This is a genomic window from Natronobacterium haloterrestre, from assembly GCF_900112205.1.
GTDB classification, from domain to species: Archaea; Halobacteriota; Halobacteria; order Halobacteriales; family Natrialbaceae; genus Natronobacterium; species Natronobacterium haloterrestre.
The window spans coordinates 225553-282818 of record NZ_FOKW01000006.1 but is presented as its reverse complement, the minus strand read 5'-3'; the positions used below and the strand labels follow the sequence as shown (position 1 = coordinate 282818).

General features: G+C 66.7%; 51 protein-coding genes (1 of these 51 running past the window's edge). 27 read left to right on the top strand and 24 right to left on the bottom strand.

All coding sequences use genetic code 11. From position 1 onward, the window contains the following. Positions 1–124: 124 nt before the first annotated feature. A complete protein-coding gene (rio1, locus tag BM113_RS13500) occupies positions 125–991 on the bottom strand; it encodes a serine/threonine-protein kinase Rio1 (RefSeq protein ID WP_089788589.1) in 867 nt (288 codons plus the stop codon). A 146-nt stretch (positions 992–1137) separates the two neighbouring features. On the opposite strand from rio1, the gene arcD reads away from it, so the two are divergent. The 5 genes from arcD to ligA all read left to right on the top strand — a co-directional run bounded on the left by arcD (position 1138) and on the right by ligA (position 7182). Then, complete coding sequence (arcD, locus tag BM113_RS13495) at positions 1138–2601, top strand: arginine/ornithine antiporter ArcD (protein WP_089788588.1); 1464 nt, start codon at positions 1138–1140, stop codon at positions 2599–2601. 154 nt (positions 2602–2755) lie between these two features. Further along, positions 2756–3124: a 2Fe-2S iron-sulfur cluster-binding protein gene (locus BM113_RS13490; protein ID WP_089788587.1), complete on the top strand. Its 369-nt coding sequence runs from the start codon at positions 2756–2758 to the stop codon at positions 3122–3124. A 64-nt stretch (positions 3125–3188) separates the two neighbouring features. Further along, on the top strand, positions 3189–4592 hold the full coding sequence (locus tag BM113_RS13485; RefSeq protein ID WP_089788620.1) for a selenium-binding protein SBP56-related protein: 1404 nt from the start codon (positions 3189–3191) through the stop codon (positions 4590–4592). 31 nt (positions 4593–4623) lie between these two features. Next, positions 4624–5001, top strand: coding sequence for a 2Fe-2S iron-sulfur cluster-binding protein (locus BM113_RS13480; RefSeq protein WP_089788586.1), 378 nt, complete (start codon positions 4624–4626; stop codon positions 4999–5001). Between the two features lie 99 nt (positions 5002–5100). Beyond that, positions 5101–7182, top strand: a complete 2082-nt coding sequence (ligA, locus tag BM113_RS13475) for an NAD-dependent DNA ligase LigA (protein ID WP_089788585.1) — start codon at positions 5101–5103, stop codon at positions 7180–7182. A gap of 6 nt (positions 7183–7188) precedes the next feature. Here the strand turns inward: ligA and BM113_RS13470 are convergent, their stop codons facing one another. The 5 genes from BM113_RS13470 to BM113_RS22645 all read right to left on the bottom strand — a co-directional run bounded on the left by BM113_RS13470 (position 7189) and on the right by BM113_RS22645 (position 13020). After that, the gene (locus tag BM113_RS13470) at positions 7189–7785 is read right to left on the bottom strand and encodes a GNAT family N-acetyltransferase (protein WP_089788584.1); all 597 of its coding nucleotides are present in this window, start codon (positions 7783–7785) and stop codon (positions 7189–7191) included. Between the two features lie 58 nt (positions 7786–7843). Beyond that, a complete protein-coding gene (locus BM113_RS13465) occupies positions 7844–8851 on the bottom strand; it encodes an ArsA family ATPase (protein ID WP_089788583.1) in 1008 nt (335 codons plus the stop codon). A 78-nt stretch (positions 8852–8929) separates the two neighbouring features. Further along, positions 8930–10354: a carotenoid oxygenase family protein gene (locus BM113_RS13460; RefSeq protein ID WP_089788582.1), complete on the bottom strand. Its 1425-nt coding sequence runs from the start codon at positions 10352–10354 to the stop codon at positions 8930–8932. A gap of 392 nt (positions 10355–10746) precedes the next feature. Further along, positions 10747–12036, bottom strand: coding sequence for a glycosyltransferase family 2 protein (locus tag BM113_RS13455; RefSeq protein ID WP_089788581.1), 1290 nt, complete (start codon positions 12034–12036; stop codon positions 10747–10749). Positions 12037–12381: 345 nt separating this feature from the next. Next, entirely contained in the window at positions 12382–13020 is a 639-nt protein-coding gene (locus BM113_RS22645) for a hypothetical protein (protein ID WP_245758055.1), read from the bottom strand. Here BM113_RS22645 and BM113_RS13445 point away from each other — a divergent pair. Next, complete coding sequence (locus BM113_RS13445; protein WP_089788579.1) at positions 13005–13760, top strand: hypothetical protein; 756 nt, start codon at positions 13005–13007, stop codon at positions 13758–13760. The genes BM113_RS22645 and BM113_RS13445 overlap by 16 nt on opposite strands. 96 nt (positions 13761–13856) lie before the next feature. Continuing rightward, positions 13857–15122: a saccharopine dehydrogenase family protein gene (locus BM113_RS13440; RefSeq protein ID WP_089788578.1), complete on the top strand. Its 1266-nt coding sequence runs from the start codon at positions 13857–13859 to the stop codon at positions 15120–15122. Positions 15123–15200: 78 nt separating this feature from the next. Here the strand turns inward: BM113_RS13440 and BM113_RS13435 are convergent, their stop codons facing one another. The 3 genes from BM113_RS13435 to BM113_RS13425 form a co-directional block, all read right to left on the bottom strand. Further along, complete coding sequence (locus BM113_RS13435) at positions 15201–16166, bottom strand: ABC transporter permease (RefSeq protein ID WP_089788577.1); 966 nt, start codon at positions 16164–16166, stop codon at positions 15201–15203. Beyond that, a complete protein-coding gene (locus BM113_RS13430) occupies positions 16163–17101 on the bottom strand; it encodes an ABC transporter ATP-binding protein (protein WP_089788576.1) in 939 nt (312 codons plus the stop codon). Before BM113_RS13430 ends, BM113_RS13435 begins: the two co-directional genes overlap by 4 nt. A 111-nt stretch (positions 17102–17212) precedes the next feature. Further along, positions 17213–17485 carry a DUF7967 family protein gene (locus tag BM113_RS13425; RefSeq protein WP_089788575.1) on the bottom strand — a complete coding sequence of 91 codons (273 nt, stop codon included), beginning with the start codon at positions 17483–17485 and terminating at the stop codon, positions 17213–17215. A gap of 116 nt (positions 17486–17601) precedes the next feature. Here BM113_RS13425 and BM113_RS13420 point away from each other — a divergent pair, with 116 nt between their 5' ends. The 4 genes from BM113_RS13420 to BM113_RS13405 all read left to right on the top strand — a co-directional run bounded on the left by BM113_RS13420 (position 17602) and on the right by BM113_RS13405 (position 21803). Continuing rightward, positions 17602–19362 carry an excinuclease ABC subunit C gene (locus BM113_RS13420; RefSeq protein ID WP_089788574.1) on the top strand — a complete coding sequence of 587 codons (1761 nt, stop codon included), beginning with the start codon at positions 17602–17604 and terminating at the stop codon, positions 19360–19362. An 85-nt stretch (positions 19363–19447) separates the two neighbouring features. Further along, positions 19448–19747 carry an SUI1 family translation initiation factor gene (locus BM113_RS13415; RefSeq protein WP_089788573.1) on the top strand — a complete coding sequence of 100 codons (300 nt, stop codon included), beginning with the start codon at positions 19448–19450 and terminating at the stop codon, positions 19745–19747. Positions 19748–19815: 68 nt separating this feature from the next. After that, positions 19816–20298: a GNAT family N-acetyltransferase gene (locus tag BM113_RS13410; RefSeq protein WP_089788572.1), complete on the top strand. Its 483-nt coding sequence runs from the start codon at positions 19816–19818 to the stop codon at positions 20296–20298. A gap of 278 nt (positions 20299–20576) precedes the next feature. Beyond that, positions 20577–21803 (top strand): putative manganese transporter, encoded by a 1227-nt coding sequence (locus tag BM113_RS13405; RefSeq protein WP_089788571.1) that lies wholly within the window; start codon positions 20577–20579, stop codon positions 21801–21803. A 177-nt stretch (positions 21804–21980) separates the two neighbouring features. Here the strand turns inward: BM113_RS13405 and uvrB are convergent, their stop codons facing one another. Together uvrB and BM113_RS13395 are read right to left on the bottom strand one after the other, a co-directional pair. Beyond that, on the bottom strand, positions 21981–24038 hold the full coding sequence (gene uvrB, locus BM113_RS13400) for an excinuclease ABC subunit UvrB (protein ID WP_089788570.1): 2058 nt from the start codon (positions 24036–24038) through the stop codon (positions 21981–21983). Positions 24039–24544: 506 nt separating this feature from the next. Then, positions 24545–25309 (bottom strand): IclR family transcriptional regulator, encoded by a 765-nt coding sequence (locus BM113_RS13395; RefSeq protein WP_089788569.1) that lies wholly within the window; start codon positions 25307–25309, stop codon positions 24545–24547. A 267-nt stretch (positions 25310–25576) separates the two neighbouring features. Here BM113_RS13395 and BM113_RS13390 point away from each other — a divergent pair, with 267 nt between their 5' ends. Further along, entirely contained in the window at positions 25577–26770 is a 1194-nt protein-coding gene (locus BM113_RS13390) for an XdhC family protein (RefSeq protein ID WP_089788568.1), read from the top strand. Here BM113_RS13390 and BM113_RS13385 read toward each other — a convergent pair. Both BM113_RS13385 and BM113_RS13380 read right to left on the bottom strand, forming a co-directional pair. Beyond that, entirely contained in the window at positions 26701–27351 is a 651-nt protein-coding gene (locus BM113_RS13385) for a nucleotidyltransferase family protein (protein WP_089788567.1), read from the bottom strand. The two genes, BM113_RS13390 and BM113_RS13385, sit on opposite strands and share 70 nt — an antisense overlap. Positions 27352–27406: 55 nt before the next feature. After that, complete coding sequence (locus BM113_RS13380; RefSeq protein WP_089788566.1) at positions 27407–28837, bottom strand: dihydroorotase; 1431 nt, start codon at positions 28835–28837, stop codon at positions 27407–27409. Positions 28838–28993: 156 nt separating this feature from the next. Between BM113_RS13380 and BM113_RS13375 the strand changes: the two genes are divergently transcribed. Next, positions 28994–29515 (top strand): (2Fe-2S)-binding protein, encoded by a 522-nt coding sequence (locus BM113_RS13375; RefSeq protein ID WP_089788565.1) that lies wholly within the window; start codon positions 28994–28996, stop codon positions 29513–29515. 2 nt (positions 29516–29517) lie between these two features. Next, entirely contained in the window at positions 29518–32034 is a 2517-nt protein-coding gene (locus BM113_RS13370; protein ID WP_089788564.1) for a xanthine dehydrogenase family protein molybdopterin-binding subunit, read from the top strand. A 238-nt stretch (positions 32035–32272) separates the two neighbouring features. On the opposite strand, the gene BM113_RS13365 is transcribed toward BM113_RS13370, so the two are convergent. Both BM113_RS13365 and BM113_RS13360 read right to left on the bottom strand, forming a co-directional pair. Next, positions 32273–32782, bottom strand: a complete 510-nt coding sequence (locus BM113_RS13365; RefSeq protein ID WP_245758054.1) for an SRPBCC family protein — start codon at positions 32780–32782, stop codon at positions 32273–32275. Beyond that, positions 32776–33693, bottom strand: coding sequence for an FAD binding domain-containing protein (locus BM113_RS13360; RefSeq protein ID WP_089788563.1), 918 nt, complete (start codon positions 33691–33693; stop codon positions 32776–32778). Before BM113_RS13360 ends, BM113_RS13365 begins: the two co-directional genes overlap by 7 nt. Before the next feature lie 247 nt (positions 33694–33940). Here BM113_RS13360 and BM113_RS13355 point away from each other — a divergent pair, with 247 nt between their 5' ends. After that, positions 33941–34699, top strand: coding sequence for a cyclase family protein (locus BM113_RS13355; RefSeq protein ID WP_089788562.1), 759 nt, complete (start codon positions 33941–33943; stop codon positions 34697–34699). A gap of 27 nt (positions 34700–34726) precedes the next feature. Here BM113_RS13355 and BM113_RS13350 read toward each other — a convergent pair whose 3' ends face one another. Then, positions 34727–35152 (bottom strand): universal stress protein, encoded by a 426-nt coding sequence (locus tag BM113_RS13350; protein WP_089788561.1) that lies wholly within the window; start codon positions 35150–35152, stop codon positions 34727–34729. A 114-nt stretch (positions 35153–35266) separates the two neighbouring features. On the opposite strand from BM113_RS13350, the gene BM113_RS13345 reads away from it, so the two are divergent. Then, positions 35267–36322 carry an alcohol dehydrogenase catalytic domain-containing protein gene (locus BM113_RS13345; protein WP_089788560.1) on the top strand — a complete coding sequence of 352 codons (1056 nt, stop codon included), beginning with the start codon at positions 35267–35269 and terminating at the stop codon, positions 36320–36322. Here the strand turns inward: BM113_RS13345 and BM113_RS13340 are convergent. Beyond that, positions 36319–37698: a uracil-xanthine permease family protein gene (locus BM113_RS13340; protein WP_089788559.1), complete on the bottom strand. Its 1380-nt coding sequence runs from the start codon at positions 37696–37698 to the stop codon at positions 36319–36321. The genes BM113_RS13345 and BM113_RS13340 overlap by 4 nt on opposite strands. Before the next feature lie 108 nt (positions 37699–37806). Here BM113_RS13340 and BM113_RS13335 point away from each other — a divergent pair, with 108 nt between their 5' ends. Together BM113_RS13335 and BM113_RS13330 are read left to right on the top strand one after the other, a co-directional pair. Continuing rightward, positions 37807–38973, top strand: a complete 1167-nt coding sequence (locus BM113_RS13335; protein ID WP_089788558.1) for an MFS transporter — start codon at positions 37807–37809, stop codon at positions 38971–38973. Between the two features lie 78 nt (positions 38974–39051). Beyond that, entirely contained in the window at positions 39052–40806 is a 1755-nt protein-coding gene (locus BM113_RS13330) for a methyl-accepting chemotaxis protein (protein WP_089788557.1), read from the top strand. A gap of 25 nt (positions 40807–40831) precedes the next feature. Here BM113_RS13330 and BM113_RS13325 read toward each other — a convergent pair whose 3' ends face one another. Then, positions 40832–42721, bottom strand: a complete 1890-nt coding sequence (locus tag BM113_RS13325) for a CocE/NonD family hydrolase (protein WP_089788556.1) — start codon at positions 42719–42721, stop codon at positions 40832–40834. Between the two features lie 217 nt (positions 42722–42938). On the opposite strand from BM113_RS13325, the gene BM113_RS13320 reads away from it, so the two are divergent. The 6 genes from BM113_RS13320 (at position 42939) to BM113_RS13295 (ending at position 49289) form a co-directional block, all read left to right on the top strand. Then, positions 42939–44513, top strand: a complete 1575-nt coding sequence (locus BM113_RS13320; protein ID WP_007141102.1) for a uracil-xanthine permease family protein — start codon at positions 42939–42941, stop codon at positions 44511–44513. A 61-nt stretch (positions 44514–44574) separates the two neighbouring features. Beyond that, on the top strand, positions 44575–45039 hold the full coding sequence (locus BM113_RS13315; protein ID WP_089788555.1) for a PH domain-containing protein: 465 nt from the start codon (positions 44575–44577) through the stop codon (positions 45037–45039). A gap of 101 nt (positions 45040–45140) precedes the next feature. Then, on the top strand, positions 45141–46400 hold the full coding sequence (locus BM113_RS13310; protein WP_089788554.1) for a molybdopterin molybdotransferase MoeA: 1260 nt from the start codon (positions 45141–45143) through the stop codon (positions 46398–46400). Between the two features lie 57 nt (positions 46401–46457). After that, positions 46458–47666, top strand: coding sequence for a CaiB/BaiF CoA transferase family protein (locus tag BM113_RS13305; protein ID WP_089788553.1), 1209 nt, complete (start codon positions 46458–46460; stop codon positions 47664–47666). After that, positions 47663–48805: a thiolase family protein gene (locus BM113_RS13300; protein ID WP_089788552.1), complete on the top strand. Its 1143-nt coding sequence runs from the start codon at positions 47663–47665 to the stop codon at positions 48803–48805. The genes BM113_RS13305 and BM113_RS13300 overlap by 4 nt, the downstream gene beginning before the upstream one ends. Before the next feature lie 64 nt (positions 48806–48869). After that, entirely contained in the window at positions 48870–49289 is a 420-nt protein-coding gene (locus BM113_RS13295; RefSeq protein WP_007141107.1) for a Zn-ribbon domain-containing OB-fold protein, read from the top strand. Positions 49290–49811: 522 nt separating this feature from the next. On the opposite strand, the gene BM113_RS13290 is transcribed toward BM113_RS13295, so the two are convergent. After that, a complete protein-coding gene (locus BM113_RS13290; protein ID WP_089788551.1) occupies positions 49812–50558 on the bottom strand; it encodes a DUF4397 domain-containing protein in 747 nt (248 codons plus the stop codon). 328 nt (positions 50559–50886) lie between these two features. Between BM113_RS13290 and BM113_RS13285 the strand changes: the two genes are divergently transcribed. Then, positions 50887–51156, top strand: a complete 270-nt coding sequence (locus BM113_RS13285; protein ID WP_177209169.1) for a DUF7553 family protein — start codon at positions 50887–50889, stop codon at positions 51154–51156. 22 nt (positions 51157–51178) lie between these two features. On the opposite strand, the gene BM113_RS13280 is transcribed toward BM113_RS13285, so the two are convergent. From BM113_RS13280 to BM113_RS13270, 3 genes are all read right to left on the bottom strand, one after another. Next, positions 51179–51601, bottom strand: coding sequence for a DUF2267 domain-containing protein (locus tag BM113_RS13280; protein WP_089788549.1), 423 nt, complete (start codon positions 51599–51601; stop codon positions 51179–51181). 203 nt (positions 51602–51804) lie between these two features. Beyond that, the gene (locus tag BM113_RS13275; protein ID WP_089788548.1) at positions 51805–52935 is read right to left on the bottom strand and encodes an ORC1-type DNA replication protein; all 1131 of its coding nucleotides are present in this window, start codon (positions 52933–52935) and stop codon (positions 51805–51807) included. Between the two features lie 48 nt (positions 52936–52983). Continuing rightward, entirely contained in the window at positions 52984–53151 is a 168-nt protein-coding gene (locus tag BM113_RS13270) for a DUF1059 domain-containing protein (protein WP_089788547.1), read from the bottom strand. Positions 53152–53358: 207 nt separating this feature from the next. Between BM113_RS13270 and BM113_RS13265 the strand changes: the two genes are divergently transcribed. Next, complete coding sequence (locus BM113_RS13265; protein WP_089788546.1) at positions 53359–53670, top strand: ASCH domain-containing protein; 312 nt, start codon at positions 53359–53361, stop codon at positions 53668–53670. 16 nt (positions 53671–53686) lie between these two features. On the opposite strand, the gene BM113_RS13260 is transcribed toward BM113_RS13265, so the two are convergent. Beyond that, positions 53687–54871 carry a sensor histidine kinase gene (locus BM113_RS13260; RefSeq protein WP_089788545.1) on the bottom strand — a complete coding sequence of 395 codons (1185 nt, stop codon included), beginning with the start codon at positions 54869–54871 and terminating at the stop codon, positions 53687–53689. A gap of 165 nt (positions 54872–55036) precedes the next feature. Further along, on the bottom strand, positions 55037–57085 hold the full coding sequence (locus BM113_RS13255) for a MutS-related protein (protein ID WP_089788544.1): 2049 nt from the start codon (positions 57083–57085) through the stop codon (positions 55037–55039). Positions 57086–57166: 81 nt separating this feature from the next. On the opposite strand from BM113_RS13255, the gene BM113_RS13250 reads away from it, so the two are divergent. Further along, positions 57167–57266 carry the 5' end (the start) of a SagB/ThcOx family dehydrogenase gene (locus tag BM113_RS13250; RefSeq protein ID WP_177209168.1) on the top strand. Its footprint extends 1586 nt past the window's final position, so the window shows 100 of its 1686 coding nt (coding positions 1–100); its start codon is at positions 57167–57169; the stop codon falls past the right edge of the window.

Genomic DNA, 57266 nt, shown 5'->3' with positions numbered 1-57266 from the left:
TTTCTCCTTGACTTTCCGTAACCATCGGGCTGGCGACCAACGTGACGAAGACCGTGACCTCCTGTGGGTACGAACGGCTCTGAAATCGGATCGTGTGGGGCGTTTCGGTCCCGAGTCGGGCTAGCTACGGGTCCGGTTCCGGACTCGTCACGAACTCGAGCAACTCGTCGGGATCGGTCTCGAGCCCCTGCCGGGAGAAGAAGCTCGCGACGTTCTCGCAGTCCCGCTCTAAGAACTCGCGGCTGTTGGGGTGGTGGACGGTGACGGCCTGGCCGAGGTCGATGAGCACGAGCTGGCCCTCGTCGAAGACGACGTTGTACTCGCTCAGGTCGCCGTGGACGATACCGGCCGAGTAGAGCCGGCGCATGTACTCGCGCATGACCTCGTACGCGGTTTCGGGGTTCTCGATGTGGACCTCGCCCAGACGCTTGGCACGGCCGTCCTCGTCGCCGATGTATTCCATCACGAGGACGTTCCGTTCGGCGGCGATCGGCTCCGGCACGCGAACGCCGGCCGCTTTCGCCCGCCGGAGGTTCGCCAGTTCCTTCTTCGTCCAGGCGAGGACGACGTCTTTCTTCTTGCCGCCCAGGCCCTCGAAACGGGGGTCACCCTCGAGATAGTCGCGCATCTGCCGGAAGTTAGAGGCGTTGATCCGGTAGATCTTGACTGCGACCTCGCGGTCGTCGCCCAGCGCGTGGTAGACGTTGGCCTCCTTGCCCGTCGAGAGCGGCCCGCCGAAGGCCTCGACGTAGCCGTCCTGTACTAGCTTGTAGAGCGCCGCGAACGTCGCGTCGTCGAACACCGACTGCTCGACCTTGAACTGGTCGGCATCCTTGATCCGCTCCTCGAACTGTTCGAACTCCCGGTCGCGCTTGCGGGCGATCCGGTCCGCTTCGGTGTCGGAGACGTCGATCTCTTCCCACTCGTCGCCGGGAGTGTCGACCTCCTCGAGGTCGACGAGCCCGTACTCGGAATCCGGTCCCTGTCCCATCTATCGGACCGTAGGGTGCCGGGACGGGTAAAGTGCTGGGTCCGATCGCGCGGTCGAGGAATGAGAATTGCTACCGTATCATAAACCCCATTCCGAATGGCGATGTTATATATACCCGGTGTAGAAAGCATAAGCTAATCGGTAACATGGGCCTGGACTTCCGACCGAAAACGTACGACGAAATTCCCGAGGACAAACAGCCATCCTTGGGAGAAGCTCTCGTCCCGATCGTCGGGATGTTGCTGTTCCTGTCTGCCGGGATGATCTGGCTCGAGATGGACCCGCAGATTCCGCTGTTGTGGGGTATCGCCTTCGCCGGCCTGTTCGGCAGATACTACTTCGGATACACCTGGTCCGACCTGTACGACGGGATCAGTCGAAGCGTAGTGACCGGCCTACAGGCCATTCTCATCCTGTTCGTTATCTACATGCTCATCGCGTCCTGGATCGACTCCGGGACGATTCCGACGCTGATGTACTACGGGCTTGAGTTCCTCTCGCCGGAGATCTTCCTCCCGTTTACGGTCGTCCTCTCGGCGATCGTCGCCTTCGCGATCGGCTCCTCGTGGACGACGGCAGGGACGCTCGGCGTCGCGATGATCGGGATCGGCTCCGGCCTGGGAATCCCCGAGGCGATGACGGCCGGTGCCGTCCTCTCGGGAGCCTACACCGGCGACAAGAACTCGCCGCTCTCCGATACGACGAACCTCGCCGCCGCGGTGACGAACACCGAACTGATGGACCACATCCGGGCGATGCGTCCCGGCACCCTGATCGCGTTCGGGATCTCGCTCGTCCTGTTCATCTTCCTTGGTCTGGACGCCAGCGGTTCGGTTCCGGCCGATCGGATCGCCGAGATCCAGGGTGGACTCGCGGGTAGCTACGCGATCTCGCCGCTGACGTTCCTCCCGCTCGTCCTCACCTTCGCGCTCGCGTTCTACGGGTTCCCGGCCCTGCCGTCGCTGGGTGCCGGCATCTTCGCCGGCGTCGGGGTCGCCACAACGGTCCAGGGCGTCGGCTTCGCCGCCGCCTGGGAGACCGTCCACTACGGGACCAGCCCGGAGACCGGCGTCGAACTCACGAACGAACTGCTCGCCAGCGGCGGCCTCAGTGGCTCGATGTGGGTGGTCTCGATCGTCGTCGCCGCGCTGGCTCTCGGGGGAATCCTCCAGGAGACCGGTATACTGGCGGCGATCGCGTTCTACATCGGGCAGGCCGTCAGCAGCGTCGCGGGGCTGACCGCCGGAACGGCCGCGGGAACCATTGCGATGAACTTCCTCGCGGCGGAACAGTACATGGCGATCGTCGTCCCCGGCATGACGCTGCAGAACCTCTACGACGACTACAACCTCGAGAGCCGGAACCTCTCGCGAGCGGTCGAAGCCGCGGGGACGACGACGTCGGCGTTCGTTCCCTGGGGATCGGGCGGGGTCTTCATGGCCTCGGCGCTCGGCGTCCCGGTGATCGAGTACGCCCCGTACTACTTCTTCGGGATCATCTCGCCGCTGGTGTTGGTCCTGATGGGCGCGACCGGCTGGCGGATGTTCTACAAGGAAGGGCCGGAGCAGGAGGCCCCGGCGGAGGAGCCGGCGGCACCGTCCGTGGACTGACGTTTCGGTTACGCTGATTCTTTCGGGGGATTGTGACTCGTCGCTTCTCGCGACCCCTTCTCCTTCCCAGCGCAGGTTTTTCTCGTCGCGGGCCGTACCGTCCCCCGACCATGATCGAACCACGCGAACGCCCGGCGGGACCGACGGGGCGACGATGACGGAGTACGAGGTCACCCTCGAGTGGCCGGACGGCGGGACCGACACGGTCGCGGTCGACTCGCGGGACACGGTACTCGAGGCCGCCCAGCGGGAGGGAATTCGGTTGCCGGCCGACTGTCGGAAGGGGACCTGTACGACCTGCGTCGGTCGAGTGGTGGGCGTCGACGGGGACGGCGCGACCGGCGCGATCGGCCCGGTCGACGCCGCCGAGGCCTTCGACTACCGTCGCCAGCCCGCGGCCCTCACCGACGGCGAGCGCGCGGACGGCTACGTCCTGCTGTGTATCGCCCTGCCGCGGGCCGACTGCCGGGTCGCGGTCGGGCCGGCGATCCGGGCCGAAGTCGGCGACAGTCCGTGGGCGTAGCGTCCGGTTCGCTCCCGTCACGCCCCCGAATAGATTTATTTATGCGGTCGTGGTCGAGAAAATCATGAGTGATGCTAGCACAGGTGGCGAGGTCGAATCGGACCACGACCACGATCACCATCGACTCGAGGGGCCCGGCTACGCGACGCCCCAGGCCGCGATCGAGGAAGGCGGACGCGAAAAACTGGCCTACGTGATGAGTCTCTACGTCGGCACCGACGTCGACGCGCCGGACTTCGTTGCGGTCGTCGACCTCGATCCCGACTCGGAGACGTACTGCGAGATCGTCGACCGCGTCGAACTCCCGAACCGCGGGGACGAACTCCACCACTTCGGGTGGAACGCGTGTTCGTCGTCGTGTCACGTCGAGGGACTCGAGCGACGGCACCTGATCGTTCCCGGCCAGCGGTCCTCGCGGATCCACGTCATCGACGCCGCCGATCGCCGGAACCCCGAACTGGAGACGGTGATCGAACCCGAGGAAGTCTACGAGTACGATCTCTCGGCCCCACACACGGTCCACTGTATCCCGGAGGGGGAGATCCTGATCAGCATGCTGGGCGACGCCGACGGGGACCTTCCGGGCGGGTTCCTCGAGTTGAACGACGACTTCGAGATCGAAGGCCGGTGGGAGCCACCGGGCGAGATCGAGATGAACTACGACTACTGGTACCAGCCACGTCAGAACGTGATGGTCTCCAGCGAGTGGGCGGCGCCGAAGACGTACTACCCGGGCTTCGACCTCGACGACGTCGAGGCGGGAAACTACGGCCAGCGGCTCCACTTCTGGGACTGGGAGGACGGCACCGTCGAGCAGACGATCGACCTCGGCGAGGAGGGATTGATCCCGCTCGAGGTGCGCTTCCTCCACACGCCGGAATCGACCCACGGGTTCGTCGGGGCCGCGCTCTCGTCGAACGTCTTCCACTTCTGGCGGGACGAGGAATCCGGCGAGTACCGCGCGGAGAAGGTCATCGACTTCGAGAGCCGGGAGCACGACGACTGGGACATGCCCGTGCCAGCCCTGCCGACGGACATCCTCATCTCGATGGACGATCGGTACCTGTTCGGGTCGAACTGGCTCCACGGCGAGGTCTGGATGTACGACATCTCGGACCCGTCGAATCCGCGGCGGGCCGACTCGCTGTCGGTCGGCGGCACCTTCGGCGAGGTGCAGGAGGTCCAGGGCCGGGAACTGAACGCCGGCCCACAGATGATACAGCTCTCGCTGGACGGCGAGCGCCTCTACTGGACCACCTCGCTGTTCTCCTCGTGGGACGACCAGTTCTATCCCGAGGAGGGCGAGCAGGGGTCGGTGATGCTGAAGGCCGACGTCGATCCCCGAAACGGGACGATGACACTCGACGAGGACTTCCTCGTCGACTGGGGCGAGTGCCCCGCGGGGCCGGCCCGCGCCCACGAGATCCGGTGGCCCGACGGCGACTGCACGAGCGACGTCTGGCAGTGATCGCCCGCGGAACGACGGTCCGATCGATCACATGACGAGCCACGACGTAACCCTCGAGTGGCCCGACGGCCGGACGCGAACGATCGCGGTTCGCGAGGAGGAAACCGTCCTCGAGGGGGCCGAACGGGCCGACGTCGCACTCCCGTTTGGCTGTCGCACCGGCGCTTGTGGCACCTGCACGGGACGGCTGCTCGGAAGCGAGGGATCGGAACCGACGGCCACTGCGATCGAAACCGGCCGGCTCGACGTCGGGGACGCGTTTTCCTACCGTCGTCGGCCGCGGGCGCTGAAAGACCGCCATCGGGAAGTGGGATACGTGTTGCTGTGTGTCGCCATGCCGCGGACCGACTGCCGGCTCGCGGTCGGCTCGAGCGTCCACACGGAACTGGTCGACAACCCGTGGAAGTGACTCCCGGATCGGGACGGGACGGGACGGGACGGGACGGGACAGTGGATCACCGACGACCAGTCAGTAACGTTAACGGGGGCGAACGGCTATCTCCGCGAAATGCCAATCGTCGACGAGAACGCCGAGGATAACCCCTACCTCCGGGATCCGCCGACCGACTTCGAGCCGGTCGAGGAGCTCTCGCCGGAGGAGGCCCGCGAGCAGGTCGAGTTGCTCCGGGAGGCGATCCGCGAGCACGACCGCCGCTACTACGTCGAGAACGATCCCATCATCGCCGACCGAACCTACGACGCGCTCTTTTCCCGACTGCGGGAACTGGAGGACGCGTTCGACCTCGACCACCCCGACAGCCCGACCAGGAGCGTCGGCGGCGAACCCATCGAGGAGTTCGAGACGGTCGAACACGTCGCGCCGATGCTCTCGATCGAGGGGAGCGGCGACGAGGCGGACGTCCGGGAGTTCGACGAGCGGGTCCGCCGCGAGGTAGGAAGCGTCGACTACGTCTGCGAACCCAAGTTCGACGGCGTCTCGATGGAGTTCGTCTACGAGGACGGCGGCCTAGAGCGGGCCGTCACCCGCGGCGACGGCCGCGAGGGCGACGACGTCACCCGGAACGCCCGCACGATCGGTTCGGTCCCCCAGCGGCTCCACGGCGACTACCCCGACTTCCTCGCGGTCCGAGGCGAGGTCTACATGCCGAAAGACGCTTTCCAGGAGTACAACCGCGAGCGGATCGAACGCGGCGAGGACCCGTTCGCCAACCCCAGGAACGCGACCGCCGGGACGATCCGGCAACTCGATCCCGCCGTCGTCGCCGAGCGCCCACTCGAGGTCTTCTACTTCGACGTGCTCGAGGCCAGCGACCTCGAGGAGAGTCACCGCGCGGAACTCGAGCGGTTCCCCGAGTGGGGGCTGCGCGTAACGGACCGCGTCGAGGTCGTCGACGACGTCGACGGCGCGATCGACTACCGCGAGCGCATGCTCGAGGCCCGTGACGACCTCGACTTCGAGATCGACGGCGTCGTGATCAAGGTCGACGACCGCGACGCCCGCGAGGAACTGGGCCGTACCGCACGCCACGATCGCTACGCCTTCGCCTACAAGTTCCCCGCCCGCGCGGAGGTGACGCCGATCGTCGACGTCGCGGTCCAGATCGGCCGTACCGGCCGGGTCACCCCCGTTGCCCTGCTCGAGCCGGTCGACGTCGGGGGCGTGACGGTCTCGCGGGCGAGCCTGCACAACCCCGAGGAGATCGCCGAGAAGAACGTCAACGTCGGCGACACGGTCCGCGTCCAGCGGGCGGGCGACGTGATCCCCTACGTCGAGGAGGTCGTCGAGAAGGAAAGCGAGGGCCACTACGAACTGCCCGATCACTGTCCCGTCTGCGACAGCCCGATCGAACGCGACGGCCCGATGGCGTTCTGTACCGGCGGACTCGCCTGCGACGCACAACTGCGCCGATCGATCGAGTACTACGCGAGCGACGACGGCCTCGATCTCGAGGGCCTGGGCGAGAAGAGCGTCCGCCAACTGGTCGACGCCGGCCTGCTCGAGTCGGTCGCCGACCTGTACGAACTCGAGCGCGAGGACCTCGCCGAACTCGAGGGCTGGGGCGAGAAAAGCGCCGAGAACCTGCTCGCGGAGATCGATTCGGCCCGAGAACCCCCGCTCGCCGACTTCCTCTCGGCGCTTGGCATCCCCCACGTCGGCCCGACGACCGCCCGCGAACTCGCCCGCGAGTTCGGCACGTTCGAGGCGTTCCGCGAGGCCGCCGAGGACGACCCCGAACGGCTCGAGGGGGTCGACGACGTCGGCGAAACGGTCGCCGAGCGGATCCACGAGTTCTTCGCGAGCGAGGCGAACGCCGCGGCGGTCGACGACGTCCTCGAGCACGTCTCCCCCCAGGAATCAGCCCTCGCGTCCGGCGGCGACGAACTCGAGGGGCTGACCTTCGTCTTCACCGGTTCGCTCGAGGGCGTGACACGGGGCGAGGCCCAGGAGACCGTCGAGGCCCACGGCGCGAACGCCACGGGAAGTGTCTCGGGGAACACGGACTACCTGGTGGTCGGGGACAATCCCGGGCGGACGAAGCGGGACGACGCCGAGGAAAACGACGTACCGATCGTCGACGAGGACGAGTTCCGCGACCTGCTTGCCGAACGCGGGATCGACCTCGAGTGAAGGTGATCACTCCCGGTTCGCCCGCCACTCCTCGCGGGAGATGCTGTAGCGGATCGAGTCCCGCGGTTCGCCGTCGATGACGATGTCGTTGCGGATCCGACCCTCCCTGCGGCCGCCGAACCGCTCGACGTAGCGCTCGATGGCCCGCCGCGAGTTGTCGTTGTCGGGGTCGTGGGATACCGTGACGACCTCGAGGTCGAGCCGGTCGAAGGCGAGTTCGAGCATGCGGCCGGCGCGTTCCCCCGAGTATCCGCGGCCCCAGAACGGTTTCCGGAACCAGACGCCGAGCGTCGCGACCCGACGGTCCCAGTCGAGGGACAGCCCCGTCAGGCCGGCGAACTCGCCCGCTCGGTCGCCCTCCGTCGGTCGCATCACGTACGTCGCGGCGTCGCTGGCCTCGAACTCCTCGCCGCAGGTCTCGATCCACTCGAGGGCCTCCTGCGGGTGGTCGTACGGCTCCCAGGTGACGTGCTCGGTGATCTCGTCGATGTGGGGCGCGCCGGCGCGGACGTGCTCGTACAGGTCGAACGGGTCGACGTCGTCGGGGTGGAGTCGCTCGTACCGGAGCCGCTCGCTCTCCATTTCGGTCGGAAACAACGACATACCGGCCCCGCGTCGGGAATCGTAAAAATTGTTGGGAAAGCGACCGGAACGGCGGCGTTCACTCGGCTGGTAACCGCCGAGAGACCGTTCGCACCGCCTCGAGTCCCTGTACCTCCCCCTCGAGTTCCGGCACGGTGACGACCTCGAGGTCGGAGAACGTCTCGCGGATCTCGGCGACGCGCGCTGCGTGTCGCTCCCGGCGGTCCGCACACCGCGGGCACCCCTCCGGCGGGGCCTCGAACACCCGGTTCACGACCAGGCGCTCGACGGGTACCTCGGCCTCCCGGAGCCGATCGACCAGCCGTTCGGTCTCCGCGATCGCCATCCCCTCTGGGATCGTGACGACCCGGAACTCCGTCCTGTCGGGATCGACGAGCAGTTCGCGGGCCCGCTCGAGGCGGTCCCGGAACGCCTCGAGGTCGTCGCCGTCGTCGTCGCCGCGCATCCCCGCCATCGGGCCGAACATCGCCGTTCGGGCCGCAGAGCCGATCCGCCGGACCTGACCGCGCAGCGAGCGGGCCGTTTCGAGGGCTAGCCCCATCACCTCGGGCGTGTCGAACAGCCGCAGTGTGTGACCCGTCGGCGCGGTGTCGAAGACGACGACGTCCCAGTCCGGGTCGTCCGACTCGAGGTACTCGACGAACAGGTCCAGCGCGGCGATTTCGTCGCCGCCTGCGGGGGTTCCGGCGGCGAAGATCCGCTCGACCTCCTCGTCGGAGAGCCGGATGCCGGCGCTGCGCAGGTCAGCGGCCAGCGCAGTCGCCAGTTTCTCGTATCGCTGTGCCTGCGCGTCGGGGTCGATCTCGGCGGCCCAGAGGGTACCGGCGGCCACGTTTGTCGGGGATCCGCTCGCCGGTTCGGCGTCGTTCCCGCCGGACGGCTCGAGCGCGACGGGAGCGGGCTCCGGCCCGAGGTCGACCTCGAGCGAGTCCGACAGTGAGTGGGCCGGGTCGGTCGAGACGACCAGGGTCTCTCGCCCAGCGTCGGCGAGCGCGACGGCGGTCGCGGCCGCACAGGTCGTCTTGCCGACGCCGCCTTTGCCGCCGTAGAAGATGCAGTCGGTCATCTATCGCCCTCGGATACCAGAACCAGCTACCTAACTTTCATCGTCGCGGCGAACGCCCGCGTCGCCCCCTGGGCAAGGTCACGCGTCGGGAAAATACCGGCCGTGAAACCCGAACGGGACGGCGTGTGGCAGCGGCGCACGCGCCAACTCGACGAGCGTCTCCGCATCGAACACGAGCAACATCGAGCGCTCCCGCCCGGTATCCAGCGCCGTCGCGATCACGACGCCGTCGTCCTCGGCCGAGCCGTCCGGGCGTCGAACCATCCGCGGCTCCTCGACGTAGATGCCACGCTCCCACCACTCCGTCGCGGTGCCCCGTTCGACGTCGAGTTTGACCAGTCCGTTCGCACCTACCCTGTCGGTCGCCTGTGCGTACGCGTACCGATACGGTCGGCCCCGAACCGGTTCCGGAACGGTCGGAAGCTCCATCCCGCCGTCGTACCGTTCGGAGCGTCGAACGCGGTCCTCCTCGGAGTGGAGCCGATACCTGACGAACCGACCGTCGGGAGCCGTAGCGAAGGCCCCCTCCGAAAGGGCCTCGAACGTGAGCGCCCGAACGATCTCGTCGTCGTCGAACGCGACGAGATCGACGACCAGTTCGTCGCCGTCCTCGTAGGCGTTGACGTGGTGAAAGGTAAAGAACGGCGGCGACTCGAGCGTCGCGGCGAGCGTCTCGGCGTCCCGATCGACGACGAGGAACCTGCTCGGGGCCGACTCGTCGTACTCGAGCAGATCGAGCAATCCCTCGCTGCCGTTCCACGGGGCCAGCGCCTTCGTCACCGCAATCCGCAGCGGCGTCTCCACGATGACGACGTGTGACTCGGTAACCGAACAGTCGTGGACGTATCCGGGGCCGGCGGCCGGCACGGTAGCGACGTGCCGTCGGGCGGCGCGTCCGTGGGGGATCCGATAGACGTGATACGTGGGGGAGAGACCGAACGCCGTGCTGTAACCGATCGTCTCCTCGCGGTTCGGATCGACCGTGAGGTGGGCCGTCGCCAGATGCTCCGGGACGTCGTCTCGCCACCGAAACTCGCCGCGAGTCTCGAGCGTGACCGGATCGAAGGCGATTCGGCGCGGGGCCTCGGTGAGCGCGACGAAGTGTTCGCCGAGCCGGGCGACGTGAACGTTCGCATTGTCCGTCGGTTCGGGTGGTCCGAGCGATCGGAGCCACCGCAGAGTCCGACGAAGCGAACCGTCGCCGGTCGCGAACTCCGTCGCGCCGCGGCCGGAATCGGCGGCCGCGTACGCCTCGGTACGCAGAAACCGGTTCGTATACGAGATGGTGCCGTCGTCGAAGCCGTAGCGGCGGAGCATCGCCAGGCCGTCGAACCAGTGGGTCGCACGCTCCCCGCCGAACTCGAACCGTCCCGGCCCGTTCCGGATCAGGGCCCCGGAGAGCCACGAGGGGACGGCCCCCTCGACCGGGAGCCGTCGGTCGGCGTACTCGGTTTCGACGGTTCGGAACCCGAGTTCGTAGGCGCGATCGGTTGCGTTCGACATACCGTTCCATCGGGTGGACCGACGATCAATCCGCGGGAAGCGGAACCAGCCGCAGCAGGACGAGTGAAAGGATCATCGAACTGTTCATACGGAGTCTTCTCGAGTTGCAGAGCGCCAGATAACTGTTCGGTCGAACGTGGGCACCAGCTGTTAGTAACCCGACAGTCCCGATACTTGTTCGTCGCGGGGCGCTGAAGACAGAGCCCAAGTTACCGCCGAACCCCTCACGGATCGCAATGTCTCACGGATTCAACGTGAGCAGGCACCAAACTAGTACCGTTCCAACCGTCGACTGATGGGTCGAACCGGCCCACACGAGCGGATTCGACCCATCAGTTCAGGCTTGGACCGCCACTAGAGGGGTTGGGTGATCTGAACTGGGAGTGGACCGGTTACGCGCCTGCTTTGTCGACCTGATACCACTCACCGTCCCAACTGAGGAAGTATTCGAACGCACACCGGATAGTCAATAGACCGAAACCTGGATACACCAACGGCACCAGCATCAACGCCGGCGTCAACTCGGCGACGTGGCCCTGCCGGACGTCGTGAGTGAGAACGGGGACAATCGTCAAGCTGATCGCCACGAACGGCAATAGGAAGAATAATTCGAGATCAAGCACCAGCAACACGAGAACCTTCGCGGCGAGTGCGACCAGGAAGACACTGGCCGCGAGACTCGAGAATATCCGGAGCGTCGACATCTTCCCCCGGAGCCCGCCGCGGTCGTATCCGCCCGTAATGGCTTTGAAGAGAACTTCGATGTGGCCGAGTCGCCACCGCTTGCGTTGGCCCCATAGATCGCCAAGAGCGTGGGGTGCTTCCATCTCGTTTGTGATATTTCGTGATTGCCGAACGGATAAATCTGCCCGGAAGCACTTGTGCGCGAAGTCGATATCTTCGGTCAGCAACTCGTCGAGACCGTTGACGGTCTCGAAGGCCTCGCGAGTGAACGCGGAGGAAGAACTCCGACAGTAGGTGAACCCCAGGGGCTCGACGAGTTTGTAACCGGCGTGAAAAAGGAGCCGCTCACAGTAGGCTAACGCCTCTACTGGGCCGGTAACGCGAGGAACACGACGCGCCTGGAAGACGTCAACGCTCTCCTCGGTGAGGTGGTACATCGCGGAGGGAATGAAGTCAGGATCGATCCGTTCGTCGACGTCGAAGGCCGCAAAGTACTCGGCATCTAGCCGCTCGACGGCGTCGTTGATTGCACCGGCTTTGGAACCTGGATCACCATTGATTAGTACCTGCACGTTCGGATGTCTGGCGTATTCACGGGCAGCCGAAACCGTGGGTTCATCGTTGGGTTCGCCCACGATCGCGATCTCGAGATTCCGGTAGTTTGATGCCAACAGCGTCTCGACGCTCTCGCCGATCACGTTGGCGTCTTGATACGCGGGGACGATCGCGGCGACCCGGGGGCCGTCTAGTACGCGCTCATCGGGATCACGTTCACCATAGACCTCGTACGTGAGCATCACCCCACTCACAGTCACCAGTACCGAGAAAACGACCGTCGCCGCAACGGCGTCGATCGTAACGACCCGGACGATCAGCCAGTGGAGGTCGAGAGAAATGGCTTCCCGTTGGACTCCCTCATAGGCCCCGAATGCCAGGACTGCAATGACTGCCGACAGATAGCCGGCTCGTTCAACTGTGCTTCGGAGAGCCAGAGCCATATCAGCGATCAGCTACTGTTCTGTTGTCAATCTAACGGTTACCATTTCCGGACCCTTCCCACACCTGCTATGTTTTTTACATTTGATGGACTCCCGTACTACGTACTCAGATCCCCTGCCGGCGGATCCAATTGTTTTATTTCGGGTATTTATCTTATCGATATATTCTCAGAGTATTGGCCGCTTGTGATACTTAATATAGATTGAACGACGCACGCAAGAGACGGGGCGCATATTCAGGACTGAAGATGCAATCTCGGTTGGTCGAGGGACCGTTCATTAATCAGTTGGTTTGGCAGAAATCATAGAAAGATACAGCCGATCGGTGAGCAACCGCAGCGACAATCACCCATCGAAGCGGGTCTCAATCCGTGGAAGTACAACCTGCCAGTAGTAGAGGCCATACAGTACCGTGATAGCGAGGTATCCCCCGACTGTGGGGAGGAGTGACCACCCTGCAACGGCAACCAGATACACGACGAGGAATCCGGTGACGAGAATCCCTTCCAGCAAGACGATATCCAGGCCCGCCTTCGTTCGTACTTGTAAGTCACTTCCCGTGATGAGTCGCAACCCGATCATCCCAACAGTGAGTGTCGCCCACGTGAGCACGGGTAGCCCGAAGACCGTCAAAGGCGTGGCGTCCAACCACGCTACCGCTGAAATCACGAGTGGCCATCCGACAATTCCGAGGCTGATCCATGCGATGCCTCGCAACGATTCCTCCCGTATGATGCGTCGTAGTTGTGGGTTCATATCTACAGGTGAGGCAAGGATTTCTGCTGATAAAGCACCGGTGAGAGTTTTGCATCCGGATAGTAGCGTTTTGTAGCCGCAAAACCGACTTTGCGTCCGCAAAGTCCGGAACTGGAAAGCCACCAATAGCTGACCCGCTATATTTTCTCTGTAATATAGGAACGTCAACAGTCCGAAACCTCCATACTTCTTCGACGGTTCGTGAAGAATAGATGTCACTCCCTCCATGGATCTCTGCGGAATTGCCGGAAGACAGGAGGGTGAATACGAAACTCACGGAACGGCACGTCATCGAGACGATGCACCAGTCCGATCGACCGTTCTTTTCACTACAGCAGATCGAACAGCAGGTGAAACCGGACGTCTCGAAGGTCACCGTCCGCAACCGACTGGACGAACTGGAAAACCGTGGGATCGTTGCAACAGAAACTGTTGCCGACTCGACCCTGTATTACATCAATCATCCGGAGTCCGAGTGGCCACTCTCACCGGAAGGAAAACGAGCACTGAACAACGAATCGGCCGGAACAGAGAATCCGTTCCGTGAATTCCTGCGACATCCACGAGTCCGCCTGATCGTACGTGAGGAGTTGTTGCGGAGTATTGCGTGGGCCGCATTCAGTTTGTTCGGTTGGGCAATACTCATTAGCTCATCCGAGCGGTTGCAAGCAACCGTCTGGACGGTGGTTGGGCTCCCAGTCCTCACATGGACGTCCCTCACAGTCGGACTGATCGGACTTCGGCTGACGACTGGTAGCGACCTGCAGGTACAGTCTACGGAGGGACTACACGTCGTTTCACTGGGTGGTGTCGTGTTGGGTGGCTTCTGGGCTGCGTTTTTGATTTTTGTACTGGGCTGGCCACCCCTGCTCACCAGTGGACTGTATCTCTTCGTCACGGTCACTTATCTTGTCGTTTACAGACGAGTGATCCTACCCCGGTTTGCTTCGACCTCCTCCCGCCCCTGAAGGGATGGACTTTCGCCTCGCTGCCGCTGTAACGCGGGATCACTGCGGGAGCCACCGAACAGTTGAGGACGATAGGCCACCAAGCGACTGGTACTCGTGTCGACCACAGCCCGAACACACGATCTCGTCGTCTGGGGTGCAACCGGCGTCGCCGGCCGTCTCGTCGCTGAACACCTCACCGAACGGTACACGCCGGACGACCTCTCGCTCGCGCTCGGCGGTCGCGACGAGACGCGGCTTCGCGAACTGGAAGCGACGCTCGTACGCCAGCGATCCGAATGGGAGGAGATTCCGATCGTCGTCGGCGATGCGACGGATCGGGAGAGCCTGGACGCCATCGCCGAAGCGACCCGCGTCGTCTGTACGACCGTCGGGCCGTACACAACGTACGGCACGCCGCTCGTCGAGGCGTGCATCTCCGCCGGAACGGATTACTGCGACCTCACCGGCGAAATCAACTGGGTCCGCGAGATGATCGACCGGTACCACGACGATGCGGTCGATGCGGGCGCACGGATCGTTCACAGTTGCGGGTTCGATTCGATCCCCGCCGACCTCGGGACGAAGCTCGTCCAGTCGTTTGCCATCGACGAGTTCGGGACGCCCTGTGATCTGGCCCGGATCTACCTCGAGGACGCTCGCGGCGGGGTAAGCGGCGGAACGATGGCGAGCGCCGTCGAACTGTTCCGGGCCGCGTCCACCGATCCGGTCGCCCGGCAGACGCTTCGGAATCCGTATTCGCTGGCGCCACCGGGCGAGCGCGACGGCGTCGACCCCGGCGCACAGTCCCTCCCGAGGAACGACGCGCTGCGAGGGGAGTGGACGGCCCCGTCGCCGATGGCGGTCGTGAACGAGCGGGTGATCAGACGGAGCAACGCCTTACTCGGATATCCCTGGGGCCGCGAGTTCGAGTGCACGGAGGTCGTACCAATCGGACCGGGCCTCGTCGGCATGGCCGGTGCAAGCGCCGTGACAGCCGGCCTCGGGCTCGCGACCGCCGGGCTGGCCTTCGGCCCGACGCGGGAAGCCCTCCGTCGGTTCGTGTTCCCAGATCCGGGAGAGGGACCGACTCGAGAGGAGATCGAGAGCGGGTATTTCACCGTCCGCGTGCTCGGCCGCGGAACCGCACCCGACGGCCCGTTCGTCGTGGAGAGTCGGATCGGCGCCGACCGGGATCCCGGCTACGGCGCGACCGCGAATATGCTCGGCGAGGCCGCGATGTGTCTCGCCTGCGAAGAGATCGACTCGCCGCTCGAGGGCGGCGTGCTCACGCCGGCGTCGGGAATCGGCGATCCGCTCGCCGACAGGCTTCGACGGACTGGGTTGGTCGTGGAAGTGGGCGAGTGGGACCGGACGGCATAGCGACCGTCGACCCCGCGGACGACCGTCGGATCGGTCGGAGAGAAGCGAACGACCGGGACCGTCTCGACCCGTGTTCGGTTACAGGTCGACCCGCTGGAACCGATAGATCGCGACCGCGAGCGGGACGACGATCCAGAACAGCAGGACGACGACGGAGAACCAGTCCTGGAGGTAGAAGGGGACACTCCCGCCGAAGGCGTTCTCCATGGAGCGGACGACCTGGGGGTTCTGTTCGGCGATCGAGGTGACGAACGAGAGGACGTTCCGGTAGGCGACCCCAGGATCGAAACTGTGGAAGAGGAACGCCACGTCGTGGGGTCGCTCGAGTGCGATCGACTCCCCGCCGGGGCCGGTGACGGTGTATTCGACGCCCGGCAGGTAGTCGAGCTGGACCAGCGTGTCGACGGCGACGAGCATCGTCTCCCAGACGACGTAGAACAGGACGAAGACGCCGAACGCGAGCGCGCCGGCGACCGTCGTCGACCGGGCGAGCGACGACAGTGCGATGGCGATGCTGGTGTAGGCCAGCCCGTAGAGGACCGAGACGGCGAACAGGCCGACGTAGTCGGTCAGGTCGAAGCCGCCGAACGCCAGGGCGACGACGAACGCGGCGAAGAAGAACCCGACGAACAGCGACAGCGACAGTACCGCCGAGCGGCCGAGGAACTTCCCGACGAGGACGTCGGTCCGGGAGTGGGGCAGCGAGAGCATGACCTTGAGGCTCCCCGACTCGCGCTCGCCGGCGATGGCCTTCCAGCCGAGCACCAGCGCGATCACCGGGATGACGAGCCTGGTGACGTTGTGGACGGTACCGACCAGCCCCTGTGTCGTCGCCTCCGCGGTCGGGACGTCGCCGCCGAGGTACCACAGCAACACCGTCGGAAGCACGAGGATCGAGAGGAAGAAGGCGCTCAGGAAGAGGAACAGCCAGGAACGGATCGAATCCTGAAAGTCCTTTTTCGCGATGGCTCGAACGCTGTCCAGGCTGACGGAGCCGACGCCGGAAGCGGACCCCGGACCGGCGGACGCGGAATCGGTACTCATCGTGCCTCCACCTCCGATCCCGTCGTGTACGACTGGAAGACGTCCTCGAGCGAGGCCTCCTGCGTCGAGAAGTCACGGACCTCGATCCCACGGTCCTCGAGTTCGCCCAGGACCGCGGTCTTCGAGCCGTCGACGCTCACGACGAGCGTCGGTTCGGCTTCGTTCCGGTCGCCGGATTCGACGGCCGCGTTCGAGACGTCCTCGAGCGCCCGGACCGCGTTCAGGGCGTCGTCGTCGATCCGGTCGACCGTCACGCGAAGCGTCGTCCCGTCCTCGAGGGAGTCGCGCAGTCCGGCGACGGAGTCGACCGCGACCATCTCGCCGTCCCGGAGGATGCCGACGCGGTCGGCGACCGCCTCGACCTGTTCCATGCTGTGGCTCGAGAAGAAGACGGTCGCGCCGCGGTCGTTCTCCGCGCGGACGATCTCGCGCATCTCGCGGGCTCCGTTGGGGTCGAGTCCGGTAGAGGGCTCGTCGAGGATCAGCAGATCCGGTTCGCCCACGAGGGCCATCGCGAGCATGAGCCGCTGGGCCATCCCCTTCGAGTAGCCGCCGGCCTTCCGGTCGGCCGCGTCGGCGATGTCGACCCGCTCGAGCAGCCGGTCGGGGTCGTCGTCGACGCCTTTGGAGTCGATCGCGAACTCGAGGTGCTGGCGGCCGGTGAGCCGTTCGTACACCCGATATCCCTCGGGGAGGACGCCGGTGCGGGACCGGATCTCGCGGCTGTGGGCCTGGGCATCCATGCCGAGAACCGCGGCGCTGCCGGCCGTCGGGCGAACGAAGTCGAGGAGGACGTTGATCGTCGTCGACTTGCCGGCCCCGTTTGGGCCGAGGAAGCCGAACACCTCGCCCTCCCGGACCTCGAAGGAGAGATCCCGGAGTGCGAGCGTCCCACCGAACGACTTGGTCAGGCCGTCGACTGTGATGGCGGGCATACCCGTGTGGTAACGGCGTCCGCCGATAAGGTTTGTCACTCTCGATGGATAATATACGCTCTCCCGCGGCGGAAACAACGGACGAAAGCGGGTGCGAACGCGAGCGAGCGGTCAGATCGGGTCGTCGGGCTCGTACCCCTCGGCGGTGCGCTCGACCTCCATCGCGTATCGTTCGCGGGTGTCCTCGTCCTCGACCGGCTCGAGCTGGTCCGGTTCGACGTCCTTCGCGGCGGTCACCCTGGAGCGAGTCGCGGCCCCCGCTGCGAGCTCCCGGCGGTAGACGCGGTCGCCGTCGCTCGTCGCGTAAGCGAGGGTCACCAGCCCCTTGTCGTTGTAATCGCGTTCGACCAGCCAGCACCGGACCGTCTCGGTCGATTCGGTCATGTCCGTCCCTGGGAGGTCGAGCACCGAGAAAGTACCGCGTTTCGCCCGTCGGCGCGTGACTGACCGCGTCCCCGTGATGAGTCAGGCTGAAACCCCCCGCCACCCTAGGCCCGCCGATGAACGCCGAGGCGGTTCGCGAACGCGCCGGCTCCCTGCCCCGCGAGCCGGGCGTCTACCAGTTCCGGGCCGACGGAACGACCCTCTACGTCGGGAAGGCAGTCGACTTGCGGGACCGCGTGCGGTCCTACGCGGACCCGCGCAGCGCACGGATCCGGCGCATGGTCGACCGGGCCGACGAAATCGAGATCGCCGTCACCGACACCGAGACCCAGGCCCTGCTGCTCGAGGCGAACCTGATCAAGCGCCACCAGCCCCGCTACAACGTCCGGCTCAAGGACGACAAGTCGTACCCGATGGTCCAGTTGACGGACCACCCGGCCCCGCGGATCGAAATCACGCGGGACCCCGACGAGTCGGCGACCGTTTTCGGGCCCTACACCAACAAGACCCAGGTCGAGACCGTCGTGAAGGCTCTGCGGGAGACCTACGGCGTTCGCGGGTGTTCCGACCACAAGTACGAGAACCGCGACCGGCCGTGTCTCGACTACGAGATGGGGCTCTGTACCGCGCCCTGTACCCGCGAGATCGACCTCGAGAGCTACGGCGAGGACGCGACCGCGGTCGAACGCTTCCTCGAGGGCGAGACGGGGGTCCTCGCGGACCCGCTGCGCCGGGAGATGGAGGCTGCGGCCCAGGAGCAGCAGTTCGAACGCGCCGCCAACCTGCGGGATCGACTCGAGACGGTCGAGGCGTTCCACGGGGAGGGCGGCGAGGCCGTCCAGTCGGTCGGCGACGAACGGGCCGTCGACGTACTGGGGGTCGCCGTCGAGGGCGGGGACGCGACGGTCGCCCGTTTGCGGGCCGAGGACGGCAAACTCGTGAATCGGGAGCGACACACGCTCGAGGCCCCGAATGCGGACGCCAGTTCCGGTGGGGAGGACGGCGGCGTTCCGGCCGTCCTCGCGGCCTTCATCGTCCAGTACTACGCCGAGCGGGATCTGCCCGACGCACTCCTGCTCCCCGAGCGCCACGGCGACGAAGAAGTGACGGCCTGGCTCGAGGCCGAGGGCGTCTCGGTTCGCGTCCCGGGTGCCGGCCGGGAGGCCAAACTGGTCGACCTCGCGCTGAAGAACGCCCGGCGCAACGTCGGCAGCCGCGACGAGTGTGCGATGCTCGCCGACGCGCTGGACCTCGAGACCCGGCGCGTCGAGCGCATCGAGGGGTTCGACGTGAGCCACGCCCAGGGGAAGTCGGCGGTCGGCAGCGACGTCACTTTCGTCGACGGCAGCGCCGAGAAGGCCGACTACCGGCGGAAGAAACTCGCCGACGAGAACGACGACTACGCGAACATGAAGGCGTTGCTCGAGTGGCGCGCTCGCCGGGCCGTCGAGGGCCGGGACGATCGGCCGGACCCCGACCTGCTTTTGATCGACGGCGGCGAGGGGCAACTCGAGGCGGCCCGCGACGCGCTCGCCGAAGCCGGGTGGGACGTCCCCGCGGTCGCCCTGGCGAAGGCCGAGGAGCGCGTCGTCACCCCCCATCGCGAGTTTTCCTGGCCGGACGACGCGCCACACCTGCATCTCCTCCAGCGAGTGCGCGACGAGGCCCACCGCTTCGCGGTCCAGTACCACCAGACGATCCGTGACGACGTGACCACGGTACTCGACGACGTGCCGGGCGTCGGCCCCGAGACCCGGAAACGGCTGCTCGGCCGGTTCGGCAGCGTCGAGAACGTCCGGGAAGCGAGCCTCGAGGACCTCCGGAGCGTCCCCGGCGTCGGCGAGAAGACCGCCGAGACGATCAAGTCCCGGCTCTGATCGGCGGACGGCGACCCTGCTGCGTTTTCTCGGGCGTTGCGAGAGCAGGGACAGGGCTATCTCCGACCGCCCCCTACGTGAAACGATGGCAAACGAGGACGACGAACTCGAGGACCTGCTCGAGGAACTCGACAGTCAGGGGGATCTCGACGCGTCCCAGCAACTGCTCTCGATCCGCACCGAAAGTCGCCGCTACGACAAGCCGGTGACGATCGTCGAGGGGTTCGACCTCCCGAAATCGGAACTCGAATCGATCGCCTCGGACCTCAAGTCGTCGCTCGGCACCGGCGGCACCGTCGGCGAGGACCACATCGAACTGCAGGGCGACCACCGCGACCGCGTGCCGGACCTGCTCCGCGAGCACGGGTTCGACGTCCGAACGTAAACTCCACTTGGAGCGGTCCAACTCACGTTGCGCGTACAACTTTGGTGATCGCTACCGTACGTCAGTGTATGGAGATCCGACCGGCTACCGCCGACGACCGCGAAGCGATCCGGGAGGTCGCCCGCGACACTTGGCACGACACCTACGACGAACTCGACGCCGACACCATCGACGAGACGATCGACGACTGGTACGGCGAGGCGGAACTCGAGCGCGCCCTCTCGGAGGCGGGGACGGCGCTGCTCGTCGCCGAGGTCGACGGCGAGGTCGTGGGGTTCACCCACGGCGTCGTCCAGGGCGACGAGGGCGACGTGCTCCGGATGTTCGTCCACCCCGACCACCAGCGCGAGGGGGTCGGCACCGCGTTACACGAACGGCTCCGGGACGACCTCGAGGACTTCAACATGAAGCGCATGCGGGCGATCGACTTCGCCTCGAACGACGGCGGACGCGCCTTCTACGAGCGGCTGGGCTTCGAACGAACGGGCGAGGGCGAAGTCGAGATCGGCGGCGAGGAGCGGAAGGAAGTGGTCTACACGCTCGAGTTGTAGTCCGGACGGCGCAGTTCGGAGTGGAGTCGAGGCCGCCTCGGGTCGAACCCTGGCCGGCGACCGCCTCGAGTCGGCGTCCCCGAACCCGGAGATCGGTCGTGGTTTGGACGTCCCAGCCGGAGTTAGATTAGACTGGTCGAAACCTCTGCCATACGCCGGTTTCCACGGTAGATACTAGCTGATCGAATTCCACCGTAACACATTTATCCTATACTGCTAAACACATCTTTAGAGATGTCTAATCTTCGTACCGCGGACGGGACGGCCGGTGGGACGCGATGAACGACGGGTTCGTGATCCTCCTCGAGTCGCTCCGGGACGGCTACGTCCAGGTGAGCGCGTTCGTCGCCGTGACGGTGCTCGCGTTCGGACTGATCCAATATCGGACGAACGGGGCCGTACTCGCCGCCCTCGAGGAGAACGAGGGAGTACAGGTCCCGTTCGGGGGGCTGCTGGGGCTGACTCCGGGTTGTGGCGGCGCGATCGTCGTCATGCCGCTTTACGTCCGCGGGAGCGTCAGTTTCGGCACCGTCGTCGCGACGCTGGGGGCGACCGCGGGCGACTCCGCGTTCGTCATCCTCGCGCTCGCCCCCGAGGCCGCGGTGTACGCCTACGCCATCGCGTTCGCGGCCTCGGTCGTCACCGGCTACCTGGTCGATTCGGTCGGCCTCGGTGTCTCGCGGGTCGACGCCGCGGTCGCGAAACTCTCCCCTGCCACCCCGGACGGCGGGACCGTGGTCGACGGCGGCGTCCGGCCCAACCCCGCCCACGACTACGCCGGGCCCGCGCCGACCCACGCCCACGAGACCGGCCCCGACCGTCACTCTCGAGTGCTCACGCCCCTCTCGCACTTCGCACACGTCCTGTGGTGGCTGGCTGCCGTCGCCGGGCTGGTTCTCGGCACGCTGTACCTGCTGTGGGGCGGCCCCGAGGTGCCGATCACCGCGGGGGCGGACTTCGCCGGGCTGTTCACGGTCGTCGGCGTCGTCGGCGCGCTGCTGTCGCTGTACCTCTACCTGGTCGGCCGCCACTACGTCGGCGAGGGCGAAATCGCGCGGGCCAGGGACTCTTTCTCGTCGGTCTACGATACGCTGACCCACGCCGCGATGGAGACCAGTTTCGTCACCGTCTGGGTGCTCGTGGCCTTCCTCGTCTACGAGTACTTCGTCCTGCTTTCGGGGGCGAACGTCGCGACCCTCGCGGCGGCGGCGGGCGTACTGGCCCCGATCGGCGGCGCGGCCGTGGGGCTGATTCCCGGCTGTGGCCCGCAGATCCTGCTGGCCAGCGTCTACGCCGACGGCGGACTGCCCTTCTCCGCGCTCACGGCCAACGCTATCGCCCAGGACGGCGACGCGCTGTTCCCGCTGCTGGCCGTCGACGCGAAGGCAGCGGTGGTAGCGACGGTCTACAACTTCCTGCCAGCGGTCGTCGTCGGGGTCGCGCTCGACCTGCTTTGGGGACCCGTCTTCGGCATGCCGGAGTTCGGGTTCGGCGTGCTGGGGTGATCCCAGGAAGGCTCCGGGAAGGCTTCGGTAGCGATCCCCCGGATCGACATCAGTAGGCTACCGGCGCTCGCACAGCGAACCCACGTCACAGAAGCTGACTAACCGGTGCCGGTTCGAAAGCGCTCCTTTCCCACTCCGATCGGGATCAGCTACGAAACCGATCGGAGTCGTCCCGAGTTAGAACTCCTCGGTCGGCGGCGCGATCCCCTCGTCGTCCTCGCCTGCGAGGTCGAACTCCTCGCGGACCTCACGGATGCGATCCCGGATGTCGGCCGCCAACTCGAACTCGAGGTTGCTCGCCGCCTCCTGCATGCGGTCCTCGAGTTCGTCGATGTAGCGGGCGGCCTCCTCGGCGTCCTCGAGCGACCGACCCGAGACCTCGGTCGTGTCGGTCTTGCTGCCGGGCAGGTTCGCCTCGCTGACCTCCTTCTCGATCGTCGTCGGCTCGTACCCGTGTTCCTCGTTGTACTCCCGCTGGATGCGGCGGCGACGGCGGGTTTCCTCGATGGCCGACTCCATCGCCGACGAGGGGTCGTCGGCGTAGAGGACGACCTTCCCGTTGACGTTGCGCGCTGCCCGCCCCATCGTCTGGATCAGCGTCGTCTCCGAGCGCAGGAACCCCTCCTGGTCGGCATCGAGAATGCCCACGAGCGAGACCTCGGGGATGTCCAGCCCCTCCCGCAGGAGGTTGATCCCGACGAGCACGTCGATCTCTCCCAACCGAAGGGAGCGGATGATCTCGTGGCGCTCTAAGGTGTCGGTCTCGTCGTGCATGTACTCGACGTCGACGCCGGCCTCCTCCAGGTACTCGGTGAGGTCCTCGGCCATCCGCTTGGTGAGCGTGGTGACCAGCGTCCGTTCGTCGCGGTCGATCCGCTCGTCGATGCGGTCCATCAGGTCGTCGATCTGGCCGCTAGCCGGCGAGACCTCGACTTCGGGATCGACGAGGTGCGTGGGCCGAACGATCTGTTCGACGATCTGATCGCTGTGGTCGCGCTCGTAGTCGCCCGGCGTCGCCGAGACGTACAGCGTCTGGTTCGTCTTTTCCTCGAACTCGTCGAACGTGAGCGGTCGATTGTCGTAACTGGTCGGCAGGCGGAACCCGTTCTCGACCAGCGAGTCCTTCCGGGACTTGTCGCCCTCGTACTGGCCGCGGATCTGCGGGAGCGTCTGGTGGGACTCGTCGACCACCGTCAGGAAGTCCTCGGGGAAGTAGTCCAGCAGGGTGTAGGGCGCCTCGCCCGACTCCCGATCCGAGAGGTAGACCGAGTAGTTCTCGATCCCGGAACAGTAGCCGGTCTCCTGCATCATCTCGAGGTCGAACGTCGTTCGTTCCTCGATGCGCTGGGCGGCGATCATGTCCCCCTGGCGCTCGAAGTAGGAGATGCGCTTGTCCAGATCCTCGCGGATCTCCTCCATCGCCCGCTCGAGTTTCGTCTCGGGGATCGAGTAGTGCTCCGCCGGGTGGATCAGCACCGCCTGCTGGTCGCCCTGCGTCTTCCCCTCGAGGGGGTCGACCTTGACCATGCGGTCGATCTCGTCGCCCCATAGCTCCACACGAACCGCATAGCGGCCGTACATCGGGTAGATCTCGATCGTGTCGCCCCGCACGCGGAAGGTCCCCTGGGTGAAGTCGACGTCGTTGCGCTCGTAGTTCAGATCGACGAGCCGCGCCAGCAGCTCGTCCCGGCCGACCTCCTCGCCGACCTCGAGGCGCATCGACATGTCGACGTAGTTTCGCGGGTCACCCAGCCCGTAGATGGCGGAGACGGAGGCGACGACGATGACGTCCTCGCGGGTGAGCAGGGAACGGGTTGCGGAGTGGCGCAGCCGATCGATCTCGTCGTTGATCGAGGCGTCCTTGTCGATGTAGGTGTCGGTCTGCTCGACGTAGGCCTCGGGCTGGTAGTAGTCGTAGTAGGAGACGAAGTACTCGACGGCGTTTTCGGGAAAGAGGTTCCGGAACTCCTCGTACAACTGCGCCGCGAGCGTCTTGTTGTGGGCGATCACCAGCGTCGGTTTCTGGATCTCCTCGATCAGCCACGAGACGGTGTTGGTCTTCCCGGAGCCGGTCACGCCCAGCAGGGTCTGTTCGTCCATCCCCTGCCGGAAGCCGTCGGCCAGTTGTTCGATCGCCTCGGGCTGGTCACCCGCGGGATCGAACGGCGCGTCGACCTCGAACGGACGATCGACGTCGGGTCGGTCCGGCTGAAGGGGGCCTCGCGTATCGGTCACGGTTGTCCTCCGTACGGAGCGAACGCACTTGACCCGCACGCTTGAGGAACTGCCGAATACTCGAAATGATATAAAGATTATAGTAAGAGGAAATAGCCAAACTAGATATAGTATCCGGGTATCCGGCGCGATCGAGCGAGACCCGGTACAAACGTCGACGTCGTCGATTTGTGAGAAAGGACCCCAGGGCAGAACATCAGCAGTAAGCAACCCAAAGCACTGCGAGACACCGCTCGAGGCTCGAGTTCGAAACCGGTCGAGACGAACCCTTCCAACCATTTATATCATTCTGTTTTATATCTAGGTTTTATGTTACCTCTGCCGATCGGAGATTCACAATCCACCGGACAGAACGCGAACCCCTCTCCGGTCACTTCGCGCCACGCCGGTGACCAACTCGAGGAATCATCGCCAACCCGCCGTTTACAGCAGTACGGCCGTAAATACATACTGACCCCGAACCGTCGTCCCCTTCCGACCGAGCCCGTTCAGTATCGTCGAACAGGTCAGGAGTGCTCGAGGTTGAGTTCGATCACGTTCGCGATTCCGAGCACCGTCTCGGGGACCGCCGTCTCGAAGCGGTCGCCCCGCATGCGGTGGGTCGGCCCGGCGACGCTGATCGAGCCGATGACAGACCCCGAGCCGTCGAGGATGGGCGCTGCGACGCTTCGGAGCCCGTTGAGGCGTTCCTCGTCGTCGTAGGCGATGCGTTCTTCGCGGACCGACTCGAGTTCCTCGGCCAGGACCTCGCGATCCGTGATGGTGTTCGGGCTGACCGCCGACAGCCCGTGGCGGTCGATGATCTCGGTTCGGCGCCCCTCCGGCAGGAAGGCCAGGATCGCCTTGCCGAGTGCCGTACAGTGAATGGGGACTCGGTCGCCGACGCAGGTGTCGATGCGGGCGGCTTCGGACCCGCGGCTGCGGTAGAGGAAGACGCCGCGACCGTGCTCCTCCGTCATCAGCGCGGAAATCTCGCCCGTCTTCTCGGCCAACTGGTCGACCTCCGAACGGGCGACCCGGTAGAGTTCCTGCTGGGTCCGGGCCGTCTCGCTGAGCTGGAGGAACTTCAGGCTCGTCCGGTACTCGTCGCCGTCACGAACGACGTATTCGGCCCGCTCGAGCGTCTTCAGGTGATTGTGAACGGTACTCTTCGGGAGGTCCACGTGGTCGGCCAGTTCCGAGACGCCCGCCCCATCGAGATCGTTCAACGATTCCACGATGTCGAACGCTCGGTCGACCGCCTGTATTCCGTCCGAGCCGGGTGTTGCCATATCATACCAATAACGATCGACCAACATAAGCGTTCATCATCGCGGAACAATACATGATAACGATTGGCACTGGACTTAGCGGCGGACGACGTCGCTTCCGAAACACCGAGCGCCACGCGTTGCCAGACGAGGGACTCGAAGGATAAGCGGCGGAATACACGTGGAAAAGTGGACGATCGAGCATCCCCAGTCGAACCGAACGATCCCACATGGTGGAACAGCCGCCGAGGGACAACGAATATACTGCATGAGGGTAACACACTGCATATGATCGACAGCGAACCGACGGATCCGTGGGGCGTTCCCCGACTCGAGCTGTTCGAACGCCTCGAGCGGACCCTCGAGGGAGACGGGGGACGTGCGGTCGCCACGGTGGTCGGCGTCGACGGATCCGCCTACCGGCGGCCCGGCGCGAAGATGCTCCTCGGGAGGGACGGATCGACCTACGGCGGTATCACGGCCGGCTGTCTCGAGGGTCCACTCCGAGAGGTTGCAGGCGAGGTCCTCGCGGACGGCTCGCCGACCGTCGTCACGTTCGACCTGACCGACGACGATGACGGGTGGGGGCTTGGACTGGGCTGTGAAGGGATCGTCGACGTCCTCGTCGAACCCGTAGACGACTCCTGGAGCGAGCCCGTCGAGGCGTTCGGAGCCGGCGAACGCCGGGCGACGGTGACCGTGGTCGACGGCACCGATTCGCTCCCGGTCGGCGCACGGACGACCGTTCCCGCCGAGGGGGAGCCGATCGAACCCGACGACCGGCCGGCCGTCCCCGACGACGTCCTCGAGGCGGTCCTCGCGGACGCCCGCGAGCGAGCGGCCGACGGCCGCTGGGAGCGTCGGACCGTCGCGACCGACGGCGGGGACGTCGACCTCTTCGTCGACGGGATCGAGCCCGTAAAACGCCTGCTCGTCTTCGGCGGCCAGCCGGACGTCCGGCCGGTGACGCGGCTGGCCCGGGAGGTCGGCCTCGAGGTGACGGTCGCGACGGCCCGCGGGGCACAGGCCGACGAATCGTCGTTCCCGCGTGCCGACCGGGTCGTGGCGACCCATCCGAGCGACCTCGATGAGCTGGTCGACGACCGCACGTTCGTCGTCGTCATGTCCCACAACCTCCTCGACGACCGACTCGCGCTCGAGGCGCTCCTGTCGACGCCGGCGCCGTTCATCGGGCTGATGGGGCCGCGCGAGCGGTTCGAGCGGCTACGGGACGACCTGCAGGAGGAAGGCGTGACGCTGACGGACGAGGACCGTGACCGGATCGCCTCGCCCGTCGGACTGGACCTGGGCGGGGGCGAACCCGTCGAGATCGCGCTCAGCATCGTCTCGGAGGTACTCGCGGTGAGTAACGATCGAGAAGGAGGACGGCTACGCGACCGTGCGGGGCCGATTCACGAGCGGTCGCCGTCGGAGCCGTCCGAGCCGTCCGAGCCGTCGGAACCGTCGCCACCGTCGGACTGACGCATTCGTTCGAGGTCCGCGACGGTATCGACGTCGCGGTGAATTCCGGGATCCGTTACGGCGACGCGGCGGACGTCGACCGAATCGAACAGCGCCCGGCCGCCCGTATCGCCCGAAATCTCGGTCAGTTCGTCGAACAGCGACGAGTCGAACAACACCGGGTTCCCGCGCCGTCCGTCGCGGACCGGCACGACGACCGGGGCGTCGGTCGCCCGGTACTCGTCGACGAGCCGCGTTACCGTTCCGGGATCGACCCGAGGCATGTCGCCCGGCAGGAACACGGCGGCCTCGGCACCGTGTTCGCGGGCCGCTCGAGCGCCCGCGCGAACGGACGTACTCTGCCCGCGCTCGTACTCAGGGTTGTGAACCGTCCCGTCGACGCGGTCCGCGACGGCCTCGCCGACGGCGTCGGCGTCGTGGCCCACCACCGCGAGGACGCGGTCGACGCCCCCGACGTCGAGCGTGCGGGCCGCACGGGAGACGATCGGCTCGCCGTCCGTCCCGACCGTCGCGAGCAGTTTGTTGCCGTCCGCGAACCGGGTGCCCCGGCCCGCGGCCAGCACGACGCCGACGACCGTCATCGAACGTTCACTCTCGCTGTCACGCTCGCTCTCGCTCTCACTCTCACTCTCACTCTCACTCGAGTTCGACGCCTTCGGGACCGCGCGGGAGGTAGTTCCGGCCGCCCGGATCGGTCCGGAGTTCGCCGTCCTCGACGACGACCTCGCCGCCGACGATCGTGTGAGTCGGCAGCCCGGTCAGTTCCTCGCCGTGGAACGTCGAGTAGCGGGGCTCCATCGTGTGATAGAAGTCGTCGTCGACGACCGCGCTCTTGTCGAGGTCGACGATGACCATGTCGGCGTCGGAACCCTCGGCGATCGCACCCTTGCGCGGGTACAGCCCCCAGCGCTTGGCGTTGTTGGTCGAACAGACCTCGACGAGCCGTTCCATGCTGATGCGGTTCTTGTTGACCCCCTCGCTCATCATGACGGGGAGGAAGTACTCGATGCCGTTGTTGTCGCCGGGGATCGCATCCCAGATGTCGCCGTGTTTCCCTTCCTCCTTCTCCTTGAACTCGATCTTGTGGGGGCAGTGGTCGGTGCCCACGTAGTCGACGACGCCGTTGCGCAGCCCCTCCCAGAGGCGCTTCTTGCTCTCCTCGCCCCGCAGCGGCGGCGAGATCTTGCCCCAGACGCCGAGGTCCTCCTGCTCGTAGGTATGGGAGAGGAAGGCCGGCAGCGTCTCGGCGTGGAGGTTGACGCCCTGCTCCTGGAACCGCTTGCAGATGTCGACCCCCTCGGCCGTGCTCATGTGGACGATGTAGGCCCTCGAGTCGGTGTACTCGGTGAGGCGGCCGATCTGTTCGATCTGCATCGCCTCGCAGATGTTCGGTGCCGACTCGCTCCAGGCTTTCAGGTCGTTGCGGCCCTCTTCCTTGAGTTCCGCCCGGCGCTCGGTCGCGAGGTCCTCGTTCTCGGCGTGGAACATCACGACGCCGTTCGGGATCTCCGAGACCTTGTCGAGGACCTTGTAGACGCCGCCCGCGTTGGAGTGGTCGATGCCCAGTTCCGGGGAGGCGTTCTTGTACCAGTTGAAGAAGACCTTGTACGAGCGGATCCCCTCCTCGGCAAGCCCCTCGATCTCATCGACGTGGTGGTCCTGGTGGACGATCGCGTGGTAGGCGAAGTCGATGTAGGAGTTCTCCTCGCCCGCGCGCTTGAAGAAGTCCATGTCCGGCAGGTACGGTTCCTTCTGCAGGAGGAAGTTGACGACGGTCGTGACGCCGCCGTGGACTGCGCCGCGGGTCTCGGTCTCGAAGTCGTGCTCGAGCCCCTCGTGGTACTCGTACTCGTACCGCGAGAGTCCCCAGTGGACGTGGGGATCGATGAAGCCCGGGATCAGGTAGTTGCCGTCGGCGTCGATCTCCCGCTCCGCTTCGGGGAGGTTCGACTCGGTTCCGACGCCAACGATGGTACCGTCGGTCGCTGCTACGCCGCCGTTGATGGTGCCGTTCGGCGTGACGACTCGTGCATTCGTCACACGCAGGTCTGCGGTCTGTTCGACCATACGTGATAACTCACCTCATCCTACTTGAGTGTATCCCGCGGACCCCCAGGCTCGACCGGTGATCCGAGGCGGGCGTGACGTCCGCTACCCGACGCAGTCGCGGCTCCGGGCAACACAACGTTTATGTCCCGGTCGAAAGACATAGTACGTATTCCCATGAGTACCGATGCCACGGGTGATTATGACGAGCGGGTCACGGAAGAGATCACCGTGACCGTCAACGGCGAGGAGGTCACCGCCGAGGTCGAGCCACGGCTCAAACTCTCCGATTTCCTCCGTAACGAGTGTGGACTCAACGGCGTACGGGTCGGCTGCGAGCATGGCGTCTGCGGTGCCTGCACGGTCGAACAGGACGGCCGGACCGTCAAGAGCTGTCTCTCCTACGCGGTCCAGGCCGACGGCGCAGAGATCGAGACCGTCGAGGGGCTGACCGACGAGGCCGAGAGCGAGGACGGCTCGCTGCACCCGATCCAGGAGGCGTTCCACGAGACCCACGCCCTCCAGTGTGGGTTCTGCACGAGCGGGTTCGTGATGGCCACGAAGGAACTGCTCGAGGAGAACCCCGATCCGACCCGCGAGGAGATCGAGGAGGGGCTGGCCGACAACATCTGTCGCTGTACCGGCTACCAGAACATCTACGAGGCCGTCGAGCGGGCGGCCGAAGAGATGAGGGAGTAACCATGTCCAGTTCACAGCCGTCCGAAACCGACGACGTCGACGTCGAACCGGAGACCGAAACGGAATCGTTCACGGGAACCGGCCTCCCGCGCGTCGAGGACCGGCGGATCCTCACGGGGAAAGCCGAGTACATCCACGACGTCACGCCGGAGAACTGTCTGCACATGGCGCTGGTCCGGAGCATGCACGCCCACGCGGACGTCGTCTCGATCGACACGAGCGCGGCCGAGGACCACCCCGACTGCGAACTCGTCCTCACCGCGGCCGACGTCAAGGCGGAGTACGGCCCGATGCCCGTCGGCATCCCGGAGGTCGAGACCGACGACGGCGTCGCGACCCTGGAAGAGTGGTCGCTGGCCGACGAGAAGGTCCGGTTCGTCGGCGAGCCCGTGGCAGTGGTCGTCGCGAGCGACCGGTACGCCGCCGAGGACGTCGCCGACCTGGTCGACGTCGAGTACGATCCCCGGGACGCCGTCGCCGACGGGATGGAGGCCCGCGAGGACGAGGTCCTCGTCCACGACGACGTCGGGACGAACGTCGTCGACGGCGAACGGCTCGAGTTCGGCGACCTCGACGACGCCTTCGAGGAGGCCGATCACGTCGTCTCCGGCGAGTACTCGTGGGGCCGGATCTCGGGCGTCCCGCTCGAGACCGCGGGCGTCGTCGCCCAGTACGACGACGAGACCGACTCGTTCGACATCGACTGTAACATCCAGTTGCACACGCTCGTCGACGAGATGATCCACGAGCCGCTGGGGTACGACGCCGACGACGTCCGGGTCAACGTCCCCGCCGACGTCGGCGGCAGCTACGGGACGAAGATCGGCATCCACCGCTACTGTTGCCTGGCCGCGATGGCGAGCAAGGAACTCGAGCGGCCCGTGAAGTTCAACGAGGACCGCCTCGAGAACCTCCAGGGCGGGGACATGCACTCCTCGGACCGCGAATACGAGATGCGTCTGGCCGTCGACGACGACGGGACGATGCGGGGCCTCGACGTCTGGTTCGTCGACGACTTCGGCGCGTTCCCGCGGTACCCGGTCAACCAGGTACTGAAGCCGCTGTCGGTGCTCACCAACTCCTACGAGATCGACCACGTCGGCTACGAGTACGAACTCGTGCTGACGAACAAGACCTCCCAGACCGCCTACCGCGGGTTCGGCGTCGATCCCCACATCTACGCCCTCGAGATGATCGTCGACGAGGCGGCCCGCGAGATCGGAATCGACCCGACCGAGTTCCGGCGGCGGAACCTGATCACGCCCGATCAGCTGCCCTACACCCTCCCCTCCAAGAACATCTACGACTCGGGGGACTACCCGGCGACCCTGGACCGGATCGAGGAGATCATCGCCGACGAGCGCGACGGCGGACTGCTCGATCCCGAGGTCGTCGCGGAACGGCGCGAGGAGGGCAAGTATCGCGGGGTTCAGCCGAGCGTCATCATCGAACCCGGCGTCAGCGGCTCCGACTGGACCGACCGCCAGCGGACCGAGAACGACGAACTCGAGGAACGGTCCCGCGACGAGGTCGACGAACTGCCCGAGCACCTCCGGGCGACGGTCCGTGAGGACGGCACGGTCCAGGCGTACCTGGCGACGGACTCGTCCGGCCAGGGCCACCAGACCCTGGTCTCCCAACTGCTCGCCGACGAACTCGGCGTCCTGCCGAGCGACATCGAGGTCGACTACCTCGACAGCGTCGACGCGCCCACCGAATACGGGAGCGCGGCCTCCCGGATGGCCGTCATGCTCTCGGGGGCGACCGTCGGCCTCGCCGAACGCGTCGGCGAGGCGGCCGAGCGGGTCGCGGCCGACCACTGGGACGTTTCGACCGACGACGTCGCCTACCAGGACGGCGCTGTCGACCGGATCGGCGGCGACGAGTCGCTGTCGCTCGCCGAGCTAGCGGCCGTCGACGCCGAGCGCGACGTCGAGGACCGGGAACTGACGGGCGTCAGCTACAACTACGACCATCCCGCGACCGAACACGAGGAGTTCGACGAAGCGTTCACCCGGAAGTTCCCGGTGTACCCAACCGCGGCCTTCGGCGCGAACGCCCCGATCGTCGAGGTCGATTCCCGAACGGGCGAGGTGGACATCCTCAAGTTCTACACCGTCCGGGATTGCGGGACGATGCTCAACCCGATGATCGTCGAGGGACAGGCCCACGGCGGGATCGCCCAGGGCGTCGGCGCAGCCCTGCTCGAGGAGTTCGGCTACGAGGACGACGGCCAGCCTCAGGCGATCACGCTGTTCGACTACCTGCTGCCGTCCATCGAGAACGTCCCCGAGATCGAGATGGAACACACCGAGACGCCGTCGCCGTACACCGAGACGGGCGCGAAAGGCGTCGGCGAGGGCGGGATGATCGACGCACCGGCGAGCATCGCCACGTCGATCAACGCGGCCCTCGAGCCGATAGGGGCCGACGAGCCGGCAGATCGGATCCCGGTCGCGCCGGATCACCTGCTAGAGAAGGTTCGGGAGGCGGAGGACGAAAGCGAAGACGACGCCTGACGTAGCGCCCCGACCCCACCCTCCGACGCGACGACAGTTTTGGCCCGGCTTCTTTCGGCATCGGACTCGACCCGACCCCGACCCCGACCCGACTCGAACCGAATCCGCTTCTCGAGCCCGCTCGTCTCGCACCGACAGCGGCGTCGCTACGGACCTGGGACGAATACGACGAACGGCGAACGGCGAACGGCGAACGGCGAACGGCGAACGGCAGACGACTCGAATCAAAAACGCGGCGTCAGTCGCCCGACTCGAGGGTCACGTCCTCGGTCGGCGCCGCCTCGAGTTCGGACTCGGCGTCGACCCCGTCGGCGGCTTTTTCCTGCATGTTCGAGAAGAACTTCTTCACCAGGCGGTTGGTGACGCTCTTCAGCGCGCGGCCGCCCAGGCTGGCGATCGTCCCCGAGACGTCGGCCGAGGCCGACCAGACGACCGTCGTCCCGCCGTCGTCGTTCTCCTGCAACTCCATCTCCGCGGTGGTCTCGAACTCGTTGCGCGGGGCGTGGCCGACCGCCTTCATCTCGAGTGAGTTGGGGCGGTCAGCCTCGGTGACGACGACGTCCACGTCGAACTCGGGTTTGACGCTGCCGACGCCGACCGCGAGCACCGCCTCGATCTCGTGGGGCGACTTGAGCGTCATCTCCTTGCATCCGGGCGCACACTCCGCGAGGACGTCGGTGTCCGTGAAGTACGGCCAGAGTTCGTCCGTCGACTGTTCCATCTCGTTTTCGCCAGTGAATTCTAGCATGTTGTGTCTCCGTGCTGGGTCTCCCCATCGATCGCGCGTTCGTACGACGTTTCGAGCGAGCGTTTCGCGTACTCGCCGGCCACTTCCTCCTTGTAGTCTCGGTCCGCGTGCATCTCCCCCTCGGGCGTGACCGCATCGGTGACGATCTCGGCCGCCTCCGCGAGGCCCGCCTCCGAGAGGGGTTCGCCCTCGAGGACGTCCTCCGCGTCCGGAACGCGAAGCGGGATGTCTGCCGCGTTCGCCAGGGCGATCCGGACCTCCTCGAGGACCGGATCGTCGGCCGAGGGGTCGTCGACCCGTACGGCGGTCGCCGCGCTGACCGTCGGCCAGGTCTGGGCCGCCCGCTTGAGTTCGAGAAACGCCATCCCGGTGCGTTCGGGCGGGAACGGGTCGGTCGGCACCGTGACCGCCTCGATGAGTTCCTCCTCGCGGAGGTCCGTGAACATGTAGGCGATGAAGTAGTCGTCGGCGGTCACCTCGCGGCTCTCGTCGGCCGATCGCAGGTGGAGCACGCCGTCGAGCGCCACCAGGGCAGCCGGGTAGTTCCCCGCAGGGTCGGCCTCGCCGATGCTGCCCCCGAGCGTTCCCTGGTTGCGAACCGAGGGGCCAGCGATCTGTTCCGCGGCTTCGGGGAGCATCGGGACGAGCGCCGCGAGCCGATCCGAACGCTCGAGCGTCCGGTGGCGGGTCATCGCCCCGATCCGGACCCCGTCGTCGGTCTCCTCGACGTACTGGAGCTCCTCGAGGCCGTTCAGGTCGACGAGGTGATCCGGCGTCGCCAGCCGGTTCGCCATCACGATCCCCAGCGACTGGTTGCCCGCGAGCAACTCCACGTCCTCGAGGTCGGCCAGCAACTCGACGGTCTCCTCGACGGTCTCCGGTCGGTGGTGAGTGAACGGAGCCGGCTTCATGGATCCCCTCGCGACAGCGTGTCTACAGCGGTCCGCCGTCCGTTCCCGTGCGAACGCGGGCGCGAACGCGAGCGATACTGGTGGGTGGTATGGGAAATCATGTGTCGGTCACGCGGATATCACCTATTTTCCGTAACGTTACTAATAAGTGTTGTTGCATGTTGGCACGCTGAAGGGTAACGTACCGAGCGGACTCGGTTTCGCCCGTTCACGTAAGTTTAAGTGACGAGCGCGAAATGTGGATGGTATGCTCGACGGTTACGAGATGTACGACCTGACCCAGCCGTGGTCACAGGATACGCCGGCGTGGCCGACCTACGACAACCCGAAGGTGTGGTACGAGAAGAGCCTCGACACCGAGAAGGTAAACGGCCAGAAGATCGAGTTCATGAACCACACCGGGACCCACCTGGACGGCGAGAAACACTTCGTCGCTCACGGGCGGGACATCGAACAGGTGGGCCTCGACGAACTCGTCGGGGACGCCGTCGTCGCCGACATCTCCGACAAGGTCGGCGACTACGACGTCTACACGAGCGAAATGATCGAGGACGTCTGTGACGTCCGCGAGGGCGACATCCTGTTCATTCACACGGGCTACCAGGAGTACGCCTGGCACACGGAGAACGCCGACCCCCACCGGTACTTCTGCAAACATCCCGGTCCGAACGCGGAGTTCGCCGAGTGGTGCAAGGAGATGAACATCAACTACCTCATCCTCGACTGTGGCAGCGCGGACCACCCGATGAACACGGTCATCCGCGACATCCGCCCCGAACTCGCCGAGGAGGCGGCCGACCACCTCGGCGTCGACGACCTGGACGAGATCTTCCCGCCGGAGGGGTACCAGCTCATGCACACCGAGCTGTTCCCCGAGGGGACGATCCACGTCGAGAACGCACAGGTACCCGAGGAACTACTCAACGAGCGCGTCCAGATCGGCACCTTCCCGTGGCGGTTCCGCGGCGGGGAGTCCAGCGTCTGTCGGTGTGTCGCCTTCAAATAACTCGGAAAACGAGGGTCGTCCGACCGGTCACCGAACGACGAACACCGGCACCGGCGACCGACGCACGACTTTCTCCGCGACGCTGCCGAGCAGCACACGAGCGACGCCGTCCCGGCCGTGACTACCGATGACGATCGAGTCGTACTCTCCCTTCTCGGCTTCCTTGACGATCACGCGGTCCGGCCGACCGCGACCCAGCACCGTGTCGATCTCGCCGTCGTGATCCGCGGCCCGCTGGCGAACCGACTCGAACAACTCCTCGGCGCGTTCGCGCTCGGCCTCCTCGTCCGGCACCTCCCCGGTCATCCCGGAGAACGTGCCGATGTCGCCCTGCCCGATCTCGAGGGCGTGCAAAGCGGTAATGTCGGCCTCCGGGAACGTCTCCATTGCGTACTCGAGTGCGTCTTCGGACTGTGCTGAGCTGTCGACCGGAACCAAGACATGGTTCGACATACCACCCGTTTCGAACGCAACCAACATATAGCTTCGCCGAACGCTCCGGTCGCGGGAACGAGCGAAACCCGCCACGAGGGTGAACGCTAAGACCCTGGCCGATTACCGTGTGGTATGAGCACGATGGACGCGTGCGTCCTCGAGGAGTGGAACGGCTCGCTCTCGATCGACACAGTGGCCGAACCGGAACCGGGGCCCGGCGAGGTCCGGGTCGACGTGCGGGCCTGCGGTGTAACCCGAACGATCGAGAACGCGATCGGCGGTGGACTGTCGGACGACCCCGCGCTCACGCCGCGAATCCTGGGCCACGAGTTCGCGGGCGTCGTCGACGCGGTCGGCGACGGCGTCGACGGCTGCGAGCCGGGGGATCGCGTCCTCGCGTACTTCTATCTCACCTGTGGCGAGTGCGCCCCCTGTCGCCGCGGGGAGACCAACCGGTGTACGGCGTTCGACGGCTGGTACGGCGTCCACCGCGACGGGGCCTACGCCGAGAAAGCCGTCCTGCCGGCCGAAAACGCCCTCCCGCTGCCCGACGGGGCGACGTACGCCGAGGGCGCGATCGCGGCCGACGGGCTCGCGACGCCGCTGCACGTCTGCCGGCGGGCCGCCGTCGACGACACGGACACAGTGCTCGTGATCGGCGCCGCTGGCCGGGTCGGAGTCCATCTCTCGCAACTGGCCGCGCGCCGCGGGGCGCGGGTGCTGGCCGCGGACGTCGTCGACGACCGCCTCGAGCACGTCGACGCCGTCACGGACGGTGCGGTCCGGCCGGTCGACGTTCGGGGCGATCCCGACGACGTTGCACGACGCGTGCGGGAGGCTGCCGGCGGCGAGCGCAACGGGCCGAGCGTCGTCGTCGACACCGTCGGCGACGTGGAGACGCTGCGAGCGGGCTGGGACGCGCTCGGGATGGGCGGCCGGGTGGTCTCGCTGACGACCCACCACGAGCGCGCGTTCGGGCCGCTTCTGCGGGAGTTCGTCGAGAAGGAAGCGGCCGTTCTGGGCTCTCGGTACGCCACGAAAGACGAGGTCGTCCGGGCCGCCGAGTTGCTCGCCGACGGCCGGATCTCCCCCGTCGTCACGGAGCGGGTCGGCCTCGAGGACGTCCCGGACGTCCACGAGCGGATCCGATCGGGCGAGAGCCACGGGATGGTCGTGCTCGAGCCCTAATCGTCGGTCGGTTCGGGCTCCGGACCCGGCGCCGCCTCGCGGTCGGAGGCGGCCTCGTCCCGCGGGAGAACGGCGTTCAACACGAGTGCAGTGACGCCGCCGACGAGCAGGCCCGAGCCGAGCAGCACCTGTGCCTCGTCGGGGAACTGGGCGATCGCGTCGGGACGGACCTCGACGCCGACGCCGAGTACGACTGAGACGGCGACGATCGTCAGGTTGCGCCGGTTCAGGTCGACCCGGTTGGCGACGATCCGCAGGCCGATGGAGAAGATCATCCCGAACAGGACGATCGCCGCGCCGCCGAGGACGGGGTTGGGCATCGCCGCGACCACGGCGGCGACCTTCGGGACGAGGCCCAGCAGGACGAGGAACCCGCCACAGATCGCGACGACGAACTTGCTGGCGACCCCGGTGAACCCAATGAGCCCGACGTTCTGGGAGAACGACGTGTTCGGGAAGGCGTTGAACAGGCCGGCGAACATGCTCATCGCGCCGTCGGCGAACAGTCCGCCCCGCATCTCGTCCGAGGTCGCGCGGCGGCCGACGGTGCCGGTCGTCCCCTCGACGTCGCCGATCGTCTCGATCGCGGTCACGACGTAGGCGAACGCGACCACCAGGATCGCACTCGGGTGGAACTCGACGCCGTACTCGAGCGGGACGGGGACGGCGATCCAGCCGGCGTCGGCGACCCCCGAGAGGTCGAGCAACCCGAGGGGGACCGCCACGACGTAGCCGATCACGACGGCGATCAACACGCTGGCGATCGAGAGCAGGCCCTCGAAGTACTGGTTGAACCCGACCGCGACGACGAAGACGAGTCCGGCAAGCGCCAGGTTCTCGAGGTAGCCGTAGGTCTCCGCGCCCGGGCCGCCCGCCGCGTAGTCGATCGCCGTCGGGATCAGCGTCAGGCCGACGAGCATGACCACCGTGCCCGTGACCAGCGGCGGGAAGAACCGCTCGAGGTCGTCGTAGAAGTAGCCGATCGCGATCTCGACGGGCGCGGCGACGATGACGGCCCCGAAGATCGCCGCGAGCCCGAACGTCGACCCGATGTCGATCAGCGGCGCGACGAAGATCGCGCTCGTCCCCATGACGATCGGCAACTTCGCGCCGACGGGGCCGACGGAGTACACCTGTACGACGGTCGCGACGCCGGCGACGAGCAGCGCCATCTGGACGATGTAGGTCGTCTGCGCGCCGTCGAGGCCGATCGCCCCCGCGATGACGAGGGGCAACGCGACCGTCGAGAGGAACATCGCCAGCAGGTGCTGGAGCCCGAGCGGGACCGCTTCCGACAGCGGCGGTTCGTCGTCGATATCGTACGCGACCAGTTCGGTCTCCGATTCCGTCGCTTCGAGTTTGTCACCTGTAGCCATGATATAGTGTAGCATTCGACAAACAACATATAAATCTTGATGATGTTCGGCCCGACGCGACGGTCAGGCCCCGTAACGCATATTGCCGGCTAGCCGGATATCCGGACGATGAGCACGCTCCGTTCGAGAGCGACGAGCGAGCAACGGCCGCTGCCGTGGGCGGCGATCGCCGCCGTGGGAACGGGGTTGTTCGGGCTCGGGCTCGCCGTCGGCGGCTACGGGGCCTACGTGTCGCTGCTGATAGCTCGCGGCGTGTCGCCCGACGCGGCGGGGCTCGGCATGTCGCTGTTCCTGTTCGGGCAGTTCGCCGCCGTCGTCCCGGCGGACCTGTTGACCCGCCGGACGGCCGTCGAGCGCGTCGCCGCGGCCGGGTTCGTCCTGGCAGGGATCGGAATCGGCCTCGGGGCCGTCCTGACGCTCGAGGCCACCTACGCCTCCCGCCTCCTGCTGGGACTCGGCCAGGGGGCCGCGTTCGTCGCCGGAATGAAGTACGTCGGGTTGCGGACGACCGGCGCGGACACCGCGACCGCACAGGGGATGCTCGGCGCGCTGTTCACCCTCGGACTGGCCGTCGGCCTCGCCGCCGGCCCCGTCGTCGTGCCGTGGGCCGGCCCGGCGCTCCCGACCGTCGGCGCGGCAGGGGTCGCGCTCGCCGGCGGCGCGTTCACCGCCCGATTGGCGACGGTCGGCCCCGACGCGCGAACGGTCCTGGGGGCCTACCTCGAGCCGTTCACCTCCGCCGGCGGGCTGGCGCTCGGGTTCGGCAACGTGGCCACGTTCGGGTTCCTGATGGTGGCCTCGACCTGGTACGCCGAGGTGGTCGCCGGCGCGGCACTGCCCGGCACCGCGGTCCTCGTCGGATTCGCCCTTGCGACGGTGGTCGGCCGGGGCGTCGGGGGCTGGCTCTCGCGGACCTACGGCGAGCGGGCGACCGTCGGCGGGACGCTGCTGGGACTCGCCCTCGTGCTCCTCGGACTCGCGGCGGCGATCGACGTCGATTCGGCGGCGGGCATCGCCGCCGGCCTGGTGCTTACCGGGTTCGGGTTCGGCGTGCCGTTCGGACCGCTGTTCGGCCTCGCGTTCTCGGAACTCGCCGACGACGCCGGCGTCACGCTCTCGGGGATGATGCTCGTGGGCAACGGGGCCGCGCTGGCGTATCCCTGGCTCGTCGGGCGCTTGCTGGCCGCGACCGACGGCTACGCCGCGGGGTTCGCGGCGATGGGCGCGACGGTCGGCGCGATCTGGCTCTGCTGGCGGCGGACCGTCGGCGGCTGAGAGGGGAATTCCGATATTCGACTCCATCGGCCGCGAGCGGCGAGTAAGTTTAAGTGACATAGATTCACTGACATAGGTATGACCCCCTCGCTGACATCGCTGTTCGATCGGGCCGACGCGACCAGTTCCGACCACGACGCGGACACGGACTCGAGCGCGGACGGCGACCCCACAACTGACTCTCGCGGGACCGCGGCGAGCGACGGCCGCGACGACGCGATCGACCGCGACCAGTGGCGAACGGAAGGCGACGCCCTCCTCGACGCGGACGGCGACGTCGAACGTCCCCGTGAGGGGACGCCCTTCGGAAGCGCCACCGCCGAATCGATCATCGTCAGCTACCTGCAGGGCTCGAGCGACCCGATCTTCGTCGTCGACGCGGAGGGGAACTTCACCCACTCCAACGAGGAGTGTCGCGACCTGTTCGGCCGGGTACCGGGCGAACTGATCGGCGACAACCTCTTCGACTACGACGAGGCCGACAACACGGTGATGCGGGAGGTGCTCGACACCGGCGAGGCCATCCAGAACCTCGAGGGCGAGGTCGAGGTCGACGGCGAGACGGTCCACGTCAGCCGGACCTTCTTCCCGCTTTTCGACGCCGGGGGCGAACTCGCGGGCGCGATCGAGATCAACCGCGACGTCTCCGAGCGAGTCGAGGCCGTCAACCGCCAGGAGACCTTAGAGGAGTACCAGGCCTACCAGGACGAGGTGATCGAGGCGTTCAAGGGGTGGACCGACCGGCTCAGCCGCGGCGACTTCACCGTCGACCCCGAGGTGCCGGAACCCGACTCCGACCTCGAGGAGGTACAGCGGGCCCACGAGCGGTTCTCGGAGATGGCGGCGGACCTGGGCACGGCGATCGAGAGCATCCACGACGCGCTCGCCGACGCCCGCGATACCGCCGAGGAACTGGCCGAGATCAGCGACGAACTGGTCGCGGCGGGCGAGGAGACGACCTCGGCGACCGAGGAGATCGACGACGCGAGCGACGCGGTCGACGAGATGGCGAGCGAGCAGTCCGAACAGGCGACGATCGCCGCGAAGAACGTCTCGAACCTCGCGGGCGCGGTCGAAGAGATCTCCGAGAACGCGGCCCGAATCGAGGACCGTGCGGCGACGGCAAGCGAGCGAACCCAGGAGGGGGTCGACGACGCCGAACGCGCCCTCGAGCGGATCCGCGAGGCGATGGCGGCCTCCGAGGAGAACGTCGAACAGGTCCGGCGCATCGAGGACCGGATGGACGCGATCGGCGAGATGGCGGAGTTGATCGCGGACGTGGCAGACCAGACGAACCTGCTTGCCCTGAACGCGAACATCCAGGCGGCCCACGCCGACGACTCCGGCGACGGGTTCGGGGTGGTCGCCAACGAGATCAAGGGGCTTGCCGACGAGTCGAAGGCGACGGTCTCGGAGATCACCGACGATCTAGAGGAGTTGCGGGACGGAATCGACGAGATGACGGCGGCGATCGAGCGGAGCAACAGGACGGTCGAAGCCGGGGCCGACGCAGTCGAGGGGGTCGTCGACCACATCGAGGAGATCGAGGACGCCGTCCGCGAGACCGACCGCGAGATCGAGGCGATCGCCCGCGCCGCCGAGGAACAGGCCGAAGACACGGCGACCGTCGAGGACGTGGTCCGGGAACTCTCCGAGCGCAGCGACGAGATCGAACGCCGGATGGCCGACGTCTCGACGAGCATCGAACAGCAGACGGCGACCGTCGACCGGGTCGTCGACGTCTCGGAGGCCATCGACGGGATGGCCGCCGAGATGGAGGGGACGCTGACGGGCTTCGAACTCGAGTCGGAGGGCGCTTCCCGGTCCCGGTAGCGGGCCGGCGAAAAGGATCGGCCTCTCAGCGCGGCTGTACCGGCAGTTCGACGTGGGTCGCGTAGTCGGCGTCGTGGTGGACCGTGTTCGTCGCCACCTCGTACTCCCGGTCGTCGTACAGCGGGCCGCCCGTGTTGTGGTTGACGTCGTACCGTGGGTAGTTCGACGAGGAGATGTCGAGCCGGATGCGATGGCCCTCGCCGAAGACGTTGGCCGTCGGGTACGGCTCCATGTAGAACTCGTAGACCTCGCCGGGCTCGAGGAAGTCCGGTTCGTCGCGGTAGCCACGGTAGCGGCCCCGACAGATCGAGTCACAGAGGTTGACCGCGAACCCGTTGGGGAACTCCTCGCTGGGCGGATACTCGTCGATCAGTTTCGCCGTGAAGTCGGTGTCCGGGGCGTCGGTCGAGCCGTAGACCCGCACGCGGATCGGGCCCGCGATTTCGAGCGGTTCCTCGAGCGGTTCCGACCGGTAAACGAGGACGTCGTTGCGCTCCTCGAGCGGACCGTAGGGTGGTTCCGCGCCGAACGTGTCGGGACGGGTTCGCTGGTCGAAGCCGCCGCGGCCGGTGATGTCCTGGAGTTTGCGCTCGCTCAGCGGGTACTCGAGGATCGACTCCTCGCGGGGTTCGTAGGTGATATACGACGAGCAGTTGCCGCCGATCGTCGGCACGGGGTCGCGAGGGTCGAACTCGTAGCTGGTCGCGGAGTCGGAAACGGTCGGTTCCGCCGTCGAGAGCCGGCCGTCCTCGTGCACGTAGTAGGTCTCGAACTCGGTGTCGGGGAGGGGCCACTCCTCGCTTTCTGCCCACTCGCCGCCGTGGAACAGCCGGCCGTCGCGGGTCTGCGAGCCGTCGCCGGTCCCCATCCGGAAGTACTGGACCGTCGGCTGGTCCGACCAGGTGTCTTTCCCCTTGAGGTAGTGGTCGAAAAAGCGCAGGCGCGTCTCCTGGTAGTCCCGCAACGCCTGCTCGCCGAACTCGAGTTCCCCCGAGTAGGACTTGTTCCACGAGGGCAGCGGGTAGCTGTTCCAGCCGTGGGTCCACGGCCCCATCAGCAGGTAGTGGTCGCTGTCCTTCCGGTCGGCGAGTCCCTCGAAGTTGTCACAGGTCGCCTTCGTGTAGGAGTCGTACCACGCGCCCGCGTAGACGGTCGGCACGTCGGCCATCTCGTCGTAGTAGGCCTCGAAGTTGAGGCCGGGCTCTTCCCAGAGTTCGTCGCTTGCGGCCCCCTTCGTCATGATGTCGAACGTCCACTCCTCGTAGTCGGGAATGTGCCGGAGCGGCGACTGGCCGCGCTGGACGGGGCCGTTCGTGAGGACGTCGCGGACGTCGACGTTCGCCAGCCGTTGCTGAACGTCCTCGTCCTCGAGCGCTCGCTTCGCGAACCCGCCGCCGAGCGTGAGCGCCCAGCACAGCCACCGCAGCTCGAAGGTGCCGTTGTGACGAAAGGTGGCCTCCCGGCCGTTCGCTGCCCCCTGGTTGACGAACATCGCCTCGAGGTGGGGCGGGTCCTGGGTCGCGAGCGCGGTCTGGACCCAGGCACCGTAGGAGGTGCCGATCGTCCCGACCTGCCCGTCACAGTAGGGCTGGTCGGCGAGCCACTCGACGGTGTCGTACCCGTCTTCGGGTTCGTTGACGAAGATGTAGTAGTCGCCCTCGCTTTCGAAGCGACCGCGACAGTCCTGGATCGCGACGACGTAGCCGCGCTTGGCGAACCACTCGCCGTGTCGTTCCATCCGCCCGCGCTTGTTGTACGGCGTCCGGTCGAGCAACACGGGCTTCGGTTCGGCGATCGGCTCGCCCGTCTCCGGATCCGCCGGCCGGTAGATGTCGGTCGCGAGTTCGACCCCGTCCCGGGTTTCGATCGGCACGTCTAGCTCAGCGGCCACTGCGTACTCGGGATGAGATACCATCACACTAACCGATGTGGGCGGAGTGTAATAGTTTATTCCCCAGTGGGGAACGCGACGACCGACCCGAAGACGCCTCGAGACGAGGGCCGCTTTCCGACGGTAATAGCCACACACGGCCGACAGAACGGCGGTATCTTTATGGGCGTTCGCTTAGTTTGCTTGACTCAACCTGTCGAGTGTGGACACTCGACACGGTATCAATCCAGGAGATGGAGATATGACTGACCAAAGCGAGACTTCGAACGAGATCCGGACGGACGGCGGGGACGTATCCCGCGAGGAGGCGTCGTTCGTCGAGTACGGCATCGAGGACAAACCACCGCTCGGCGAATCGATACTGCTTGGCATCCAGCACTACCTGACGATGATCGGCGCGACGGTCGCGATTCCGCTCGTGCTCGCGGGCGCGATGGAGATGCCGGCCGGTGAAACGGCACGGCTTATCGGGACCTTCTTCGTCGTGTCGGGGATCGCCACGCTGTTACAGACGACGGTCGGGAACCGGTATCCGATCGTGCAGGGCGGGACCTTCGCCCTGCTTGCCCCCGCACTGGCGGTGATCGGCGCGCTCGCCGCGGAGGGCGTCGGCTGGCAAACGACCCTGCTCGAGTTACAGGGGGCGATCATCGCCGCCGCGACGGTCCAGGTCATCCTGGGCTACGTCGGGGCGCTTGGCAAACTCAAGTACTACCTTTCGCCGGTCGTGATCGCGCCGGTGATCGTGCTCATCGGGTTGTCGCTGGTCGGGGTCCAGGACGTGACCCGACCCGACCAGAACTGGTGGCTGCTGGGACTGACGCTGTTCCTGATCGTCCTGTTCTCACAGTACCTCGATCGGTACAGCCGATACGCGAAACTGTTCCCGGTGCTTCTCGGAATCGTCACCGCCTGGGTCGTCGCGGCGATACTGTCGGTAACCGGCGTGTACGGACCTGAAACGGTCGGCTACGTCGACACCGGCGCGATCGCCGAAGCATCGGCGATCCAGGTCATCACGCCGCTGCAGTGGGGGATGCCCCAGTTCACCCCGGCGTTCGCCGTCGGGATCTTCGCCGGCGTGCTCGCTTCGATGGTCGAGAGCCTCGGCGACTACTACGCCGTCGCCCGGATCGCGGGCGTGGGCGCACCAAGCGAGAAGCGAATCAACCACGGCATCGGCATGGAAGGTATCGGCAACATCATCGCCGGCATCATGGGAACCGGCAACGGGTCGACCTCCTACGGCGAGAACATCGGGGCGATCGGCATCACCGGCGTCGCCTCCCGGTACGTCGTCCAGATCGGCGCGATCGTCATGTTGATCGTCGGCTTCGTCGGCTACTTCGGGGCCCTGATCACCACGATTCCGAGCCCCATCGTCGGCGCGCTCTATATCGCCATGTTCGGACAGATCGCGGCGATCGGCCTCTCGAACCTCCGGTACGTCGATCTCGACGCCTCCCGGAACGTCTTCATCATCGGCATCGCGTTGTTCCTCGGGCTCTCGGTGCCCCAGTACATGGACAACGTCGGCGGCGCGGCCGAGTTCCAGCAGATCGCTGCGGACGCGGCGCTCGTCGGACCGGTCCTTGGCCAGCCGCTGATCGCCGACACCATCTTCGTGATCGGGTCGACCACGATGGCCGTCGGCGGCATCATCGCGTTCGTCCTCGACAACACCGTCCGCGGGACCCGCGATGAACGCGGCCTCACCCAGTGGGAGCAACTCGCCGAAGACGAAGAGGAATTCGTCACGTTCTTCGAGTCGATGCGCTCCTCGGACGAGCCCACTCCCGTCGACAGAGCCGACTAACCCATTCGCGACCCCTCCTCGCTGGGAAAATTTGATAACCAGTCCCCCACCAGTGCCCGTAATGCCGAACCGAAACGGTCTCGACCTCGAGACGGGCGAACGTCTCCATTACCGCGGCGCGCTCCGGGACGGCGACGAAATCGCGGTGACCGACCGTCGCGTCCTCCTCGTGCGGGCCGACGAGGTCACGAGCGTCCCCTACACCAACGTCAGCGAAGTCACCCACGAGTGGATCGACTGGTTGCTGGTCATCATGAGCCTCGCGCTCGCGGCGTTCGGCGTCTACTCGGTGTCGGAAAACGCCCTCGTCGGGCTCGGACTAACGGCGTTCGGTCTCTGGAGCGTCTACCGGACCTACCGCGACCGGGACCGGATCCGCATCCACACCCACAGCCAGGCGAAACCGATCGACGTCTATCCGGAGGACGTCGACCGGCTCTACGACGAACTCGAGCCGGCGATCGAGGCGGTCAGGGAGGAACCCGAGCCGGACGAGCACGGCGAGTCCGGCGAGCCGACGTCCTGAGACGCGCCACCCCGTCACCACGTCACGCCGCCACTCGGACACCACGTCACCACGTCACGCCGTCACAAACTCTTTCCCGGATCGGGTCGAACGTCCCCGTCATGTCCGACGACGAGAACGACGACCGCGACGACCACAGTCACGCGGATCTCCTGTCCCTCGAGGACGCGATCGACCGTTCGTTCGCCCGCCGCGAGGCCCTCCTCGAGGATCGCCCGGCGACGACCGTCCCGCTCGAGCGGATCGCCGGCCGGGTCCTCGCCGAAGACGTGGTCGCCGACGCCGATCGGCCGGCGACCGACCGGGCGACGATGGACGGCTACGCGTACGCGGCCGCGGACGCCGAGGGGGAAGAAGGACCGCTCGAGGTCGTCGACCCTGCGGTCTACCCCGAGAGCGAACCGCCGGCGCTCGAGGCCGGACAGGCGGTCGAGATCGCGACCGGCGCACCCCTTCCCGAGCGGGCCGACACGGTCGTCAAACGGGAGGACGCCGTTCTCGAGGACGGCCGCCTGGACGGACCCGACCTGGCTCCCGGTACCTACGTCTACGAGCGGGGTTCGAACCTCGAGGCGGGCGAGAGCCTCTACGCGGCCGGCGACCGACTCGACGCCGCCGACGCGATCCTGTTGCGGGACCTCGGCCGCGAATCGGTCGCGGTCGCGGACCCGCTTTCGATCGGCGTACTGGCCACCGGGACCGAGATCCACGAGGGGATACACACGGATCTGGACTCGCCGATGCTGTGCAACCTCCTCCGGGCGTGGGGCCACGACCCCGACTACGAGGGATCGGTACCGGACGAGGGCGACCGCGTCCGGGACCGGATCGACGACCTCGCAGACGACCACGACCTCGTCGTCACGACCGGCGGAACGAGCGTCGGCGAGAAAGACCACGTGATCGACGCGCTCGCGTCGCTCGGCGAAGTCGACTTCCACCGGGTTCGGCTGCGTCCCGGGAAACCGATCGCGATCGCGTCCCTCCCCGACCACGACGCCGTCGCCGTCGCGGTCCCCGGGAAGCCGATCGGCGCGTACGTCAGTACGGCGCTGGTCGCCCGGCCCCTTCTCACCGGCGAGCGCCGGCCGGCGACCCTCGAGCGGACGTTCGGCGCGGACGTCGGCCTCGGCCCTGCGGGGTTCACGTACGCGATCCCGGTCACCCTCGACCCCGATGGCAAGGAAGCGAACCCGCTCGGCCACGCCGACTCCCCGCTGTCGGTCTACGAGGAGACGTTCGATCCGAGCGTGCTCTCCTCGAGCACCCGCGCGGCGAGCGCGGACGGGTTCGTACTCACGACCGACCCGCTCGAGGCCGGCGAGCGGGTCGACGTGGTGCCGACGACCGCCCTCGAGTGACCAGGGGGTGACGATAGGAAAGTTTTTGACGTGACGACTGGATTGTCATGGCACCGCATGACAGACAGCGATCGGATTCTCGATGGCATTAGAGTCGTCGATCTCACGACGTTCGTCACCGGCGGGTTCTGTTCGCTGATGCTGGCGAACCAGGGTGCCGACGTCGTCAAGATCGAGCGACCCGGCGCGGGGGACGACAACCGACACTCCGGACCGCCCTTCATCGACGGCGAGTCGCCGTACTTCTGGACGGTCAACTACGGGAAGAAGAGCGTCGAACTGAACCTCAAGAGCGAGGCCGGCCGGGAGGCGCTGTACGACCTCGTGAGCGAGGCCGACGTCTTCCTGCAGAATTACCGTCCCGGAACCGCGGAACGGCTCGACGTCGACGAGGAGACGATCCGCGCGCACAACGAGGACATCGTCTACTGTGCGATTTCGGCGTTCGGCCAGACCGGTCCGTGGCGGGAGCGGCCCGGCTACGACCTGATGATCCAGGGGATGAGCGGCATCATGAGCGTCACCGGCGAGGAGGACGGCCGCCCCGTGAAGGTCGGACTCCCGATGACCGACCTCATCACCGCGATGTGGGCCGCGTTCGGGGTCTCGAACGCGCTCTACCGCCGCGAGTTGACCGGCGAGGGCGAGTACATCGACCTCGGGATGTTAGACGCCACGCTCCCGTGGCTGACAAAGCAGGCCGGAAAGGTGTTCGCCGGCGAGTCGCCCTCCCGGATGGGGACGAAAGACCCCGTCCTCGCGCCCTACCAGACGTTCGAGACCGCCGACGGCTACATCAACGTCGCCTGTCTCAACCAGAAGCTCTGGCGGACGTTCTGCGAGGCGATCGACCGGCCGGAACTCGCCGACGACGAGCGCTTCGAGACCAACGGCGACCGCGTCGAGCACATGGACGAACTCGAGGCGGAACTCGAGGAACGACTGCGCGAGTTGACGACCGACGAGTGGATGACGCTGCTCGTCGAGGACGCCGGGGTTCCAGCAGGCCCCGTCTACGAGGTCGAGGACGCCCTCTACAACGACCAGACCGAGGCCCGCGGGACCACGACGACGATCGAGGACCCCGAGCGCGGCGAGATTCCCGTCGTCGAACACCCGCTCAACTACGACCGGGCCGACAGCGGCTTCGAGTCGCCGCCGCCGCAACTGGGCGAGCACAACCGCAGCGTCTTCGCCGACCTCGGGTACGACGAGGACGAACTCGACGCCCTCGAGGAGCGGGGCGCGTTCGGCGATTCGGCATGACCGACGTCGGCGTCGCGGGAGCGGGGATGACGGCGTTCGAATCCGAGAGCGACGCCGGGGCGCTCGAACTCGCCGAACGGGCGGCCTGGCGCGCCCTCGACGACGCCGGGGACGTCGCGCCCGGGGACGTGACCTCGGTCCACGTCGGGAACATGGCCGCCGAGGCGTTCGACGAGCGAACCGGCCTCGAGAACGCGCTCTGTGGCGCGCTCGGCGTCGACGGCGCGACGGCGGACCGGATCGAGAATACGAGTGCGAGCGGGGCCAGCGCCGTCCTCCGGGCGGTCGACGCCGTCCGGGCCGGACGGTCGTCGGTCGCGCTGGTCGTCGGCGTCGAGACGATGTCGGCGGTCGACACCGACGATGCGACCGAACTCATCAGCCGGCTGGTCCACGACCGCGAGTACGAGCAAGGGCTGACGCTGCCCTCGTTCGCCGGGCTGGCGGCCGACCGCTACCTCGAGACGACCGGCGCGGACGAGGACGCGCTGGCGGCCGTCGCGGTCAAGAACCACCGCAACGGGGCCGCCAACCCCTACGCGCAGTTCCAGCGGGAGATCACGGCCGAGGAGGCACGCTCGTCGCCGGCGGTCGCGGACCCGCTGCGACTCTACGACTGCTGTCCGACCAGCGACGGGGCCGCGGCGATCGTTCTCCGGGCCGGCGGGGACGACGACGTGGAACTCGCCGGCGTCGCGGGCGCGACGGGCACCCACGCCGTCGCCGAGCGACCGGACCCGCTCGCCATCGAGAGCGTCTCGCGGGCCGGCGACCGCGCGTTCGCCGATACCGGCCTCGAGCGCGAGGCCGTCGACGTCGCCTGCATCCACGACGCGTTCACCGTCCTCGAGTTGCTCGAACTCGAGGAGCTGGGGTTCTACGACGGCGGACGGGCGTGGGAAGCGACCCTCGAGGGCGGGACGGCGCTCGACGGCGACTTACCGGTCAACCCCGGCGGTGGGCTCAAGGCCCGCGGCCACCCGCTCGGCGCGACGGGGGTCGCACAACTCGTCGAACTGACCTGGCAACTGCGTGGCGACGCCGACGCCCGGCAGGTTGCGGGCCCCGAAACCGGACTCGCGCTCAACGTCGGCGGGTTCGGCAACAACGCGATCTGTACGCTGCTCGAGGCGCGCTGACGGCCGAACGAAACCGCGGAGAGGCCACGAACGCGAGCGGAATCCAGCCACCGGACCACGAACGATGACCACGACGAATTCGAACTCACGATCGAAGACTGCGACAGGAACAGGGAACGAAACACAGCCCCCACGGGACGTCTCGACCGATCGCGCGTTCGCCTGTCCCGCCTGCGACCACCGCTGGTACTACACCCGCGACCGGTGCAGCGAGTGCGGGTCGGAGAGGATCGACACCTACCGCCTCGAGACGGGGGAGGTGCTCGCGACCACGACGGTCCACGCCACCCCGCCGAACGTCCGCTCACCGAACCGGCTCGGGCTCGTCCGATTCGACGGCGTTTCCCTCGTCGCCCAGCTCGAGGGGGACGTGTCGACCGGCGACGACGTTCGCTTCGGCGAGTGTACCGTCCTCCGGGGGAACGGGGACGGGATTCCGGGTCGCCGGCTCGAGCCGATGGAACCGGCCGACTCGGCGGAGTGAACCGAGAACGGCTGTCGGGACTCGAGGCGTCATACCGGGTTCGGATCGCTACTGATTCGTTACGTTTCCGAGCATATGACAGACAGAATAGCATCTATCGTTTCTTTTATTTGAGTTGAATCTATCGCTCCGTCGTCGACTCGGAGATTCCCCTATAGCGCCCTTGAGGCCCTCTATAGAGACATCAGGCCCCGAGAAAGGGAGAAATCCCCTATAGCACGCTTTTCGGCTCGATATCCCGGTAAGTCCCATACGGAATCCCTCAAAATCCCATTTCGATATCACCCATTCGAAATCCGTAGTACATACTTTATCCGAGTGTTCTCGAATTTCATTCGTATTCGATAAATATGCACGGCGGATAGTCTCAGGCGAAGAATCCAAAATCGGGACGACACGAGACCGAACCGACACCGGGACCTGCTGTTTCGGACGACCGGGCGACTCGAGAGACGATTCCACGGGCACCCACGAAAAAAGGAGCGGTCGGTTCGAGTTCGCACGACAGCACCGCGGACGCGGCTACTCGTCGGCCATCGCGCCGTCGACGGTCAGTTCCACGGTGAAGTCCCGGCCGGTGGCCCCCTCTGGCGGGTTGAGGTACCCGATCGCGTACCCGGAGTAGGCGGTTCCGGCCTCGAGACTCACGTCGAAGGAGGCGACGGCGTCTGGTTCGCCGGCCGGCCGGATCGACAGGGAGTAATCGCCGGCGGGCACCGCGAGGTACTCCGTCTCCTCGCCGAAGGCGAGGTTCTCGAACAGCGGGTCCTCCCCGGCGTAGATGTCGACCGCCGGCGCGTCCGGCGACGCGTGGACCGCCCGGACGAGTGCCGAACCGGCGTCGACCAACACCTTGGGACGGAAGGTTCCGGCCTCGAGTTCGCCGATCGCTGCGACGGTGTATATGGCCGAGCCGAACGTGACCTGGTCGTCGAACGCGACCGTGTCGGGGTCGCCGGCCGCGGTGATCGTGACCTGATACGTGCCGGGGGCGATCTCGAGGTACGGCGAGACGTCCCCGTAGGCGACGTCCGCGAGGACCCGATCTCCCTCGACGTAGACGTCCACGTTCGGCGCGTCCGGCGAGAAGTGCGCGACACGGACCGCGGCTTCCGGTGCCTCGTAGTCGTCGTCGGCCGGTTCCGTCGTCTCGTCTTTCGTTCGTTCGTCGTCCTTGTACTCCCCTTTGGCGAGTACGGTGCCGCTGGCGGCCGTGAGACCACCCGCGACGCCGATCGTTTTGAGCGCTGCACGTCGTGATACGGGCATGATGCGACCGAGTAGGAGGACCGTGATTTGAAAAAGCCAGTAGTCAGTATGGCTGGTTGTTCCCTCATTTCCCTGCGTTAGGGTCGGTAAACGCCGTTCGAGGGACAGCCAGCGGCGTCTCAATTGGGGACCGAACGGTTCGGGACGGTGACACCCGGAATCCCGGCCCGTAACTTGCAAGTAACGGCTTCAAGCAACCCATCGAGACGAGTAAGCTCGCCGTACACGTGGGTAAAACCGTCGCTTCCGGCGGCTCCGTCCCGTGCTGTCGCCCCCGCCGGCCCGTGCTCGGCAAACGGTTATGGGAGCGGTCGTGATACTCGCGTTCATGCCCGAACAGCTCAAGAGCGCACGCGACGATCTCGAGCAGGCGGAGAAGACGGCCGACGACGACGAGGTCCGGGAGGACATCCGCGAGACGGCGGACGCGTTCGCCGACTACGTCCACGGGGATCACGAACCCGATCACGCGATCATGGACCAGCACCTCAACGACCTCCGACAGCTCTCCGAGCGAATCGACGGCGACACCGAGGACCGACTCGAGAGCGCGCTCGAGTCGGCAGAGGAGTATCGCGAGGGGATCGACCAGGCCTGATTCCACCCTGGGCCGGCGGGAGCTACCGTTCGCGGAGCGACCGGTCGGTCACGTCGGCCGACGCGTCGGTCTCGCCCAGCAACTCCTCGAACCCGTAGCGTTCGAACTCGTCGACGACGGCGGTCCGTTCCTCCTCGTCGAGGGCCTCGAGAACCGTGGCGAGGACGGCCGTCGCGGCCCGCTCGCCGGTGAGGTCGACGGTGTCCATTCGCCGGTCCACTCGGGAGACGAACTCCTCCTCGGAGAAGCGCTGGCCGGACTCAGCCTCGGTGAGGTGAGCCGCGAGTTCGCCCGGGAGTTGTGCGGCCAGGTCCGACGCCCGGTCTGCGCTCAGTCGCTCCCCGAGCGTCGCCAGGACGGCCCGCGTCGCGTCCGTCGCGCCGTGCTCGTCCGCTGCGGTGCGGTCGCTGACCGTCTCGGTGATCGCAGTTCGAGTTCGATCCATGTGGAACCCACCGCGATGACGCGTCTTACGTTTCGGGCGGCAGCTGCCGGGGCCGCGGAGGGAGAAGCAGTGGTAGCCGCTAGCGGCCGGTATCGACACCGACTGGATCGGCGGCGACCTGCTCGAGGCTATCGGGAGTTCGGTCCGAGTCCGACCCCCACCGGCGGTTCGGGAACCGGAACGGAACGAACGCGAAACCGCCGTCACTCGAGCCGCTCGAGCACGGCGTCTTTCTCGTAGGCGAGCGACAGCGACCGCGAGCGCCCGCGGCCGTCGACGTCGGCGTACTCGGCCTCGATCAGGCCGAGCTGGTCGAGTTTGTTGACGATCTCGGAATAGCGGGTGTAGCCCAGGCCGGTCCGCTCGTGGAACTCGTCGTAGACGTCGCCGGCCTGGTCGCCGTCGTTGTGCGCGATGACCTCGAGCAGCGTCCGCTCGTTGTCGGTCAGCCCCGAGAGGCTGCGCGCGAGGTTAACGTACTTCGAGGTCTCGTAGGCGTCCTCGACGTCCTCCCGCTCGACGGTACGGCTGGCCCGCATCTCGGCGTTCAATCCGGCCCGGCGCAGCAGGTCGATCCCGACCCGGAGGTCGCCGCTCTCGGCGGTGAGTTCGGCGACGTACTCGAGGGTGTCCCGCGAGATGACGCCGTCGTGGAAGCCGCGTTCGACACGTTCCGCGAGGATGTCGACGATCTCGGGCTGGTCGTAGACGGGGAAGTAGACGTCCTCGGGCCGGAAGACGCTCTGGACCCGCGAGTCGAGTTCGTCGATCACGTCGAGGGCGGGGTCCGAGGAGACGACGATGACGCCGATCTTCGCGCCGGGGTACTCCTCGTGGGCGCGCAACAGCGAGTACAGCGCGTCGGAGGCCTCGTTCTCGTAGAAGAGGTAGTTGACGTCGTCCAGGGCGACGACCAGCACCTTGTCCTCCTCGACGAGTTTCTCGGCGATCTGGCCGAACAGCTTCTTGAACGAGATGCCCGAGGACGGTGGCTCGTACTCGAAGGTACCCTCGAACAGCCGGGAGAACACCGAGTACCGCGTCGAGTTGACCTGGCAGTTGACGCGGATGGTGCGGACGTCGCTCGTCTGTGCGCCCACCTCGTCGAACAGCTTCTGGATCGCCGTCGTTTTCCCCGTCCCGGGCGGCCCCCGGACCATCACGTTCAGGGGCCGCGAGCCGCGGACGGCCGGGCGGAGGGCGTAGGTGAGACTCTCCATCTGACCCTCGCGGTGTTTGAACGTCTCGGGGACGTAGTCGATTTCGAAGACGTGCTCGTCTCTAAACACGGATTCGTCCCACGACAACATCCCCTCCTCGGGGTCGTCTGCCATCACTTTCACCACGCTGTCGGAGCTACTTAGTTGTTCGCAGCGAACAGGTCAGGGACGTTCGATCCGCTCCGTCTCGCGCTCGAGGTCGGCCGAATCGATCCGACCGCCGTGGACCAGCCGCACGTGAGCCCGGACGAGTCGCTCGACCTCCTCGTCGCTGCTCGAGCGCAGCAGGAAGGCACAGCCGTCTTCCGAACACTCGAACTGGTATGCCACATCGCACCAAGGTGTCGGCCGCGGGAACGGCTACGCCTTGCGATCGACGGCCGCAGGGATCGGAGCCGTCCGATCGGCGGCCGTCGCTGGCCGAGCGTGTCGGTGATCGCGGGGCCATACCGACAGATCACCGGAAAGACGCGTAAACCCACCTCGAGACTACGCACGTCGGATAGAATTACGGACCCGCGGCCGTTCGATCCGCGTATGGGAACCATCGACGCGGACGACCTGCTTCCCGCCGAACGGCTCCGAACCGCGGCCCTCGAGGGCGAGATCAGCCAGATCCACCGCGGCGACCCGCACGCGGCCGAGGGCGACACCTTCGAGATCGCGGACACGACGTTCGAGGTCCGCGAGGTGACCGAGCGGCGACTCGGCGACCTCACCGACGAGGACGCCCGCGCGGAGGGGTCGCCGGACCTCGAGTCGTACAAACGGCGGATCGAACGTACCCACGATACGGAGTGGGACGACGAGGATACCGCCTACCTGCACCGGTTCGAGCCGGTTCCGTAGGCCGCCGAACGGGGCGTCAGCGCTGCTCGGGCGAGTCGGGCCGGGCGTCGCCGCTTCGATCGATCTCGGCCCCGGTGATCTCGAAGCGTGCGCCGCCGTCCTCGCTCGCCGTCAGGGAGACGGACCAGCCGTGACCCCGGACGATCCGCCGGACGATGTAGAGCCCGAACCCGGTGCCGTCGTCGCTCGTGGTGTACCCGCGACGGAACACCTCGTCGTCGGCGTCGTCGGGAAGGCCGGGCCCGTCGTCCGCGACGTAGAAGCCGTCGGGGAGCGTGCCGACGGTGACGGTGACGGGAACGGGGACGGGGACGCTCACCGGCTCCCCGGAATCGGTCTCGGCCCCGTGTTCCACGCTGTTCCGAAAGAGGTTCTCGAGTAGCTGGCGCAGCCGCTCCCGATCCGCCTCGAGAACGGTCCCCTCAGCGACGGAGACGACCAGACGTGCATCGTCCGTGGCGACCGTCTCCCAGGCGTCTTCGACCGTGTCTCGGAGCGCGACCGGCACCGCCTCCTCGACGAGTTCCCCCTGGCGGGCGAGTGCGAGCAGTTTCTCGACGAGCGAGTTCATCCGCTCGAGGGCCTCGTCTATTTCAGCGAGGTGTGGCTGTGCATCGTCGTTGGCCGCCGAGCGGGCCAGTTCCAGGCGCCCGCGGGCGACGGTCAACGGGTTCCGCAGGTCGTGGGAGACGACGCTAGCGAACTGCTCGAGTTCGCGCTCGTACTCGAGTCGGTCGAGCGCGGCGGCCGCGTGCGAGACGAGCAGTTCCGCCAGCTCGAGGTCCTCGGGTGAGAACGCCCCTGGCTCCTCCGAGGCGGCCTGGAAGACGCCGTGGTCGCCGATCGGAACGCTGAGCCCCGACTCGTACGCGGCCTCGGGTTCGGCTTCCTCGACGCTCGAGAGTTCGTCGAACCGGGAGGACTCGCGGGTCCGGTAGGTCAGTCCCGAGATACCCTCGTCGATGCTGCTCGTGGGCGTGACGCCGTCGTCCGGCAGACCCGACGACTTCGCCCGGACGCGAAGCGTCTCGCCCTCGGCGAGCGTGATGATGCAGGTATCGAACTCGAGAACGGTCTCGGCGGCGTCGACCGTCCGTCGGCAGACCTCGTCCGCGGAGTCGGCCGACTGGAGGTCAAACGCCACCTGATGGAGCACCTGGATCGGATGCTCCTCGTTCCCACCACCCCTGGTACGAGCCATCTCCCTGACGTTTCACAACCACGGCATTAACTGTTCGATTCGCGGTAAGTCACACCGGTTGTTTACTCGACATTAAGTTAACGGCCGAAGCGATGCCTCGAGAGCGGAGTCGTCGCCCGGTTCGGGAGTACAGGGGTCATCAGGACGTCGAGAGGTTCGGCCGGGTCAGTCGAACTTCTCGAGCAGCCGATCGTAGAACTGCGGCTCGTGGACCCCCTCCGTACCGCCGTTGGCGGCCGTCTCGTCGGCCTCGGTCGCCAGTTTCTCGACGATCAGTTCCGGCGTCGACCGCGCGAGGTGGTCCTTGACCGGCGAGCGGTTCACCTCGAGTTCGCCGTCGACGAGACCGACCGCCTCGATGCCGTCGACGGTCACGTCGTAGTCCGCCATCTCGCGGATCTCGTCCGCGAGGTGGGAGACGAAGACGGCCGTCGCGTCGTTCTCCTCCAGGGCCTCGAGGATGCCCGCGATGATCTTCGCCGAGGCGCCTGGTTCGGTGATGCTCTCGAGTTCGTCGACCAGGACGAGCGACCCCTCGCCACCGCGCGCGAGGTCGGCGAACTCCCGGACCGTCGACTCGAACGCGCCGGCGTCCAGCGTCCCCTGGGTCTTGGCGTGGTAGTGGAGGTCGTCGAACCGCCGCAGGCGGGCGTCGTCGGCGGGCACCGGCAGCCCCATGTGAGCGAGCACGACGACGCACGCGACCAGGTCAAGCGTCGACGTCTTCCCGCCGCTGTTGACGCCCGAAAGCAGGGCGACCCCCGAGACCTCGTAGTCGACCGGGTCGATCGCCTCGAGCGGTTCGTCGAGCAGGGGCGACTGGCCGCCGTCGATGGCGAAGCCGGTCTCGGCCGCGTCCGCCGACTCGTCCCAGACGAACTCGGGCATCGTGCACGCGAAATCGTCGGCGAACCTGGCGATCGCGAGTTCGACGTCCAACTCGAGGGCGTCCCTGACGAGTCGCCGGGCCGTCTCGCGCTGGTCGGCGAGGTCGGCCGCGAGTTCGCGCTTGAGCCGGCCGGCGCGGCGTTCCTTGGCGGCGGTGAGTTCCTCCCGCAGCCGACCGATCGCGTCCTCGTCGCGCTCGACCGGGAACGTCGGCTCGTCGCCGAACGCCCGGCGGGCGATCTCGGCCTCGCCCGGGTCGAGGTCCAGCGCGTCGATCAGGTTTTCGCGGGCGGTTTCGACGGCTTCGGCGTACTCGTCGGCCAGTTCCCGCGAGAGCAGCGAGTCGACGCCCGCGCCGCGCTCGACCAGCGAGAGCAGGTCCGAGCCCTCGATGGTGACGTCCTCCTCCCGGATCGCCTCCCGGAGCCTGTCGTTGGCGACGCTTTCGGCCGTGCTCGCCGCCGCGTCGAGGTCGTCGACCGCCGTCGTCAGCCGGTCGAGTTCGTCGTCGCCGGCGACGGTGCCGTCCTCGTCGAGCCGCGCGAGGCCGTCCTCGAGGGCCGTGAGGTCAGTCTCGTCGTACTCGCCGCCGGAGCGGTCGGTGGCGCGGTGAACGTCGATCGCGGCGCGGATGCGTTCCCGGTTGCGCGCGAAGAACGCAAGCGGTCGCTCGGGGACGATCTCCGCGGGGTTCTCGAGGGCGTCCGGCCGGACCTGGACGTCGCCCTCGATGGTGACCCCCGCGAACGACTCGTCGAGGGCGATCACCGTGGAGTACCCCCGGGCGAGTTCGGCCAGCCCCTGTGCGTCCTCGACGACCTCGACGGAGAGTTCCGGGATCGCCTCGCGGGCCTCGCTGTAGCGTTCGGCGTCGGTCGTCGCCAGACACCGCTCGCGAACCCGGACGTCGCCCGGGTCCTGGAGAGGTTCGACGCCCGCCAGCGCCTCGAGCGCGTCGGGATCGACCTCGCGCTCGAGGGCCTCGCCCGCGAACGACTGCACCTCCTCGATGCGCGAGCGGCGGGGGCTGGGGTAGAAGGTTTCGACCCGCTGGGCGGCGTAGTCGGTGACCGTCCGCGCTTTCAACAGCGAGAGGACCTCGCGGTAGATCTCCCGCGCGCGATCCGTGGCGAGGAACCCGCCGGGGTCGTCGTGTTCGGCGCGGATCGCCCCGCGTGCGATCCTGGCGGCCCGTCCCTGGCTGATCCCGGGCGCGGTCGCGATCGTCGCCACGTCGCCCGCCCGCAGCGCGCGCTCGGGATCGTCCAGTTCCGACAGGGCCCGGGCGGTCTTCTCGCCGACACCCGGGATCGACTCGAGGTCCATCGTTCTCGTCGGTCGTATCAAACCGGAGCGAGAAAAAGATCCCGCCCGTCCTTTTTGTCGGCCGCCGTGTTACCAGCCGCCATGCCAGTGGGCGCGCTCGAGTACCACGAACGGACGAAACACTCCCCACGGAGCGTCCGTGCCGCCGGTCCCGGACTGGATTTCGAGAACAAGCCCCGTC

Excerpts from the sequence above, each read along its gene's own strand:
- rio1 (WP_089788589.1), bottom strand. The coding sequence starts at position 991 with ATGGGACAGGGACCGGATTCCGAGTACGGGCTCGTCGACCTCGAGGAG.
- arcD (WP_089788588.1), top strand. The coding sequence starts at position 1,138 with ATGGGCCTGGACTTCCGACCGAAAACGTACGACGAAATTCCCGAGGAC.
- BM113_RS13490 (WP_089788587.1), top strand. The coding sequence starts at position 2,756 with ATGACGGAGTACGAGGTCACCCTCGAGTGGCCGGACGGCGGGACCGAC.
- BM113_RS13485 (WP_089788620.1), top strand. The coding sequence starts at position 3,189 with ATGAGTGATGCTAGCACAGGTGGCGAGGTCGAATCGGACCACGACCAC.
- BM113_RS13480 (WP_089788586.1), top strand. The coding sequence starts at position 4,624 with ATGACGAGCCACGACGTAACCCTCGAGTGGCCCGACGGCCGGACGCGA.
- ligA (WP_089788585.1), top strand. The coding sequence starts at position 5,101 with ATGCCAATCGTCGACGAGAACGCCGAGGATAACCCCTACCTCCGGGAT.
- BM113_RS13470 (WP_089788584.1), bottom strand. The coding sequence starts at position 7,785 with ATGTCGTTGTTTCCGACCGAAATGGAGAGCGAGCGGCTCCGGTACGAG.
- BM113_RS13465 (WP_089788583.1), bottom strand. The coding sequence starts at position 8,851 with ATGACCGACTGCATCTTCTACGGCGGCAAAGGCGGCGTCGGCAAGACG.
- BM113_RS13460 (WP_089788582.1), bottom strand. The coding sequence starts at position 10,354 with ATGTCGAACGCAACCGATCGCGCCTACGAACTCGGGTTCCGAACCGTC.
- BM113_RS13455 (WP_089788581.1), bottom strand. The coding sequence starts at position 12,036 with ATGGCTCTGGCTCTCCGAAGCACAGTTGAACGAGCCGGCTATCTGTCG.
- BM113_RS13445 (WP_089788579.1), top strand. The coding sequence starts at position 13,005 with ATGTCACTCCCTCCATGGATCTCTGCGGAATTGCCGGAAGACAGGAGG.
- BM113_RS22645 (WP_245758055.1), bottom strand. The coding sequence starts at position 13,020 with ATGGAGGGAGTGACATCTATTCTTCACGAACCGTCGAAGAAGTATGGA.
- BM113_RS13435 (WP_089788577.1), bottom strand. The coding sequence starts at position 16,166 with ATGAGTACCGATTCCGCGTCCGCCGGTCCGGGGTCCGCTTCCGGCGTC.
- BM113_RS13430 (WP_089788576.1), bottom strand. The coding sequence starts at position 17,101 with ATGCCCGCCATCACAGTCGACGGCCTGACCAAGTCGTTCGGTGGGACG.
- BM113_RS13425 (WP_089788575.1), bottom strand. The coding sequence starts at position 17,485 with ATGACCGAATCGACCGAGACGGTCCGGTGCTGGCTGGTCGAACGCGAT.
- BM113_RS13420 (WP_089788574.1), top strand. The coding sequence starts at position 17,602 with ATGAACGCCGAGGCGGTTCGCGAACGCGCCGGCTCCCTGCCCCGCGAG.
- BM113_RS13415 (WP_089788573.1), top strand. The coding sequence starts at position 19,448 with ATGGCAAACGAGGACGACGAACTCGAGGACCTGCTCGAGGAACTCGAC.
- BM113_RS13410 (WP_089788572.1), top strand. The coding sequence starts at position 19,816 with ATGGAGATCCGACCGGCTACCGCCGACGACCGCGAAGCGATCCGGGAG.
- BM113_RS13405 (WP_089788571.1), top strand. The coding sequence starts at position 20,577 with ATGAACGACGGGTTCGTGATCCTCCTCGAGTCGCTCCGGGACGGCTAC.
- BM113_RS13395 (WP_089788569.1), bottom strand. The coding sequence starts at position 25,309 with ATGGCAACACCCGGCTCGGACGGAATACAGGCGGTCGACCGAGCGTTC.
- BM113_RS13390 (WP_089788568.1), top strand. The coding sequence starts at position 25,577 with ATGATCGACAGCGAACCGACGGATCCGTGGGGCGTTCCCCGACTCGAG.
- BM113_RS13385 (WP_089788567.1), bottom strand. The coding sequence starts at position 27,351 with ATGACGGTCGTCGGCGTCGTGCTGGCCGCGGGCCGGGGCACCCGGTTC.
- BM113_RS13380 (WP_089788566.1), bottom strand. The coding sequence starts at position 28,837 with ATGGTCGAACAGACCGCAGACCTGCGTGTGACGAATGCACGAGTCGTC.
- BM113_RS13375 (WP_089788565.1), top strand. The coding sequence starts at position 28,994 with ATGAGTACCGATGCCACGGGTGATTATGACGAGCGGGTCACGGAAGAG.
- BM113_RS13370 (WP_089788564.1), top strand. The coding sequence starts at position 29,518 with ATGTCCAGTTCACAGCCGTCCGAAACCGACGACGTCGACGTCGAACCG.
- BM113_RS13365 (WP_245758054.1), bottom strand. The coding sequence starts at position 32,782 with ATGCTAGAATTCACTGGCGAAAACGAGATGGAACAGTCGACGGACGAA.
- BM113_RS13360 (WP_089788563.1), bottom strand. The coding sequence starts at position 33,693 with ATGAAGCCGGCTCCGTTCACTCACCACCGACCGGAGACCGTCGAGGAG.
- BM113_RS13355 (WP_089788562.1), top strand. The coding sequence starts at position 33,941 with ATGCTCGACGGTTACGAGATGTACGACCTGACCCAGCCGTGGTCACAG.
- BM113_RS13350 (WP_089788561.1), bottom strand. The coding sequence starts at position 35,152 with ATGTCGAACCATGTCTTGGTTCCGGTCGACAGCTCAGCACAGTCCGAA.
- BM113_RS13345 (WP_089788560.1), top strand. The coding sequence starts at position 35,267 with ATGAGCACGATGGACGCGTGCGTCCTCGAGGAGTGGAACGGCTCGCTC.
- BM113_RS13340 (WP_089788559.1), bottom strand. The coding sequence starts at position 37,698 with ATGGCTACAGGTGACAAACTCGAAGCGACGGAATCGGAGACCGAACTG.
- BM113_RS13335 (WP_089788558.1), top strand. The coding sequence starts at position 37,807 with ATGAGCACGCTCCGTTCGAGAGCGACGAGCGAGCAACGGCCGCTGCCG.
- BM113_RS13330 (WP_089788557.1), top strand. The coding sequence starts at position 39,052 with ATGACCCCCTCGCTGACATCGCTGTTCGATCGGGCCGACGCGACCAGT.
- BM113_RS13325 (WP_089788556.1), bottom strand. The coding sequence starts at position 42,721 with ATGGTATCTCATCCCGAGTACGCAGTGGCCGCTGAGCTAGACGTGCCG.
- BM113_RS13320 (WP_007141102.1), top strand. The coding sequence starts at position 42,939 with ATGACTGACCAAAGCGAGACTTCGAACGAGATCCGGACGGACGGCGGG.
- BM113_RS13315 (WP_089788555.1), top strand. The coding sequence starts at position 44,575 with ATGCCGAACCGAAACGGTCTCGACCTCGAGACGGGCGAACGTCTCCAT.
- BM113_RS13310 (WP_089788554.1), top strand. The coding sequence starts at position 45,141 with ATGTCCGACGACGAGAACGACGACCGCGACGACCACAGTCACGCGGAT.
- BM113_RS13305 (WP_089788553.1), top strand. The coding sequence starts at position 46,458 with ATGACAGACAGCGATCGGATTCTCGATGGCATTAGAGTCGTCGATCTC.
- BM113_RS13300 (WP_089788552.1), top strand. The coding sequence starts at position 47,663 with ATGACCGACGTCGGCGTCGCGGGAGCGGGGATGACGGCGTTCGAATCC.
- BM113_RS13295 (WP_007141107.1), top strand. The coding sequence starts at position 48,870 with ATGACCACGACGAATTCGAACTCACGATCGAAGACTGCGACAGGAACA.
- BM113_RS13290 (WP_089788551.1), bottom strand. The coding sequence starts at position 50,558 with ATGCCCGTATCACGACGTGCAGCGCTCAAAACGATCGGCGTCGCGGGT.
- BM113_RS13285 (WP_177209169.1), top strand. The coding sequence starts at position 50,887 with ATGCCCGAACAGCTCAAGAGCGCACGCGACGATCTCGAGCAGGCGGAG.
- BM113_RS13280 (WP_089788549.1), bottom strand. The coding sequence starts at position 51,601 with ATGGATCGAACTCGAACTGCGATCACCGAGACGGTCAGCGACCGCACC.
- BM113_RS13275 (WP_089788548.1), bottom strand. The coding sequence starts at position 52,935 with ATGGCAGACGACCCCGAGGAGGGGATGTTGTCGTGGGACGAATCCGTG.
- BM113_RS13265 (WP_089788546.1), top strand. The coding sequence starts at position 53,359 with ATGGGAACCATCGACGCGGACGACCTGCTTCCCGCCGAACGGCTCCGA.
- BM113_RS13260 (WP_089788545.1), bottom strand. The coding sequence starts at position 54,871 with ATGGCTCGTACCAGGGGTGGTGGGAACGAGGAGCATCCGATCCAGGTG.
- BM113_RS13255 (WP_089788544.1), bottom strand. The coding sequence starts at position 57,085 with ATGGACCTCGAGTCGATCCCGGGTGTCGGCGAGAAGACCGCCCGGGCC.